This window comes from Streptomyces sp. NPDC043870, from assembly GCF_056435785.1.
Map to the genome: position 1 here is coordinate 39,488 of NZ_JBWKDT010000016.1, position 43,592 is coordinate 83,079.

The window sequence follows — 43,592 nt, forward strand, 5'->3', positions numbered from 1 at the left end:
TGGCGGGGTTGCGGACGGGGCTCGTCAGAGAGCGGCACCGTACGTTATCGGACGACGTGTCTCTCTTGTGCCCGTCTTCTTCCGCTGTGTGGTCGGGGGGGGGGGGGGGGGGGGGCGTGGGGTCGTCCCCCCCCCCCCCCCCCCCCCCCCCCCACCGCACATCACTCGAGCCTTCAGTGGAGCCCTCAGCCGAGCCCTCACTCGAGACATCAGCCGGAACAGTTCTCGGGAACCCCGCGCTACGCGGCAGGTCCGCCCGCTCCCGCGTTCCCGCTGAGCGCCTCCAGATCGCTCTTGCGGACACGGATCACCGTCACCGCGGTGATCAGCGCCAGAAGCACCATCCCCACCGCCGCCATGAACGAGGTCGAGATACCTTCGGTCAGCACCTCGTGGCCCCAGGGCGCGGGCAGCTCATGCGTCTTGGCGAACTCGGCCTGCTGCTCCGGCGTCGACTGGGCCATGAACGACGGAACCTGAGTCTCCGCCTCGTCGCGGCTCGCCGTGCCGAACACGGTGACGAGGATGGACAGCCCCAGCGAACCGCCCACCTGCTGCGTCGCGTTGAGCAGCCCCGAGGCCGCGCCGGCCTCGTGCTGCGCCACGCCCGAGACCGCGGTCAGTGTCAGCGTCACGAAGTTGAGGCCCATGCCGAAGCCGAAGAGCACCATGGGCCCGAGAATCCCGCTGAGGTACGAGCTCTCCGCGCTGATCAGAGTCAGCCAGAAGAGGCCCACTCCGGTGATCGCGGAGCCGGTGACCATGAAAGGCTTGGGGCCGAGCACCGGCAGCAGCCGCTGCGAGAGTCCTGCGCCGGTGATGATCGCGACCGTGACCGGCAGGAATGCGAGACCGGCCTCGATCGGGCTGTAGCCGAGCACGTTCTGCACGAACAGCACGATGAAGAAGAACATGCCGAACATCGCCGCGGCCAGGCTCAGCATGATCATGTACGTACCCGATCGATTCCGGTCGGCGAACATCCTGAGCGGTGTGATCGGCTCCCGGGCCCGCGACTCGACGACCGCGAAGGCGGCGAGCAGAACCACAGCCGCGCCGAAGGATCCGAGGGTGAGCGCGTCCCGCCAGCCTTCCTCCGATGCCCGGATGAATCCATAGACGAGCGAGGCCATGCCGGCCGTGGAGGTCAGCGCACCCGCGATGTCGAAACGGCCGGGATGGCGCTCCGATTCGTTGATGTACAGCGGGGCGAGAAAGGCGATCAGAACGCCGATCGGGACGTTGACGAAGAGCACCCAGCGCCAGTCGAGCCACTCGGTGAGCATGCCGCCTGCCAGCAGCCCGATCGCGCCGCCGCCTGCCGAGACGGCCGCGAACACGCCGAACGCCCGGTTGCGTTCGGGCCCTTCGGGGAACGTCGTGGTTATCAGCGCGAGCGACGTCGGAGAGGCGATTGCGCCACCGACACCCTGGAGTGCTCGTGCCGCCAGCAGCTGCCAGGGTTCCTGGGCCAGGCCGCCGAGCAGTGAGGCGAGTGTGAAGACCAGGATGCCGGCCATGAACACCCTTCGGCGGCCCAGAATGTCGCCGGCTCGGCCTCCGAGCAGCAGCAGTCCGCCGAAGGTCAGGGTGTAGGCGCTGAGCACCCACGAGAGGTCGGTGGTGGAGAAGTTCAGCGCGTCCTGGATATGCGGAAGCGCGATATTCACAATCGTCGCGTCGAGTACCACCATGAGTTGGCAGGCGGCGATGACCGTGAGGGCGATTCCAGGACGCCCCTCCCTGCGGGCTGTGCCCGGTTTGTGCTGAGATTCCAACTGAGAGGTTGTCACTGTGAGTCCCCCACACTTGAGTTAGTGAACGGATACGTTCACTGAGTCGTCAACGGTAGTGACTCCCCAACAGTGAACGCAAGCGTTCACTGGCGCTACCGCACTGCTGAGTTGGAGAGTTGTTGATGGTTACTTCGCGTCCTGCGGCCGCCGCTCGGCCGCAGTCGGCGTCAATGCGCCGCCGCGGACCTGTGCTGGAGCGGGCGATCCTCGACGCCGCGCTCGAGCAGCTGAGTACGGTCGGCTGGAACGGCCTCACCATGGAGGGTGTCGCCACCCTCGCCCAGACCGGCAAGGCCGCGGTCTACCGCCGCTGGCCCTGCAAGGAGGACCTGGTCGCGGATGCCCTGCAGGCGGGGCTGCCGGCCCTCGAGGACGCACCCGATCAGGGAAGCGCCCGCGAGGACCTGTATCACCTCTGCCGTCGGATGCGCGCGGCGATGTATTCGAAGCCGGGGTTCGCCCTCCGCTCTGTGCTTCACGAATGCGATTCGTCCACGGCTGAGCGATTCCATGCCCTGATCTTCAGCGGTGTCATCGAACCCTCGGTCCGTCTCCTCCGGCAGGTTGTGCGCCGGGGCATCGAGCGGGGCGACGTTCGGTCCGACGCCTTGGACGACCTGGTCTTCGATGTGATCCCCGCGATGATGATGTACCGCTCCAAGGTGTGCGGCAGCGAATGGGAGGACGTGGACATCGCCGAGATGATCGATCGGGTCATGGTGCCCCTGCTCCGTCCGCGAGCGGGCTGAGTCGGGCGGCGGGCCGGGCAGCGGGCCGGAGAACGGGATCCGGGGTTTTGTGGCCCGCCCGAGCGGCGTAACCTGTCTGGCGCCATGGCGTACGAACCACCCACCCACACCGTTGAGCGCTCGCTCCGGGCCACCACAGGTGCCAAGATCATCGCTGGAGTCGACGAGGTCGGGCGCGGGGCGTGGGCCGGACCGGTCACGGTATGCGCCGCCGTCACGGGACTGCGCAGACCCCCTGCCGGGCTCACCGACTCCAAGCTGATCAGCCCCAAGCGCCGTACGGAGCTGGCGGAGCAACTGGAGGGCTGGGTCACCTCGCACGCATTGGGGCACGCCTCCCCGGAGGAGATCGACGACCTGGGAATGACCGCGGCTCTGCGTCTCGCCGCCGTGCGCGCGCTGGACGCACTGCCGGTGCGGCCGGACGCGGTCATCCTCGACGGCAAGCACGACTATCTGGGCCTGCCGTGGCGGGTCCGTACGGTCATCAAGGGGGACCGGTCCTGCGTCGCGGTCGCGGCTGCTTCGGTGATCGCCAAAGTGCGCAGGGACGCGCTGATGGCTGAGCTGGGGCTGGAGTCGGCGGCGTACGAGCCGTTCGGGTTCGCCGACAACGCCGGCTACCCCTCGCCCGTCCACAAGGCGGCACTGGAGGAGCTTGGTCCCACTCCGTACCACCGGCTCTCCTGGGCCTACCTCGACGCGTTGCCGCAATGGCGGCATCTCAAGAAGATCCGGATCTCCGTGGAGGCGGCCGCTCTGGAAGGCGGGGGCCAACTCGGCTTCGACTTCTGAACCGGCCGGCCCGACGACCGCCGTACGGACCGGATGACCTGTCCGGTCGCACTTATGTGCCCACCCGCCGATGCCCGCCGCACCGGCGTTTGATAGATATCCATCATGCCTCTCATCCCCGAGGAGCCTCAGATTCACGAGAGTGCCCAGGGTCCCCGCGCCACTCAGGCCGCAGGCCGCACCGCGCCGACCCCCCGTCCCGTACCCGGTCCGCGTACCGCGGCCGCGCCCCGTCCCGGACGCCCGGGCCCCGGCCCGGCCAGGCCCGCGCCGCCTGCCCAGCGCACGCACACCTCCGCCGGGCAGCCCCAGTCACCGCGGCCGGAGAATCGTTCCGTGCCGCAGATCCAGCTCATTCCCGCCTCCGCCGAAGGCGCGCTCGACGCCGCCGGCGAGGCCGTCGACCTGCTGCTCGACTCCGGTCGTGCCCCCGGCGACATCCTCGTGCTGACCACAGGGGAACAGCACCCCTGGGCCGCGCATGAGCTGTCCTTCGGCGAGACCGCGTACTGGGCCCAGCACGACGCCGGCGACGACGTGTTCTACGCGGACGCCGCTTCGGCGGACCGTGCGTCGGCCCGTCCCGTGGTCGTCGTCGCCGTCAACGGCGGCAGCGACGACGGTGCAGCCCGGGCGCTGCCCGTCGCCATGGGCCGCGCGGGCGCGCTGTTCATCGTGTGCGGTGACCCGAACCGCATCAACGCGGCACTCGGCGCGGGCGTCTGAGCCGAGAGGCTCTGCGCGCCCGCACCCGGGGCACGCTGCCGTCCGGGCACCGGGCCGTCCGGTGCCACGACTGCCCTGCCGCGCCGCCCGTACCGTGTGCGCGGTGCGGTCGGCGCAACACCGGCGCCGCGTCGCACAGCGGGTCCCTGTCGGGCTGCACCTGCCCGAACGCCCGCGGAGACGGTCCCGGGCTCGGTTCAGCGCGCCGCCGTGCGGCGCAGCGCTTCGGCGGCGCCGCTCGCGGTACGCAGGGGGACCGGTCCAGGATCGGCCACGATGTCTGCGAAACCATCAGTCAGGGAGTCGGAGTTGGGCCGCCGGCCGCCGCGTCCCTCACCCAGCACCTGCCAACCTCCGCGCGTCAGCGTGATGTACGCACCGCAGCGCAGCCCGTGCAGCGTGCACGCGTCCCGCAGTCCCCACATCCAGGCACCGTCCTCCTCCGTCCAGCGTTCGTCGCCCTCGCGGCAGTAGAGCAGCACGGCGGTACGCACCGGAGCACGGCGGCGCAGGTCGTGCGGAATGACCCGGCGCAGATGCGCCAGCAGGGCGTTACGGAATTCCCAGCCGTCCACGGGGACGGAACGCCGGGCGAACGAAGCGCTGGCGGTGAGCCGTTCCTCATGGTCGAGTACGGCGACGACAGCCGTCGACGGCGTTGGCCGATGGCGGATGTGGAGGCCGCTCACAACCTCGCGCGGGTTGCGGAGCAGAGGTATTCCCGCTGCCGTCCACTCGGCGGGTTCGAGCAACCTGGCCAGGCGGCTGGCGGAATCGACCGATGGGTTGATCGAAGTGGCTGCGGACGAGGCGAATCCGAAGGTCACGGTCCTCCCTTCGCATACGCGCCCACAGTGCGGGCAGGGGTCGGGTGAGGGCGCACCGCGGCACAGCCCTTCCGGACCGCGATCGGACCGTGCGGGGGCGGTTCCAATTCTTGCGGGCCTACGGGCACGCGGCAACGAGCAATTGAGACCGCTGACTGGAATGAGCACTTATGGTGTTCATATCCCTGCCCATCCCGGCCTGATGTCACGCCCCATTCAGGCCTGAACCGCGAGGACCAGCGGAAATACCCCTTCTGCGCCTGCTCGGCGCAGCAGCCGAGAAACGACGGCCAAGGTCCAGCCAGTGTCCGAAAGGTCATCGATGAGCAGCACGGGACCACCGGCCGCCCCGACCGCGCGGGCCAGATCGGGCGGCACGGCGAGGGCCTCGTGCAGGCCGCGCACCCGTTGAGCGCTGTTCGTCCGTGAGATATGCGTGTCTTCGGCCCCCGGCGCGTATTCGACCGTGCCGAGGAACGGCATCCGGCCGACCTCGGCGATCCGGGCGCCGAGTGAACCGACGAGTTGCGGCTTGCCACGCGAGGCGACAGTAACCACCCCGACCGGACGGGACGTTGCGTCAGCGGCTCCGGATGCCCAGCCACCGGCCCCCTTGGCCCAGTCGGCCAGTACGGTCACGACGGCCTTCACCACATCGTCCGGCACCGGTCCGTCAGGAGCCTGAGGAGCGAGCATCGGGCGCAACCGGTTCCCCCAGCCGATGTCGGACAGCCGTCCGAGCGCCCTGCCCGTGAAGGCCTGTTCCCCGACGGGGATTCGTCCCTTCAGGTCGATACCGACCGCTGCCAGCCCGGTGGGCCACATCTTGCGAGGCTCCACCTCCACACCGGGTCGGCTGAGCTCTCCGCGCGCCGCATCCAGGGCGGCGTTGGACACCCCGGCATCGAAGCGTGCCCCCGCGCAGTTGTCGCAGCGACCGCACCGGGCGGCCTCCTCGTCGTCCAACTGCCGCCGCAGGAACTCCATCCGGCAGCCCACCGCCGATGCGTAGTCACGCATCGCCTGCTGCTCGGCCTCCCGCTGCCGCGCCACCCACGCATACCGGTCGGAGTCGTACACCCAGGGCTGTCCGGTCGTGGTCCAGCCGCCCTTCACCCGGCGTACCGCCCCGTCCACGTCGAGGACCTTGAGCATCGTCTCCAGCCGCGTACGCCGGAGCTCGACCAGGGGCTCCATGGCAGGCAGCGACAGCGGCCTGCCTGCCTGCGCCAGCACGTCCAGCGTGCGGCGCACCAGCTCTTCCGGAGGGAAGGCGACCGAGGCGAAGTACTGCCAGATAGCCTCGTCCTCCTTGCCGGGCAGGAGCAGCACCTCGGCGTGCTCCACACCTCGTCCGGCCCGGCCCACCTGCTGGTAATAGGCGATGGGTGACGAGGGCGAGCCGAGGTGGACCACGAATCCCAGATCGGGCTTGTCGAAGCCCATGCCGAGCGCGGAGGTGGCCACGAGGGCCTTCACCCGGTTGTTCAGCAGATCGTCCTCGGCCTGCTGGCGGTCCGCGTTCTCGGTGCGGCCCGTGTACGACGACACGGTGTGACCACAGTGCCGCAGATACGTCGTGACCTCCTCGGCTGCGGCGACCGTGAGGGTGTAGATGATTCCGGAGCCGGGCAGGTCGCCCAGATGGTCGGCCAGCCAGGCCAAGCGGTGGGCGGCATCGGGGAGCTGAACAACACTCAGGCTGAGACTCTCCCGGTCGAGCGGCCCTCTGAGCACCAGCGCGTCCGTGCCCGCGCCTGTCCCCAGCTGCTCGGCCACATCCGCGGTCACCCGTGCGTTGGCCGTGGCGGTGGTGGCGAGCACCGGAACACCCGGCGGAAGATCCGCGAGCATCGTGCGCAGCCGCCGGTAGTCGGGCCGGAAGTCATGGCCCCAGTCCGAGATGCAGTGCGCCTCGTCCACGACCAGGAGCCCGGTTGCCGCGGCGAGCTTGGGCAGCACCTGGTCACGGAAATCCGGATTGTTGAGGCGCTCCGGACTGACCAGCAGAACGTCGACCTCGCCGGCGGTCACCTCTGCCTGGACGGTGTCCCACTCCTCCGTGTTCGACGAGTTGATCGTCCGGGCGCGGATACCGGCCCGGGCCGCGGCCTCCACCTGGTTGCGCATGAGTGCGAGCAGCGGCGACACGATCACTGTCGGACCGCTGCCGCGCTCACGCAGCAGGGACGTCGCGACGAAATACACCGCGGACTTGCCCCAGCCCGTCCGCTGCACGACCAGCGCTCTGCGCTTGTCGGCGACGAGCGCTTCGATCGCCCGCCACTGGTCCTCGCGGAGCCTGGCGGTGCCGGTGGTGTCCCCGACGAGGCGTGCGAGTACGAAGTCGGCCGATGCGCGGAGATCTAGGCGGTCTGCGTTGGTCATGCCCCCCATGCAACCCGATGGGTCGGACAAAGCGCGAATGAGGCCGCCGGCCTGTGGATAACGTTATCCACAGGGGTCGCGGATCCGGGGCGGTCCGCGGGACCGTCGTGCCATGAACAAGCACCACGAACCCACCGGACCCGCCGACGAGCAGCAGCAGATCACGCTGCGCGGAGCTGCCGAACTGGCCGATGCCCTGCCCTACATGCTGGGCTTCCACCCGACTGATTCGATCGTGATGGTCGCGCTCCACGGCAGCCGCGGCCGCTTCGGCGGGCGCCTCAGACTGGGCATCCCGGAATCGCCGCGGGAGTGGCTGCCCGTGGCTCAGCACCTCGCCGAATGCCTGGTGGAAGGCAGTGAGCGGCGCGGCGCCCGGCCCGACGGCATTGTCGTCTTCCTCTGCCAGGACCCGGGAGAAGGAGAGACGGGCTCCGCGGTGATGGAGCGGCTGAGGCCGCTCGCGCAATGGCTGAGGACGTCCTGCGGCTCGCTCGACGTTCCGGTCCACGAGGCGCTCTGCATTTCGGGCGGCCGCTTCTGGTCGTACTGCTGCCCGGATTCCCGTTGCTGTCCGGCGGAGGGGACGGCAATGGCGATGCAGGGCACATCCGTCATGGCCGCGGCCGCGGCCTACGCAGGTATCCAGGTCCGCGGATCGCTGAGAGAGATGGAGGCGCGCCTGCAGCCCGTGCCCACTCCGTCCGCAGCCGGTCAGGAACGAGCACTCGACTCCGCGGGCGCCGCGCTCGTGCCCAGGATCCTGGACAGCCAGAGCAGAGAACTGGTCGGAAAGGAGACCCTGCGGCTCGCACGCAGGCTGATGAAGCGCCTGGGGGAGAGGGCGACCGTGGGCGTCGGTCGGTCCACGGCTGACGTGCGGGACGACAGGCTCATCTCGGACGACGAGGCGGCCGCGGTGATCCTCGGCCTCCAGGACCGGGACACCCGGGATCACGCGGCGGGCTGGATGGAGGGGCAGGAGGCCGATCGCGCGCTGCGGCTGTGGCGGGCGTTGTCGCGTCGGTGTGTCGGCCGGTACGCGGAGCATGCGGCCGCCCCGCTCTCCCTGGCCGGCTGGGTCTCCTGGTCCATCGGCGACGAACCCGGTGCGCGGGTCGCGCTCAGCCTGGCCCTACGCGCCGACCCCGAGTACGTCTTCGCCCGGCTGCTCCACCAGGCCTGCAATGAGGGGCTGGACCCCGAGGCACTGCGCCGCTGTCTGCGCCAGGAGCGCGCCGGATCGGTGCCGCGTGCCTCGGCCGCTCCTGCTTCGGCCACCCCTGCTTCGCAGGCCTCCTCGGCCACCCCTGCCTCGGCCACCCCTGCCTCGGCCACCCCTGCCTCGGCCACCCCTGCCTCGGCCGCTCCTGTTTCGCAGGCCCCTGCGTCGGAGCCCCGCGCCGCGGAGGCACCTGCTTCGAAGGATCCCGTACCGGCGCCCGGCGCCCGGGCGGTCACCGGATCCGACGTTCCCGCATCCGAGGAACCGGGCTCGGCGGTCGGTCCCGTTTGTCCCGTCGGCCCGGTGGGCCCGGTCGGCCGCAACGCGGCGCGGCGGCCGGAACCGCAGCGGCCCCGGATGCCGCGCACGGCCGGCAAACGGAAGAGCCCCAGGCCCGGCCCGTCGGCGCCCTCGGTGGACGCGGCGTCGAAGCGTCGTACCTCGTCCGACGTCGGCCCCGCATCCAACGGGAGCCGGACGCGCTCGGCGAGGCGGGCCGGCCGACGCGGTACGGGGAGCGGGTGATGACTGGCGTGACCCCGCAGCGTGTGCGGCCGTTCACCTGTGTGGCGGTGTCGTGTACCCCGTGCCGCCGCATCCGAAGCGGCTGTCCGGAGCGCACAGAAGGCACAGCAGACCCCACATGCCCCCGAGCGACACTTCTCAGATCTCCACACCGGTCCGGCAACCCGGCACGGCCTGGGACACCGTCCCCCCACACCTGCACGCGGCAGTCGTCGGCGAAGCGCCGGACGGCCCTGCCGGTGCCGCGTACGCCGGAACCGTGGCATCGGGTTCGAGGCTCTCGGCGGGGGAACCGCCGCCTCTGCATCACGTACTCATGTGTGTCGCGTTGCCGAGCCTGGCCGTGTGCGCGGAACACGGCCAGCTCAACGGAGAGGGTCTGGAAGGCGTCTACCGTTCCGGCCGGAGGCTGCTCTCGCGCAGCCAGTTGCGGATCGCCGGACGGGAACCGGTCGTCGTGCAGGGAAGGCTCGTCTCGGCCGACCGGGCAACCTTCTTCGCCGTGGCGCGGACCCCTGCCGGCGCAGGGCCCGATCCCGAGATCGGTGTGGAGCGCTCACGGGACGCCGACGGCAGCGAACGAATCGTGCTGCGCAGCTGGTCGGGCCGGACGGTCCGTCTCCCCGTCGAGCTGGCACTCGCCACCGACCTCGCGGAACTGGGCGCGGTGGCGACGGGCCGGGCAGGGCCCGAGCTGCCCGCAAGCGTCCATGACTCGGGCCTGCGCTGGTCCGCGGCAGGTGGCGCACACACCATCGTCACCGCTGTTCCGCCGCCCAAGGACGCGCTGGCCTCGGCGGGACTGCTGCGCTGGGAGTTCGAGCTGGCACCCGGCGAGACGCGCGTCATCGAACTCCGTGTCCGCGCGGACCAGGCGGTACGGCCGTCCCAGCACAATGGAGCCGCTCCCTTGGCCGACGCGCAGGCGGAGGGCGACGATCCGCGCGTGGGGAGCTTCCTCCGGACCGCACTCGCGGACCTCGGCGCCCTGCTCCTCCGCGACCGCGATCATCCCTTGGACGCCTGTCCGGCGGCGGGTGTGCCGTGGCGCTGCGGGCTCGCACCCGCGGAGGCCCTGTGGGCGGTGCGAATGGCTCTCCCGGTGGGCACACGACTGGCCGCGGCCACCCTGCGTACGCTCTCCAGGAGCCAGCTCGGCGGCAGGGGCCGGGAAGCCGGCCGCATGCCCGGACCGCTCCGGGACGCGGGGCCGCACCTCCCACCCATTTGCACGGGAGTCGAGGCGACGCTCGCCTTCCCTGCCGTCCTCGCCGAAGCGTGGCGCTGGGGACTTCCCGAGCCGGAGCTGGAGGCGCTGCTCCCCACGGCCGAGCGCTGCCTGGCCTGGCTTCGCGGGACTGTCGGCGACGACGGGCTGCTGTACGAGCCGGGGCCCGCCGGGATGCAGCGCGCCGAGACGCAGACGCATGCGCACAGGGCCGCCGTGCTCGGTGCCGACCTGCTGGAGGTGTGCGGGCGGCCAGGAGCGGGCTGGTGGCGGGAGCGGGCCGCCGCCATGCGGCGCAGCTTCCGGGAGGGGTTCTGGCTCGACGATCTCAGAGGCGGCCGGCCGGCGGCGGCCCGCGTCCGGTCCGGCCGGCCGGTGCCCCACCTGGGAGGGGCAGCCGCACACCTCCTGGACACGGGGCTCCTCGGCGGCGGCCGCCCGGCGCCCGGGCTGCTCGACAGGGTGCAGACCGAACAGCTGGCACGACTGCTCGGCGCTCCCGATCTGGACTCGGGCTGGGGTCTTCGGAGCCTGGGCGCGAAGGAGCCGGGACACAATCCGTTCGGCCACCGGTCCGGAGCGGTCCGGGTGCATGAGACAGCCGTGGCAGTCGCGGGACTGGCCGCATCCGGCTACGAGAAGGAGGCGAGTTCCCTGCTCCGTGGAGTCCTCGACGCCGCGGAGGCCTTCGGCCACCGGCTCCCGGACATGTACGCGGGGGACCAGCGGACCGCCGGTGCGGTGCCGGTGCCGCACCCCGCCGCGTGCCGCCCGGCGGCCGTGTCCGCCGCTGCCGGGATCCACCTGCTCACCACCCTCGTGGGCATCCGCCCGGACGCTCCGGCAGGCACGGTCGCCCTGCATCCGCTGCGCGGCGCTCCCCTCGGCGCCGTGCAGTTCACCGGACTGCGGGTCGCCGGAGAGCCCTTCGCGGTGCGGATCAGCAGGCTCGGGCTGTGCATGGTCGAGGAAGCCGCCGACGGACTCCAGTTGGGGGTGCAGCGGGATGGGACCGGCGCGTGAAGAAGTCGTTGTCCTGGATCACGAAGGGAGTGTTTATCGTCAGGAAGACGACTATGATCGCGGCATGTCGCCCTACGACCCGTCGGCCTTCCCGCCCTTCGCTGTCACCGTCGACCTGGTCGTGCTCACCGTGCGTCGCCATGCGCTGTGTGCCCTGGTGGTACGTCGCGGAGAGCCACCGTTCCAGGGCCGGTGGGCGCTGCCCGGGGGTTTCGTCAGGGCCGATGAGGATCTTGCGGCGGCGGCGGCGCGGGAGCTTGTCGAAGAGACGGGCCTGTGTGTGCACGACCCCGGTTCGCCCGCTCCTGACAACGGTGCCCACCTGGAGCAGCTTGCCACCTACGGCGACCCCAAGCGCGACCCCCGTATGCGGGTGGTGAGCGTTGCGCATCTGGCGCTCTCCCCCGACCTGCCGTCGCCTCGCGCCGGCGGCGACGCCAACAGCGCGCGCTGGGCGCCCGTCGAGACCCTGCTGAACCAGGAGAACGGCGGACGGGAGGACGAGCAGTCCGGGCAGCTCGCCTTCGACCACGCGCAGATCCTGGCCGACGGTGTGGAGCGGGCCCGCTCCAAGATCGAGTACTCCTCACTGGCCACGGCGTTCTGCCCGCCCGAGTTCACGGTCGGCGAGCTGCGGCGGGTGTACGAGGCGGTGTGGGGCGTCGCCCTGGACCCCCGGAACTTCCATCGCAAGGTGACCGGCACCCCGGGGTTCCTCGTGCCGGCGGGCGGGACCACAACCCGACAGGGCGGCCGTCCCGCACAGCTGTTCCGGGCCGGAGGCGCGACCCTGCTCAACCCGCCGATGCTGCGCCCCGAAGTCTAGGGATCAGGCTGGGATCGTCCGCCGGACAAGCTCCGGGGCCGTCCGGAGCCCGTCCCCCGTTCCTCTGACGCATTTCCAGTCCCGCCCGGCGCGGTACCCGTGGCGATCGTCTCCCCGGCGATCTCGCTCGCCATGCCCTTGGTGATGGCTTCGGCGACGTTCGTGGCGCAGTGCATGGCGCAGTGCATGGCGCACTGCCTGGCGCAGTGCGTGGTGATGTCCGGCGGCAGGGCTGACACCGCACCCGACGCTGCGTCAAAAGTCGGAAATGTCGCGTTATCTTGCTGCGGTACCCGCATTCTGTCGCCCATCCGCCCTGCCGCCGAGCGGTTTCACCTTCCGTGAGAGAAGCGATGCTCCAGGCCATCGGACTCACCAGCACCCCTCGCCGGGACCTTCCGCCCGCCGTGGACGATCTGACTTTCGAGGCGCGGCCCGGCAATGTCACCGCGCTCCTCGGCGCCCCGGGCTCCGGCAAGACCACGGCCCTGCGCCTGATGCTCGAACTCGAGGCGGGCCGTGGCGTCACGTACTTCCGTGGGCGCCCGCTGCACGGCATCGCCCGCCCCGCGCGCGAAGTAGGGGTGCTGCTCGGCGACGTACCGGGTCACCCGGCCCGTACCGCCCGCGGCCAGCTCCGGATGCTCTGCGCCGCAGCCGGAGTGCCCGTGTCACGCGCCGACGACATGCTCGAAGTCGTCGGCATCGGCGCCCTGCGCGACGCACGTCTCGGCACGCTCTCCCTCGGCATGGACCGCAGACTGGGCCTGGCCTCAGCCCTGTTGGGTGACCCTCACACCCTCGTGCTCGACGATCCCGCCGAAGGGCTGTCGCCACGGGAGGAGAGCTGGCTCTTCGGACTGCTCCGCGCCCATGCAGCGCACGGCGGCACCGTCCTGTACACGACCGCGGACCCCAAAGAGGCGGCCCGGACCGCGGATCGCGTCGTCACCATCGACAAGGGCCGGCTCGTCGCGGACCAGGACGTGGCGGACTTCGCCCGCACCCGGCTCCGGCCGCGCGTCGCGGTCCGTACCCCGCACGCCGCACGGCTCGCCGCGGTGGTCGGTCGTGAGGCGCGGGCCGCCCGGCGCTCCGTCGAAGTCGTCGCCGAGGGCGGCAACCGGCTCTCCGTCTACGGCAGCAGCTGTGCCGAGATCGGCGAGACCGCCTTCCGGCACGGCGTCCTCGTCCACCAACTCGCCGACGAGATCGGCGACGCCGGTCCGGCAGCCCTGCCCCCCGCCGCCCCGGCCCCCGCCGCCCCGGCCCCTGGCGTCTCCGCCCCGGCCGAATCCGCTCCCGCCGCGAGCCTCGCGCAGCCTCCCCCCGCGGGGGACCCGTCGCCGCTTCCGCGTCTCGAGGCCCGCCCGCGCCGTACGCCGCTGCAGCCGCTGCGATACGAACTGCGCCGGCTCCTCGGCGTCCCGACGACCCATCTGATCGTGACAGCCGTCCTCGTCGTCTCGGCCGGCCTCTCAGGGCTGCTCGGGCACTTCGGCCGCACCCCGCTGCCGGGCCTGCTCGCCGCCTGGCCCGAGCTGCTGCCACTGCCGCCCGCCGCCCTCGGTGCCGGCCTGCTCGGCTCCCTCTCCTTCGGGGAGGAATTCCGCTACCCCGCGCTCGCGACCGGACGCGGAACCGTTCCTCGCCGCCTCGGGCTGCTGTCCGCCAAGCTCGCGGTGACGGCCGGCGCCGCCCTGGTGATCGGGTTTCTCGTCGCCGTACTGGACGGCCAGGTCCTCCGTCTCCTGTACGGGGGCGAAGTGGCACCCGTGCCGGACAACTGGCCCGCGCTGTCCGCGAGTTGGTCCGGTCTCCTGGTGGGCTGCGCCTGGGCCGGGCTGCTCGCCGCAGGGATCTTCCGGGTCACGGCCGCCGGAGTGGCGGCGGTGCTCGCCGTACCGGTGATGGTCGTGCCACTGGTGCAGAGGGCGTTCGCGGGCCCGTCCGCGCGTTCGATCGCCGGACTCCCGGGCCGCTTGCGTGAGCTGGCCTGGCTGGAGTGGCCCTACGAGGTCGATCCCTGGCTGTCGGCCGGGCTGCGGATGCTGGCCCAACCCGTGGGCGCGGCACTGGCGTTGTCGCTGTCCGCCCTGCTCTGTGCATACCTGTTCACCGGCCTTCGCGGCAGGGCCCGTTGGTGAACGTCTTGAGTCCGGGGGAGCGGTGAGCTGCTCGTAACTCCCAGAAGAATGACCGTTTCTTTCCGATAAGGCGTCAATTGCAGGGTGGGCGGCGATCACCCTTTCGTGTGCTTTTCACCAAAGACCTCAAGGGGTGCCGGAGCCACGCCGACAAAGGATGCGTGAGTACCCTTGCGCACACCATGATGACCGCCGCCCGCCCCGCCGAGTCCGGCCTCGCCGGCCCGGGCGACCTCGACCGATACCCCTACCCGGAGGCGCCCGGCGTCGACCGCGTCGGCCCCCCGGCCTGGGACACCACGGAAGCCGAGCTGGGCCGGGTCAGCCGCCGCGCGGCGGGCAGCCGGGGCCGCGGGCTCCACGGTCAACTCGTCCAGCAGCTGGGCCAGATGATCGTCTCCGGCGACCTCGGGGCCGACCGTCCGCTCGTACCCGAGGAGATCGGCCAGCGATTCGAGGTCTCCCGCACCGTCGTCCGGGAATCGCTGCGCGTCCTCGAGGCCAAGGGCCTGGTCAGCGCCCGTCCGAACGTCGGCACCCGGGTCCGTCCGGTCAGCGACTGGAACCTGCTGGACCCCGACATCATCGAGTGGCGCGCCTTCGGTCCGCAGCGCGACGACCAGCGCCGTGAGCTGAGCGAGCTGCGCTGGACGATCGAGCCGCTCGCGGCGCGCCTCGCCGCAGGTCACGGCCGCGAGGACATCCAGCAGCGGCTCGGCGACATGGTCGAGATCATGAGTCACTCGTTTACGCAGGGTGACGGAATCACCTTCGCACGTGCCGACGTCGAGTTCCATTCCCTCCTGATCCAGGTCGCCGGCAACCGCATGCTGGAGCACCTCTCCGGCATCGTCGCCGCCGCGCTCCAGGTCTCCGGGGGCCCGGCCGCCGGATGTGACCGCCCCTCCGAGGTGTCCCTCGCGCACCACGCCAGGATCGTCGACGCCCTCGCCACCGGGGATGCGCACAGTGCCGAGTCGGCCATGCGCCAACTTCTCACCGTCCACCCAGAGGTGGAGCGCGTCGTGCCCGCCCCGCGCGAGCACTGACCCCCCGGGGGCGCGGCCGGGGCGTTCCGAGGCGTACCCATCGTGTGTCGCCGGACCCGAGGGTCCGGCGACACGGATGTGGGGGCGAATAGGGAGTGAACTCCCCATCTGGTCGTTTAGTCGCAAATGAGGTGTGACTCGGGCCACGCGGATTGGGCGTAACACTCCTCGAAACAGTGCGATGACCTAAGAGGTGACAGCCGAGGAGGGAATACAGACGCCGTTCATGGCGCTGTGCAGCTCTGAGGCTCAGCCCGCGCCGTCGGTACATCCCCAACCGGCGGTCGTCGGCTCCGGCCCGATCATGGGCGGGGCCGGAAGCCGTTTTCCATCGTTCCGAGAGGTTGTTCGTGTCGGCCAGCACATCCCGTACGCTCCCGCCGGAGATCGCCGAGTCCGAGTCTGTGATGGCGCTCATCGAGCGGGGAAAGGCTGATGGGCAGATCGCCGGCGATGACGTGCGTCGGGCCTTCGAGGCTGACCAGATTCCGCCAACCCAGTGGAAGAATGTTCTGCGCAGCCTCAACCAGATCCTCGAGGAAGAGGGTGTGACGCTGATGGTCAGTGCCGCGGAGTCGCCCAAGCGCACCCGCAAGAGCGTCGCAGCTAAGAGCCCGGCAAAGCGCACCGCCACCAAGACCGTCGCGGCCAAGACGACCGCGGCGAAGACCGTCGCGGCCGCCACCGCGGCACCGGCGGCCATGACCGACGAGATCGCGGCGGCCACGGCCGACGAGACCGCGGCGCCCGCGAAGAAGGTGGCCGCGAAGAAGACCGTGGCCAAGAAGGCGACGGCGGCCAAGAAGACCGCCGCCAAGAAGACGACGGCGGTCGGCAAGAAGACCGCCGCCAAGAAGGACACCGACGAGGGCCTCGAGGGCGAGGAGCTGCTCGAGGAGGTCCAGCCCGGTAAGGGCGAGGACGAGGAGACCGAGGGCGAGAGCAAGGGCTTCGTCCTGTCCGACGAGGACGAGGACGACGCTCCCGCGCAGCAGGTCGCCGTCGCCGGTGCGACCGCCGACCCGGTCAAGGACTACCTCAAGCAGATCGGCAAGGTCCCCCTGCTCAACGCCGAGCAGGAGGTCGAGCTGGCCAAGCGCATCGAAGCGGGTCTGTTCGCCGAGGACAAGCTGGCGAACTCCGACAAGCTCGCCCCGAAGCTCAAGCGCGAGCTGGAGATCATCGCCGAGGACGGGCGCCGCGCCAAGAACCACCTGCTGGAGGCCAACCTCCGCCTGGTCGTCTCGCTGGCCAAGCGCTACACCGGCCGCGGCATGCTCTTCCTGGACCTGATCCAGGAGGGCAACCTCGGTCTGATCCGCGCCGTCGAGAAGTTCGACTACACCAAGGGCTACAAGTTCTCCACGTACGCCACCTGGTGGATCCGTCAGGCGATCACCCGCGCCATGGCCGACCAGGCCCGCACCATCCGTATCCCGGTGCACATGGTCGAGGTCATCAACAAGCTCGCGCGTGTGCAGCGCCAGATGCTCCAGGACCTGGGCCGTGAGCCCACCCCGGAGGAGCTGGCCAAGGAGCTCGACATGACCCCGGAGAAGGTCATCGAGGTCCAGAAGTACGGCCGCGAGCCGATCTCCCTCCACACCCCGCTGGGTGAGGACGGCGACAGCGAGTTCGGTGACCTGATCGAGGACTCCGAGGCGGTCGTCCCGGCCGACGCGGTCAGCTTCACGCTCCTTCAGGAGCAGCTGCACTCGGTGCTCGACACGCTCTCGGAGCGCGAGGCGGGCGTCGTCTCCATGCGCTTCGGCCTCACCGACGGACAGCCGAAGACGCTCGACGAGATCGGCAAGGTCTACGGCGTGACGCGTGAGCGCATCCGTCAGATCGAGTCCAAGACCATGTCGAAGCTGCGCCACCCGTCGCGGTCCCAGGTGCTGCGCGACTACCTGGACTAGGACGTACCGCACGTACGAGGGCCCGGCTGCCGAGAGGGAGCCTGGCCCTCGGTCATTTCCGTGCAGCCGGCCTTCCAGGGCAGTCCCGCGCAGGTGCGGGCAGTGGCCCGCTGGCTGACTCTGAGTGGACGGAGTTCACCGGAGAGTCAGGAGGCCGCATGCGTCGCCCCATTACACGAGCACTGACGGGAGCCATGGCCCTGGCCGCGGCAACAGTCCTGGCGCCGCTCGCTTCCCCGGCCCCGGCCGCCGCCGATAGCGTCATCATCGGGGGTGCGCCGGTGCGGTCCGTGGACAGCCCATGGGTCGTCGCCCTGTCCAGCCGTGACCGGTTCGGAGGTATCCGGGGCGGACAGTTCTGCGGCGGCGTGGTGGTGGCACCGACGAAGGTGCTGACAGCGGCCCACTGCCTCAGCCGTGAGGTGCTGGGGGCGGCTGTGAGCGAGGTCCGCGATCTGCGTGTCCTCGCGGGACGCGAGGACCTGCGGGGCGCCGGCGGTCATGAGATCCCGGTGCGGCAGGTGCTGATCGCGCCCGGCTACGACCCGCGCACGAGCTCCTCGGACCTGGCTGTGCTCACCCTGTCGAAAGCGCTCCCCGCGAAGTACGTGATCCGGGCAGCGGCCCCGGGCGATGCCGCGTACGCGCCGGGCACCGCGGCGACGGTCTATGGCTGGGGCGATACGACAGGGGGCGGCAGCTATGCCTTCGCGCTGCGCTCCGCGCCTGTCCGCGTGCTGCCGGACGAGGTGTGCGCGCGCGCCTATCCCGGCAGAGCAGGAGGCCGTTACATGGCGCGCACGATGCTCTGTGCCGGTGATCCGGGAGGAGGGCACGATGCCTGCCAGGGGGACAGCGGAGGGCCGCTGGTGGCGCGTGGCCGGCTGATCGGGCTCGTGTCCTGGGGAAGCGGCTGTGGCCGCGGGGACAGCCCCGGGGTCTACACCCGGGTGTCCGCGGTGCTCGCGTCGCTGGCGGACAAGCTGTGAGTCCAGGAAAGCTCTGGGTAAAAGGGAATTGGTCACATTCCGAACGTGTGTGGTGACAGTGCGCCAGGATTCGGAATCTGCCGGTTCGCCCTGTTGATGTGAACGGATATGAGAATGGGCGGCCGCCCCTGGTCTGAGGGGCGGCCGCCCATTGGCCGGTCCGGGACCGACCGCTAGCTCGTCGTGGGATGCGAGGTCAGCGTTCGTCGTCGCCGGCGTTGGCCGGTACGACCGTCAGTCGGTCCGTCTCATCCTGTATCTCTGCGGCGATCTTCTTGAGTTCCGGCTCGAACTTGCGCCCGTGGTGGGCACAGAAGAGCAGCTCACCGCCGCTTGTCAGGACGACGCGCAGGTACGCCTGGGCGCCGCAGCGGTCGCAGCGGTCAGCGGCCGTCAGCGGGCTCGCGGGGGTCAGAACAGTAGTCACGTCGCCTCTTCTCTAGCTCGACGAGCTGTCGTACCAGGGTCAACATCCAACCAGGCCGAAAACGTTCCCGCTCGTGCCTTTTCCCTGAAACTTCTTCGTCAAGGTGGCTGTCTGCTGCCGGTTGGCGGCGAATGTGCCGTATTGCTTCGCTCTACGGTTTCGCTTGCTTGTCTTTGTCGTGCCGTCCTCCCCGGCTGGGTTGCCGGTTGTTCAAGAGGACGTGCCCGGAGCCTAAATGGTTCATGCCTCGAAGGGAACGTGATGTGCGCGTCACTCCATCGAGGGATCGAACGTGTATGCGACTCTGGACTAGCATGAGAAATCACGAGGGTGGCGTTACATCGGCTCTACCAGGCCTCGGTACCCTCTGACCGGCGACCGACGCCGGGCCTTTACCCCCACAGGGCCAGATTCAAATTCAGCGAGGAGCGAACCGCGTGACCGCCGAAACGTCCGTGCCGTCCAGTGCGGTACTGACCGCAGACCGTGACGGCTCCAACTACACCGCGCGGCACCTGCTCGTCCTCGAAGGGCTCGAGGCGGTCCGCAAGCGGCCGGGCATGTACATCGGATCGACCGACAGCCGCGGTCTCATGCACTGCCTGTGGGAGATCATCGACAACTCGGTGGACGAGGCCCTCGGCGGCTACTGCGACCACATCGAGGTGATCCTCCATGAGGACAGCTCTGTGGAGGTCCGGGACAACGGTCGCGGTATCCCCGTGGACGTCGAGCCCAAGACCGGTCTGTCCGGCGTCGAGGTCGTCATGACCAAGCTGCACGCCGGCGGAAAGTTCGGCGGTGGCTCGTACGCGGCCTCCGGCGGCCTGCACGGCGTGGGCGCCTCCGTCGTCAACGCCCTCTCGGCCCGCCTCGACGTCGAGGTCGACCGGGGCAGCGCGACCCACTCGATCAGCTTCCGGCGCGGCGTCCCCGGCATCTTCACCGAGTCCGGCCCCGACGCCCCCTTCGACCCGGCCAACGGGCTGATCAAGGGCAAGCGGGTGCCCCGGACCCGCACCGGCACCCGCGTCCGCTACTGGGCGGACCGGCAGATCTTCCTCAAGGACGCCAAGCTCTCCCTGGAGACGCTCCACCAGCGGGCCCGCCAGACCGCGTTCCTCGTGCCGGGCCTCACGATCGTGGTCCGTGACGAGCGCGACCTGGCGGGCGAGGGCAAGTCGCAGGAGATCTTCCGCTTCGACGGCGGCATCAGCGAATTCTGTGAGTACCTCGCACAGGACAAGGCCGTCTGCGACGTCCTGCGCCTCACCGGCAACGGCACCTTCAAGGAGACCGTCCCGGTCCTCGACGACCGCGGTCACATGACGCCGACCGAGGTCACCCGCGACCTCGCCGTCGACATCGCCCTGCGCTGGGGCACGGGCTACGACACCACGGTCAAGTCGTTCGTCAACATCATCGCCACGCCCAAGGGCGGCACGCACGTCACCGGTTTCGAGCGCTCCCTCACCAAGACCGTCAATGAAGTCCTGCGCTCCGCGAAGCTGCTGCGCGTCGCCGAGGACGACATCGTCAAGGACGACGCACTCGAGGGCCTGACCGCCGTCGTGACCGTACGGCTCGCCGAGCCGCAGTTCGAAGGCCAGACCAAGGAGGTCCTCGGCACCTCCGCGGCCAACCGGATCGTCGCCAATGTCGTGGCCAAGGAGCTCAAGGCCTTTCTGACCTCGACCAAGCGCGATGCCAAGGCACAGGCCCGGGCGGTTCTGGAGAAGGCCGTCGCCGCGGCGCGCACACGTATCGCCGCGCGCCAGCACAAGGAGGCGCAGCGCCGTAAGACGGCCCTGGAGTCGTCCTCGCTGCCGGCCAAGCTCGCGGACTGCCGCAGTGACGACGTCGACCGGAGCGAGCTCTTCATCGTCGAGGGAGACTCCGCGCTCGGCACGGCCAAGCTCGCCCGGAACTCCGAATTCCAGGCGCTGCTCCCGATCCGCGGCAAGATCCTCAACGTCCAGAAGTCGTCCGTCTCGGACATGCTCAAGAACGCCGAGTGCGGCGCGATCATCCAGGTCATAGGGGCGGGTTCCGGCCGGACCTTCGACATCGACGCGGCTCGGTACGGCAAGATCGTCCTCCTCGTCGACGCCGACGTCGACGGCGCGCACATCCGCTGTCTGCTGCTCACGCTCTTCCAGCGCTACATGCGGCCGATGGTCGAGGCCGGCCGGGTCTTCGCGGCCGTGCCGCCGCTGCACCGGATCGAGCTGATCCAGCCCAAGAGGGGCCAGGACAAGTACGTCTACACGTACTCGGACAACGAACTGCGCTCGACGCTGCTCGAGTTCCAGCGCAAGGGGATCCGCTTCAAGGACTCCATCCAGCGCTACAAGGGCCTCGGCGAGATGGACGCCGACCAGCTCGCGGAGACCACGATGGATCCGCGCCACCGCACGCTGCGCCGGATCAACATCGGTGATCTGGACTCCGCGGAGCAGGTCTTCGATCTGCTGATGGGCAACGAGGTGGCGCCGCGCAAGGAGTTCATCACGAGCTCCGCGGCGACGCTCGACCGCTCGCGCATCGACGCCTGAGGCCGGCCCGGGCGGGTCTCCTCGCCGGCCCGGGCGGAGCGAACTGGGCCCCACCCCCGGGAGGGTGGGGCATCCATCACCTGATGGGGTGAAGAGACAGAAGAGCAGAGTCCTGGATCTTCCCGCTATGTCCATCCTTGTGCACGCGGCCGAAACGGTTCGCTGACAAGGAGAACAGAGCGTGGAGAAGCAGGAAGGCCGGGACGCCGGGGCAGTGCGGCTCGACGACCCGTGGTACGACGCGCTGGCCGCCGGCTGGGGCGAGCTGGACGGGTCGGGAGCACCCGTGCCCGCGGTGTCCCCCGGGGCCGCGGGCACGGAGCACCACCACAGCGCGACGGACATCTATGTGGAGGTGCGGCGCAGCGCCGCCTTCCAGGAGGTGCGCAGCCGCTACCGGCGATTCGTCGTACCCGCGACCCTCGCCTTCTTCGTCTGGTACGTGGCGTACGTCATCGCCGCCACCACCGCACCCGGGCTGATGGCGAGGCCCGTCGCCGGCGCGGTGAACGTGGCGATGGTGGCCGGACTCGGCCAGTTCCTCAGCACATTCCTGCTGACCTGGGCCTACGCCCGGCATGCCCGGCTGCGCCGTGACCGCGCGGCGCTCGATCTGCGGTGGACCGTCTTCGACCGGACCCACGACCAGGAGATGACGCGGGGGAACGAGCGTTGACCGACGACCACCAGACTCTGGCGCTGCTGCTGTTCAGCGCGTTCATCGCCGTGACCCTGGCGATCACCACATGGGTGAGCCGCAATCGCCGTGGCTCGGCGGAGGAGTTCTACGCGGGCGGGCGCCTGTTCTCGCCCATGGAGAACGGATTCGCCATCGCCGGCGACTACATGTCCGCGGCTTCCTTCCTCGGCATCTCCGGCCTCATCGCGCTCTACGGCTACGACGGGATGCTCTACTCCGTGGGCTTCCTCGTCGCCTGGCTGGTCGTGCTGCTGCTCGTCGCCGAACTCGTCCGCAATTGCGGCCGGTTCACGCTCGCGGACGTGGTCGCCGCCAGGATGAGCGAACGCCCGGTCCGTATCGCGGCGGGAACTTCCTCGGTCACCGTGTCCGTTCTCTATCTGGTGGCGCAGATGGTGGGGGCAGGGAGCCTGGTCGCTCTGCTTCTGGGCGGGACGAGCGAAGCCGCACGCTCATGGACCGTCATCGGTGTCGGCGCCCTGATGGTCGTCTACGTGTCGTTGGGAGGGATGCGAGCCACCACCTGGATCCAGATCGTCAAGGCCGTGCTGCTGATGGCGGGAGCAGTCGCGCTCACCGTGCTCGTACTGATCCGTTTCCACGGCGACTTCAACCAGCTGCTCAACTCCGCGGCCGAACAGAGCGGCCACGGCAGGGACTTCCTCTCGCCGGGCCTGCGGTACGGCGGCGACTGGACCGCGCGCCTGGACTTCATCAGCCTCGGGCTGGCACTCGTCCTGGGTACCGCGGGCCTGCCCCACATCCTGTCGCGCTTCTACACCGTGCCGACCGCACGGGCCGCCCGTCGCTCCGTCGTCTGGTCCATCGGGCTGATCGGCAGCTTCTATCTGATGACGATCGTCCTCGGCTTCGGCGCCGCGGCCATTCTCGGCACCGACGAGGTACGGGCGTCGAACGCGGCGGGGAACACGGCGGTTCCGCTGCTCGCCCTCGACCTCGGAGGGGGAGCGGGCTCCACCGGGGGCACGGTGCTGTTCGCCGTCGTCGCGGCCGTGGCCTTCGCGACGATCCTGGCCGTCGTCGCCGGGATCACGCTCGCCTCCTCGGCCTCGGTCACCCATGACCTGTACGCCTCGCTGAAGCGCCGCCGTGCGAAGCAGTACAGCGAGGTCGCGGTGGCGCGGGTCGCGGCGGCCGGGGTCGGAGCGGCCGCGATCGCCCTCGGCCTGCTCGCCCGCGATCTGAATGTCGCCTTCCTGGTCGGGCTGGCCTTCGCCGTCGCCGCTTCGGCCAATCTGCCGGTGCTGCTCTACTCGTTGTTCTGGCGGAACTTCACCACGCGAGGCGCGGTGTGGTCGGTGTACGGCGGGCTGCTTCCCGCACTGCTGCTGGTGCTGCTCTCCCCGGTCGTGTCGGGCAGCCCGGAAGCGCTGTTCCCGGGCCTGGACTTCCATGTCTTCCCGCTGCAGAACCCGGGCGTGGTCTCCATCCCGCTGGGCTTCCTCGCGGGCTGGATCGGCACGGTCACATCGTCCGAGGAGCCGGACGAGGCGAAGCACGCGGAGACGGAGGTACGGGCGCTGACCGGGGCGGGTGCGGTGTAGAGGACTGACAGGACGGGCAGGGCCTGATCCGCACGACCCGCCGGGCGGGTCGTTCCCACTGGAGTGCCAGGGGTGTTGATCACGAGTGCTGACAACGCTCGTGATCAATACACCTAGGCGCTCGTCGCCCACGTGTATCTGTGCTCCGGGCGGCCCGTCTCGCCGTACCGCAAGGACAGCCGCACCCTGCCCGAGCGTTCCAGGAGCTTCAGATAGCGCTGCGCGGTCTGGCGGCTGACGCCCGCCCGTTCGGCGATCTCCTGGGCGGACAGCGCGGCGTCGGCGGCCAGCAGGACCTTGCGGACCAGCTCGGCTGTGGTGGGGGAGTGGCCCTTGGGTAGGCCGGGTGCGCCGGTGGCCGAGAGGGCGCCGAAGATCCGGTCCACCTCGTCCTGTTCGGCCTCGCCGCCGCTTTCCAGGGTGCGGCGGAGTGCCGCGTACGCCTCCAGCTTGGCGCGCAGGCCGGCGAAGTTGAACGGCTTCACCAGATACTGGAGCGCCCCGTGCCGCATCGCTGCCTGGACGGTGGCGACATCGCGCGCCGCGGTCACCATGATCACGTCGGTCTGGTGGCCCTGGCGGCGCAGTTCCCGGACGACCGAGAGTCCGTTCTCGTCCGGCAGATAGTGGTCCAGCAGGATCAGATCCACGGGCAGTTCGGCGATCCGCGAGAGCGCCTCGGCTGCGGAGTGCGCCTGTGCGACCACCCGGAAGCCCGGCACCTTGGAGACATAGGCAGCGTTGATGTTCGCGACCCGGACGTCGTCGTCCACGACCAGGACGTTGATCAGCTCGTCGGGCAGCGTGGTCATCGTGGCTCTCCCACGGTCGCGAGACCCGGTTCCGTCAGGGCCTCGGGGAGTACGACCGTGAACTCCGCACCGCCGCCCACGGCCGCACCGGCCTCGGCCACCCGGGCACTGCCGCCCTGCCGCTCCGCGAAACGCCGGACCAGCGCGAGCCCGAGCCCCCGCTTGCCGTGCGCAGGAAGCTCCTTCGTGGACCAGCCCTCGGTGAAGATCAGCTCGCGCTGCTCGGCCGGGACGCCCGGGCCGCTGTCGGAGACCCGCAGCACGGCCGTACGCCCCTCGCCGCGCAGCTCGATCTCGATGCGCGGGTCCTCGGAGCCGGCGGCTGCGTCCAGCGCGTTGTCGATGAGATTGCCGACGACGGTCACCAGGCCACGGGGGTCGACCAGCCGGTCCGGCAGCAGGGTGCCGGGCGAGATCCGCAGCGAGACGCCCCGCTCCGCCGCCACCGTCGCCTTGCCGACCAGCAGCGCGGCCAGCAGCGGGTCGTGGATCTTCTCGGTGACCTGTTCCGCGGTGGCCCGGTGCACCCCGACGACCTCGGTCACGAACTCCACGGCTTCCTCGTGCATCTCCAGCTCCAGCAGCCCGAGCAGCGTGTGCATACGGTTCGCGTGTTCATGGTCCTGGGCGCGCAGCGCGTCGATCAGCCCGCGGGTGGAGTCCAGTTCGCGGCCGAGCTGTTCCAGTTCGGTGCGGTCGCGGAGCGTGGCGACGGCGCCGCCGTCGTCGGTCGGCATCCGGTTGGCGATCAGTACGCGGTGGCCGCGCACTGTCACCAGGTCCTCGCCGGTCACCCGGCCGGCCAGCACATCCGTGGTGCGGCCGGCACCGAGCACCTCGTCGAGCGGTTGCCCGGTGGCCTCCGGCCCGAGACCGAGAAGGCGCTGCGCCTCGTCGTTCATCAGCCGGATCCGGCCGGACCGGTCGAGGGCGACGACGCCTTCCCTGATGCCGTGCAGCATCGCCTCGCGCTCGGCGAGCAGCGCCGAGATATCGGAGAAGGCCAGGTCGTGGGTCTGCCGCTGGAGCCGCCGGGAGATCATGTACGCGGCGAGGGCACCGGCGGCCAGGGCGCCGCCCGCGTAGGCGAGCAGCCCGGGAATGGCGGCGAGCAGACGGTCGCGGACACTGTCGTACTCGATGCCGACGGAGACCGCGCCGATGATCTTGCCCTGGTCGTCGCGCAGCGGGACCTTTCCGCGGGCGGAGCGGCCGAGGGTGCCGCTGTCGATCTCCATCACATGCTTGCCCGCGAGAGGCTCACTCGGGTCGGTGGAGACGACCCTGCCTATCTCGCCGGGGTCGGTGTGCGACCAGCGCACTCCCCGCATGTCCATGACCACCACGTACTCGGCGCCGGCTGCCTCCCGGATACGCTCCGCCTCGGCCTGTACGGGGCCGCGGAGGGACGGCGGCGTGGTGAGGAGATCCTCGGCGACCTGAGGCGAGGCGGAGGTCTCGGCGATCGCGAGCGCGCGCCGCATGGCCTGGTCGTCGAGCTGGGCGCTCAGCGGTGCCAGGAAGAGGCCGGTGGCCAGCACGGTGACGCCGGTGGCGACGGCCAGCTGCATCAGCAGAACCTGTGCGAAGACCCGCCGCGGCCAGCCGAGCCGCCGCCGTCTCGCGGGGGCGCCTGCGGGGCCGGTCGGTGCGGGGCTCATACCCATGCACGGTAAGGGGCCCCGGCACCCTTCGGGAAATGTCACCGTCCGTGCCCACGCGGTTCGCGCACGCCGTTCGCGTGCGCCGCAAGCCATGTGCCGCGGCTTCCGGCACCGCTGAGAGCCCAAGCCCCCGTCGGTGCGCCCTGGTGCGCGGCGATCCCCCGGGCGCTGCGCCGTCGCCCGCATCTCGTGCGAGGCAGAGGACGGAAACACCACCTGCAGACCCGTAACGTCGGCCTTCGCCCGGCAGGACGGGCTGGTGCGCGTGGTGGACCTGGGCGCAGAGCGGGCCGTCCTGCCGGCGTACGACTCCGTCCTGCTGACGGCGGCCCGCCGGAGGAAGGCGGGCTGTCCCGGGACACCGCCGCGTGGCTGCGGGCCCGGGACGGCCGTCCGGCGGCGCGGGCTGACGCCCGTACTGGTGCTGCGACCGGCCTGCCGGCGGTGGGGGGTCTCAACGGCGGTCGGCCCTGGGCCCGTTGGGCCGACGGGCCCGGTGCCCGGGCCCGCCCGGTCGGCCGGCCCGGACGCCTCAAGGCAGCGGTCTCGGCGGGCGCGGGCCGTTGTACTGCCCGCTGGGGCGCATCCGCAGTGGACGCTCCTCGTACTCCTCCAGGGCATGCGCGATCCAGCCGGCCGTGCGCGCCACCGCGAAGACGGTCTCGCCCGCCTCGGCCGGCATTCCGGCCGACACCGACAGCACCGCGAGCGCCAGGTCCACATTGGCGTGCAGTTCCACCTGGCGGGCGGTCGTCGCCTCGACCTCCTTGGCGGCGTCCAGCGCGGGGCGGGCGCCGGGAATCGTCGCCAGTACGTCGAACAGGGCCTCGGCGCGCGGGTCCTGGGCCGGGTACAGGCGGTGGCCGAGTCCCGGCACCCGGCGGCCCGCGCGCAGATGGTCGGCGACGACCGGCGCCGCACTGCCGCGCTCCAGCACCTCGGCGAGCATCCGGTGGGCGAGCCCACTGGCGGCCCCGTGCAGCGGACCGTCCAGCGCACCGAGTCCTGCCGACACTACGGCGTACGGATGAGCGCGGGCCGACGCCGCGACCCGCACCGCGAGTGTCGAGGCGGCGAGATCGTGGTCGATCAGCAGCGACAGCGCCATGTCGAGGGCGCGCAGGGACGCCTCGCCGGGCTGCTCGGCGGTGAGCCGTGACCAGAGGCGCCAGGCGAGCCTGCCCTCGCCACGATGCGCGCGGCCGACCGTGGGGAGCGCGTCGACCAGGGTGGGGATGAGCATGCGGGCGACGCCGAGCACGGCGTCCCGGTCGAGGTCGAAGCGGAGCGGATCGGCGGCCGCCGCGGCGATCGCCGCCACCCGGAGCCGGTCCGTCGAGCCGCTGTGGCCCGGCAGCGCCGCGACCGCGCGCCGGGCCGCGGCGAGCGCGTCGGGCGGTGCGGTGAAGCGGATGCCTGCCCGCAGCGTGCCGGTCCACAGCCAGTCGGCGATCTCCTCGTAGTCGTACCGGCGCGCGAGTTCGGTCGCGTCGACGCCGCGGAAGTAGTAGCGGTCCTTGTCGATCAGCGTGATGCCCGTGCGGATCCGCTGGACGGCGTCGCTGCCGGCGGCCGGTTCCCGGCGGCCCCTGCGGACGAGCGCGTCGACCTCCTTGGCGTCGAACGTGCTGCCGCGCCCGGCGGGATCGCGTCGGCTGGCGAGCTGCCCGCGGCTGACGTACGCGTACACCGTCTCGGGCTTCACGCCGAGCCGTTCGGCCGCCTCGCGCGTGGTCAGCCGCTCTCCGTCCGCGGCGTGATCCTGATCCGTCATGAGGACACCGTACACACCCTGTACATGTATTGATTCAATCAATATTGACAGCGACAAAGTCAAGCATGGACAGTCGAATCAACTAAGGGAGGACACCAACCATGCAGAGCACCAACGGGGCAGCCGCGCCTCTCGACGTCCCGCGCGGACTCGCGGGCGTCGTGGTCACCGACACCGCGCTCGGTGACGTCCGAGGGCGCGAGGGCTTCTACCACTACCGCCAGTACTCGGCCGTGGAGCTCGCGGAGAGCAGCAGCTTCGAGGACGTCTGGCATCTGATGTTCCACGGCCGGCTGCCGGACGCCGCGCAGCGCGAGGCCTTCCTGACGCGGACCGCGTCACTGCGCCGGCTGCCCGACGACGTCCGGGCGGCACTGCCCGCCATCGCCCGTTCCTGCGCCCCGTCCGGCCCGCTCGCCGGACTGCGCACCGCGCTCTCACTGCTCGGAGCGTCGGCGGGGCTGCGGCCCGTGTACGACCTCGACGCCGGACGCCGCCGTGCGGACGCGCTCGCGGCCTGCGCCGCCGTGCCGACGCTGCTGACCGCGCTGTACCGGCTCGGCCGGGGACTGGAGGCGGTCGAACCGCGCGAGGATCTTCCGTACGCCGCCAACTACCTCTACATGCTGACCGGTTCCGAGCCGGACGCCGGCCGCGCGCGGGCGGTCGAGCAGTACCTCATCTCCACCGTGGACCACGGATTCAACGCCTCCACCTTCACCGCCCGGGTGATCACCTCCACCGGTGCGGATCTCGTGGCCTGCCTGGTCGGCGCGGTCGGAGCGCTCTCGGGGCCGCTGCACGGCGGCGCGCCGAGCCGCGCGCTGGACACGCTCGACGCGATCGGCACGCCGGACCGCATCGACCCGTGGATCAGGGAACGGGTTCTCGCGGGGGAGCGGATCATGGGCTTCGGACACCCGGTCTACCGCACGGAGGATCCTCGCTCACGCATGCTGCGCTCCATCGCCCAGAGCTTCGGCGGGCCGCTGGTCGACCTCGCGGTCGAGGTGGAGGCACGGGTCGAGGCGATCCTCGCGGAGCTGAAGCCGGGACGCGAACTGCACACCAATGTGGAGTTCTACGCGGGCGTGGTCATGGAGCTGTGCGGACTGCCGCGGGACATGTTCACTCCGACGTTCTGCGCGGCCCGGGTGGTCGGCTGGAGCGCCAACATCCTGGAGCAGGCCGAGGACTCCAAGATCATCCGCCCGGCGGCGCGCTATGTGGGTCCGCCGCCGCCCCAGCCGCTCCCGGCGGCCTCCTGACCCGCCCTATCCTGGGGCTCCGACCGAACCGAGAGCCCCGGAGGAGCCGTCTTGAGCCAGCCGCAGATCCCCGTCATCGTTCTCGCGGGCTTTCTGGGATCCGGCAAGACGACCTTGCTCAACCATCTGCTGCGGGCCGGCCGCGGGACCCGGATCGGCGCCATCGTCAACGACTTCGGGTCGATCGAGATCGACGCCATGACCGTGGCCGGCCAGCTCGGCGACTCCACGGTGTCCCTGGGCAACGGCTGTCTGTGCTGCGCGGTGGACGCGAGCGAGCTGGACGTCTTCCTCGACAAGCTCACCCGGCCCGCCGCCCGGCTCGATGTGATCGTCATCGAGGCGAGCGGTCTCGCCGAGCCGCAGGAACTCGTCCGAATGCTCCTGGCCAGTGAGAACGAACGGATCGTGTACGGCGGCCTCGTCGAGGTCGTCGACGCCGCCGAGTTCGAGGCCACCCGCGAGCGGCACCCCGAGATCGACCGGCATCTCGGCATCGCCGATCTGATCGTGCTCAACAAGGCGGACCGGATCGACGAGGCCGCCGGGCAACTGCTGCGCGAGCGGATCGAGGGGCTCGCCGAGGCCGCGGTGATCCCGGCGACGTACGGGCGCGTCGATCCCGAGCTGCTCTTCGAGTGCCGCCCGCGTGGCGAGCGCGTGGGCCAGCTGTCGTTCGAGGACCTCTACGACGACGAGCACGAGCAGGTCGACCACGAGCACGACGGCCACGACGACCACGACGGCCATCTGCACGCCGCCTACGAGACCGTCTCGTTCACCGCCGCCGAGCCCCTCCACCCGCGCAGGCTGCTGGACTTCCTCGACTCGCGGCCCGAGGGGCTCTACCGGATCAAGGGCTTCGTCGACTTCGGCGAGGCCGACCCCCGTAACCGGTACGCCGTCCACGCGGTCGGCCGCTTCCTCCGCTTCTACCCGGAGCCCTGGCCGGCGGGCGACACCGCCGCGCGGCAGACCCAGCTGGTCCTCATCGGCTCCGGCACCGACACCGACGCCCTGCTCGAAGGGCTCGATGCCGCCCGGGTGACCGGACCGCAGGACGCCCCGGCCGAACACAGCATGTGGGGCGTCCTGCGATACGTGCCCGAACAGCAGGGCCCGGACGGCTACTTGCAGTGACCCCTTGTTCGACGGGAAGTAGGCGGTTCATAGGATCAACCCGTGACGACAGGGACAACGGGGTGGGTACCGCCGACCGAAACGGAACAACTGCTGTACGAGGCAAGGACGGCCGGCGGCCAGGAGGCGGGACTCGCCGTCCTCGCGCGCGCCAGGCTGTTCCTGCCCGTCGGCCGGCTGTACGCGGACACCCCCGGTTCCGCCGCCCCGCTCGTTCCCGTCAAGGACCCGCTGACCGGTCAGTGGGGCATCGCGGTGTTCACGGCGGGCATGCTGGCGCCCTGGCACCCGGAGTGGGTGCACCGGTCCACGACCCTCGCCGAGCTGGCCCGGGCATGGCCGAACGACAAGTGGCGGCTGGCCGTCAACCCGGGTACGCCGTGCGCCATCAGCGTCGACGCCAAGCGGTCCCACCGCAAGGCGTGGCTGAAGACAGCCGAAGAGGCCGGCGGTCCACCGCGCGGCCTGCTGGTCACGCATTCCCACGGCCCGTCGCACGGAGCCCTGGCCCACGGGCTGGCCTGCGGCGCGCATCTGGCGCTGCACAACAGCGTCGCGTGGAACGAACTCGGCACGACGTACTTCGACTACCCCACGGACATCGGCACCCTGCGCGGCACCTGGAGGGTGAGGAACCGCGCCCAGTACCGCGACAAGCTCGCCGACCTGTACGAGGCCAGGCTCTCCGGCAGGGAGGAGGCCATCGCCCTGAGTGCCCGCGCCGGGCTGGCCGGACGCCTGGGCCGGCACCCCTCCGAAGAGGAGTGGCTGGACGACGTCACGCGGACCCTCATGACGCGCAGAGCGGACGAGGAGACCGTCGAGGAGGTCCGGGACACCACGAAGCGGATCGCCCGCTACGAGGAGCGCTTCCGCGCCGACGGGGTGCTCGGCGCCGGTGAACGCGTCGACTCGGCGGCCGCGTTCGACTACGGACGGATCATCACCTTCGTGCGGATGGGGCTCGGAGCCCGCCTGTGCGATCCGCAGGAGGCGGAGCAGGCGGTGCTGAAGGCGGGCAGGCTGAGCCAGGAGAGGTACGCCTCGTGGAGCGCGTTCTCGGCGGCGTACTGCCTGGCGCGTGTACTCGCCTTCGACGAGGACGAGTTCGGGCGGACGTACCAGGAGTCGGTCGTCCAGCACCGGATGCTCACCCAGGATCCGAACAGCCCTTATCGGAGCATTCCGTGGTCATGAACTGGATCCCCCCGACTCCGGTGGAGCGAGCGCTGTGCGAGGCCGGGCAGCGCGGGGACGTGGACGCGCAGTTGCGGGTGCTGGCAGCCGAGCGGCTCTACGTCGGACAGGCCCGCCACGAGGTCGACGCGGAGCCGGGCATGTACCGCTGGCGCGTCGCCACGGAACCGACGACCGGAACACGGTTCAGGCCCCTGCTCACCCGCGGCATGCTGCCGCCCTGGCACCCGGACTGGGTCTTCCACGAGATAGACCTGGACATGGCGGCCGAGCACACCTGGAACGACCCTGCGCTGTGGCTGGCCGTCAATCCCGGCACTCCGGCGGCCGTCCATCTGCCGGCATCGCCCCAGCACCGCGCCGCATGGCGCCGGTACCACGCGGAGAACGACCGCTCGACGCGGCACCGGCTGACAGCCCTGCACACCGGGCCGTTGTTCGGGCCGCTCGCCTTCGGGCTCGCGTGCGGGGCGCACCTCGTGGTGCGGGACGGCGTGCCGTGGAACGAGCTCGGTGCGGTCTACACCGACTACGAGTGCGACCGGAGCAGGCTGCGCCGTGACTGGGGTCTCACCGACAACACAGGCTGGCAGAAGCAGATCTCCGCGCTGCTGGACTACTCCAACAGCCCGCCCGAGCCGGAATTCGCACTCAAGGTGCGCGAACGACTGTGCCAGGGCCTGGGCGAGCTGCCGCCCGCCGGCCTCTGGCGGGAGACCGCTGCCGGGTCCCTCCAGGACCGGGGAGCCCCGCCCGAACTCGTCAAGGACATGGAGGAGCTGGTCCGCCGCATCCTCCGGTACGAGGCAAGATTCCGGGCCGACGGGCTGCTGCCCGACGACGGCTGGGTCGCCACCGCCGCCGCGTACGACTACGGGCGGGCGAGCTGCCTGGCCCGCTGGGGGCTGGCCGCCCGGCTGTGCACTCCGTACGAGGCGGAGCAGGCGATCGTCCACGCGGGTGCGCTCAGCAAGGCCGCGTACCGCTCGTGGGGAGAGTTCTCGGCGGGCTATCTGCTGGGCAGGGTCCTGCGCTTCGACGACGAGGAGTACGGCTCCTTCTACGAGGACGCGCTCTCCGCCCACCGGCTGCTCGTCGCGGAGGAGGGCAGCCCCTGGCGGAACATCCCCTGGAGCTGAGCGCCCCTCCGCCGTGCCGGGATCGGAGGGGCGCTACCAGGACCTGGCCGCGCCTACGACGCCGGGCCCGCCAGCGACTCGACCGGCTTCGTCAGCGGCGTACCCGATCCGTCGCGCCGGGGATCGATCTCCGGAAGCTCCGACGGGCTGCCGTTCTTCTGCGCCGCGCGGGCGGGGGCCGCCCCCGCCCAGGCCAGCACCAGCACGTCCTCGCCCTTGAGGAACCGCTGGCAGCGCACACCACCGGTCGCCCGGCCCTTGCGCGGGTACTGGTCGAACGGCGTGAGCTTGGCCGACGTCACCGAGTCGTCCAGTGCCCCCGTCGAGCCCGCGGCCGTGAAGACCACGGCGTCCGCCGCCGGGTCGACGGCGGTGAACGAGATCACCTCGGCGCCCTCGGCCAGCTTGATGCCCGCCATACCGCCTGCCGGGCGGCCCTGCGGCCTGACCTGCGACGCCTGGAAGCGCAGCAGCTGGGCGTCCGAGGTGATGAAGACCAGGTCCTCCTCGCCCGTGCGGAGCTCGACGCCGCCCACGATCCGGTCACCGTCCTTGAGGCCGATGACCTCCAGCTCGTCCTTGTTGGCCGGATAGTCCGGCGCGACCCGCTTGACCACACCCTGGAGCGTGCCCAGCGCCAGGCCGGGCGAGGCCTCGTCGAGGGTGGTCAGGCAGATCACCGTCTCGTCCGCCTCCAGGGACAGGAACTCGGAGAGCTGCGCCCCACCCGACAGGTTCGGCGCCGAAGCGGTGTCCGGAAGCTGCGGGAGATCGATCACCGAGAGCCGCAGCAGCCGGCCCGCAGAGGTGACCACGCCCACGTCACCGCGCGCCGTCGCGGGCACGGCGGAGACGATCACGTCGTGCTTGGTGCGCCTGCCGCCGTCGCCCGGCAGCGGCTCACCGGTGACCGTACGGGCCAGCAGCCCCGTCGAGGACAGCAGCACCCGGCACGGGTCGTCCGCCACCTCCAGCGGCACGGACGTCACCGCCGCGCCCGCGGACTCCAGCAGCACCGTGCGCCGCTCGGTGCCGAACTTCTTGGCCACCGCGGCCAGTTCGGAGGAGACGAGCTTGCGCAGCTCCGCGTCCGACTCCAGGATCCGGGTCAGCTCCGCGATCTCCGCGTTGAGCCGGTCGCGCTCGCTCTCCAGCTCGATCCGGTCGAACTTGGTGAGCCGGCGCAGCGGCGTGTCCAGGATGTACTGCGTCTGGACCTCGCTGAGCGAGAAGTGCGCGATGAGCCGCTCCTTGGCCTGCGCCGAATTGTCGCTGGAGCGGATGAGACGGATGACCTCGTCGATGTCGAGCAGGGCGACGAGCAGGCCCTCGACCAGATGCAGCCGGTCGCTCTTCTTCCCGCGCCGGAACTCGCTGCGGCGCCGGACGACCTCGAAGCGGTGGTCGAGATAGACCTCCAGCAGCTCCTTGAGGCCCAGCGTCAGCGGCTGGCCGTCGACCAGCGCCACATTGTTGATACCGAAGGACTCCTCCATCGGCGTCAGCTTGTAGAGCTGCTCCAGCACGGCCTCGGGAATGAAACCGTTCTTGATCTCGATGACCAGGCGCAGTCCGTGCTCACGGTCCGTGAGGTCCTTGACGTCCGCGATGCCCTGCAGCTTCTTCGAGCCGACCAGGTCCTTGATCTTCGCGATGACCTTCTCCGGGCCGACGCTGAAGGGCAGTTCGGTGACGACGAGGCCCTTGCGGCGCGCCGTCACGTCCTCCACGGTCGCCGTCGCGCGGATCTTGAAGGTGCCGCGGCCCGATTCGTACGCGTCCTTGATCCCGGACAGACCGACGATCCGGCCGCCGGTCGGCAGGTCCGGGCCCGGGACGAAACGCATCAGCGTCTCGAGATCCGCGCCCGGGTGCTTGATCAGATGGCGCGCGGCGGCGATGACCTCGCCCAGATTGTGCGGCGGCATGTTCGTCGCCATGCCGACCGCGATGCCGGAGGCGCCGTTGACCAGGAGATTCGGGAAGGCCGCGGGCAGCGCGACGGGCTCCCGCTCCTGCCCGTCGTAGTTCGGTGAGAAATCGACCGTGTCCTCGTCGATCGACTCGGTCATCAGGCTCGTCGCGTCGGCCATCCGGCACTCCGTGTACCGCATGGCGGCGGGAGGGTCGTCGTTGCCCAGCGATCCGAAGTTGCCGTGGCCGTCGACCAGCGGAAGGCGCATGGAGAAGGGCTGGGCCATGCGCACCAGCGCGTCGTAGATCGACGCGTCACCGTGCGGGTGGAGCTTGCCCATGACCTCGCCGACGACACGGGCACACTTCACATAGCCCCGGTCGCGGCGCAGCCCCATCTCGTTCATCTGGTACACGATCCGGCGGTGCACCGGCTTCATGCCGTCCCGGGCGTCCGGCAGGGCACGGGAGTAGATCACCGAGTACGCGTACTCGAGGAAGGAGCCCTGCATTTCGTCCACGACGTCGATGTCGAGGATCTTCTCCTCGAAGTCGTCGGGCGGCGGCGTCTTCGTGCTGCGGCGGGCCATCGCTGCTGCGGCTCCTTCACCAACATGATGTACGGGATCTGACGCGGACCATTGTGGACCGTCCCGCTGACAACGCCGACCGCGACCCGGAACAGAGGGCCGACCGCGACCCGGAACAGAGGGCGGAAGCACCAGGAACTTCGCCAGGTGTCAGCACGCTTGCATACAGTGGCAGGACATCCTGCAACGCGATCGAAGGGACGACATGCCCATGGGTCACACGGCCACAGCTGAGGCCGGCTCCGGCGGCCTGACAGCGACCGAGCACCGCCTGGCCAACGGCCTTCGCGTGGTGCTCTCCGAGGACCACCTGACCCCGGTCGCCGCGGTCTGCCTCTGGTACGACGTCGGCTCGCGCCACGAGGTCAGGGGACGTACGGGCCTGGCTCACCTCTTCGAGCACCTGATGTTCCAGGGCTCCGCGCAGGTACCGGGCAACGGCCACTTCGAGCTGGTGCAGGGAGCGGGCGGCTCGCTCAACGGCACCACCAGTTTCGAGCGCACCAACTACTTCGAGACCATGCCCGCCCACCAGCTGGAGCTCGCGCTCTGGCTGGAGGCCGACCGCATGGGCTCGCTGCTCGCCGCGCTGGACGACGAGTCCATGGAGAACCAGCGGGACGTCGTCAAGAACGAGCGCCGCCAGCGCTACGACAACGTTCCGTACGGCACGGCCTTCGAGAAGCTCACCGCGCTCGCCTACCCGGAGGGCCACCCGTACCACCACACCCCGATCGGCTCGATGGCCGACCTGGACGCGGCGACGCTGGAGGACGCGCGGAACTTCTTCCGTACGTACTACGCGCCGAACAACGCGGTGCTCTCGGTCGTCGGCGACATCGACCCGGCGCGGACCCTCGCCTGGATCGAGAAGTACTTCGGCTCCATCCCCATGCACGACGGCAAGCAGCCGCCGCGCGACGGCACGCTGCCCGAGATCATCGGGGAGCAGCTGCGCGAGGAGATCCGCGAGGACGTCCCCGCCCGGGCCCTGATGGCCGCCTACCGGCTGCCCCACGACGGCACGCGCGCGTGCGACGCCGCCGACCTGGCGCTCACCGTGCTCGGCGGAGGCGAGTCGTCCCGGCTCCACAACCGTCTGGTGCGCCACGACCGGACGGCCGTCGCCGCCGGCTTCGGTCTGCTGCGCCTCGCGGGGGCGCCCTCGCTCGGCTGGCTGGATGTGAAGACGTCCGCCGGCGTCGAGGTGCCGGACATCGAGGCCGCCGTCGACGACGAGCTGGCCAGGTTCGCCGCCGAGGGCCCCACCGCCGAGGAGATGGAGCGGGCGCAGGCCCAGCTGGAGCGCGAGTGGCTGGACCGTCTCGGCACGGTCGCGGGCCGCGCCGACGAACTGTGCCGGTACGCCGTGCTCTTCGGCGACCCCCAGCTGGCGCTCAGCGCCGTCCAGCGCGTCCTCGACATCACCGCCGAGGAAGTGCAGGCGGTCGCCAAGGCTCAGCTGCGCCCGGACAACAGGGCGGTGCTCGTGTACGAGCCCGTCCAAGCAGCTGACGCCACCGAGGACAACGACGACGCAGAGGGAGCGGACCAGTGACCGACGCTGCCGTGACCATGGACTTCCATCCGCAGCCGCAGCCCGGCGAGGCCAAGCCGTGGACCTTCCCCGCTCCCGACCGCGGCACGCTCGACAACGGCCTGACCGTTCTGCGCTGCCACCGCCCCGGCCAGCAGGTCGTCGCGGTCGAGATCTTCCTCGACGCTCCCCTGGACGCCGAGCCGGAGGGGCTGGACGGCGTCGCGACGATCATGGCGCGGGCGCTCTCGGAGGGCACCGACAAGCACACGGCGGAGGAGTTCGCCGCGGAGCTGGAGCGGTGCGGCGCCACACTCGACTCGCACGCCGACCACCCGGGCGTCCGGGTCTCCCTCGAGGTGCCGGTCTCCCGGCTCCCCAAGGCCCTCGGCCTGCTCGCCGAGGCGCTGCGCGCGCCGCTCTTCGCCGACAGCGAGGTCGAGCGGCTCGTACGCAACCGGCTGGACGAGATCCCGCACGAGACCGCGAACCCGAGCCGCCGCGCCGCCAAGGAGCTCTCGAAGGAGCTCTTCCCGGCCTCCTCCCGGATGTCGCGGCCCCGCCAGGGCATCGAGGAGACCGTCGAGCGGATCGATTCCGCCGCCGTCCGCGCCTTCTACGAGGCGCACGTCCGGCCCGCCGCGGCCACCGCCGTGATCGTCGGTGACCTCTCCGGTGTCGATCTGGACGCCGTGCTCGCGGACACGCTCGGCGACTGGACCGGTGACGCGGCCGAGAGCCGTCCGGTGCCGCCGATCACCGCCGACGACACGGGCCGCGTCGTCATCGTCGACCGCCCCGGCGCCGTCCAGACGCAGCTGTTGATCGGCCGGATCGGTCCGGACCGTCACGACCAGGTCTGGGCGGCCCAGGTCCTCGGCACGTACTGCCTGGGCGGCACCCTCACCTCGCGCCTGGACCGCGTCCTGCGCGAGGAGAAGGGATACACGTACGGAGTGCGTGCCTTCGGCCAGGTGCTGCGCTCCGGGGCCCCCACGTCCCCGGGAGGGGCCACGGGCGCCGCGATGCTCGCCATCAGCGGCTCCGTCGACACCCCGCACACCGGCCCGGCGCTGGACGACCTCTGGAAGGTGCTGCGCACCCTCGCCGCGGAGGGACTGACGGACGCGGAGCGCGATGTCGCCGTACAGAACCTGGTGGGCGTCGCCCCGCTGAAGTACGAGACGGCGGGATCCGTCGCGGGCACGCTCGCCGACCAGGTCGAGCAGCACCTCCCGGACGACTTCCAGACGCAGTTGTACGCGCGCCTGGCCGAGACCGGCACGGTCGAGGCGACGGCCGCGGCCGTCAGCGCCTTCCCCGTGGACCGGCTCGTCACGGTCCTCGTCGGGGACGCCGCCGAGATCGAGGAGCCGGTCAAGGCCCTCGGAATCGGTGAAGTGACCGTTGTCACGGGCTGATTGACCGCCGGGCGATCCGGCGGACCGGGAAGGCCCCGTTGGCCACGCGCCAACGGGGCCTTCCCCTATGTCCGTTTTATTGGAGAGGTGGGGTGTCTGCCCTGTGGCGTGCACTACAAAACTGCGTGTCTGTTTGGTGATTGAACGAAGATCGGCTTAGCGTCTTTTGCGCTGTCCGCCAGTTGCACCAGCCGCACCCGCGGCATCGGTCAGCCATCGCCGAGTCCCCGTCAGGCGCGAGCCTGGGGAGCCGGGGACCCAAATGTCCCCTGGGGTGAATCGGACGCCTTCGCATCCGTGCGGAGGGGCCCGTAGGAGACCTTCCTGCTCCGAACCCGTCAGCTAACCCGGTAGGCGAGAAGGAAGGAAAGGATCAGCCACTACATGGCGTTCACCCGTGCCACCGGGAAGCATCGTGGTCCGAGCCGGCTGTCGCGCAAGAGCGCGGGTGTCGCATCGGTCGCGGCCCTCGCCACCACCGGCGTCATCGGAACCCTCGCCTCTCCGGCGCTCGCCGCCGACGCGGACAGCTCACCCACCGAGGACACCGGCCTCACCCAGGCCATCGTCGTCGACGACTCGCTCGCCGAGCAGATCGACGCCCAGGCCGCCGCCCAGCAGGAGGAGGCCGCCCTGGCCGCCGCCCAGGCGAAGGCCGAGGCCGAGGCGAAGCGCAAGGCCGAAGCCCGCGCCAAGGAGGCCCGCGAGGCCCGTGAGCGCGCCGCTCGCGAGGCAGAGCGCAAGCGGCTGCTGTCCTACACCCTCCCGGTCGCCGGCTCGTACGTGAGCACGAGCTACCACGCCGGCGGCGGGCAGTGGTCCTCCGGCAGCCACACCGGCGTCGACTTCCACGCCTCGTCCGGCACGCAGGTCGTCGCCGTCGGCATGGGCACGGTCGTGGAGGCCGGCTGGGGTGGCGCGTACGGCAACAACATCGTGATCCGGATGCACGACGGCACGTACACCCAGTACGGCCATCTCTCGTCCATCGGCGTCTCGGTCGGCCAGACCGTCACCCCGGGCCAGCAGATCGGCCTCTCCGGGTCGACCGGCAACTCGTCCGGCCCGCACCTCCACTTCGAGGCCCGCACGAGCCCCGAGTACGGCTCGGACATCGACCCGGTCGCGTATCTGCGTTCGCACGGCGTCAGGGTCTGACCCCTCGGACGACCCCTCGGACGACCCTCGCACACGACGAAGGCCCCGGCTCGGTACGGATCGAGCCGGGGCCTTCGGCGTATTCAGGCCAAAAGATATCCACGGATTCTCGTTTGCCATCCGAAATTCCGGCCCGCTGCAATAGAGTCACTGAACAGGCGTCGCTCGACTGGGTTTCGCGCGAATTAAGGCGGAGGTTCGGTATGCGCATTCCTGCGCGCTCGGTATGCACGGCGATCCGCGACGACATCGTCTCCGGTGTCTTCGAGCGCGGCAGCCGGCTCACCGAGGAGCAGCTGGCGCGCCGCTACGGCGTATCACGCGTCCCCGTGCGTGAGGCGCTGCGCACGCTGGAGTCGGAGGGCTTCGTCGTCACGCGCCGGCACGCGGGCGCGTGTGTCGCCGAGCCCACCGCGCAGGAGGCCGTCGACCTGCTGGAGATCAGGATGCTGCTGGAGCCGCTGGGCGCGGCGCGGGCCGCCCAGCGGCGCACGGAGGCTCATCTCAAGGTATTGCGCGGCCTGGTCAGACTGGGCCAGGAGCGGGCCCGGCGGGGCCAGGGCGAGGATCTGCGCTCGCTCGGCGGGTGGTTCCACGAGACCCTCGCCCAGGCCTCCGGCAGCCCCGGACTCACCGCGCTTCTCACCCAGCTCCGGCACAAGATCGCCTGGATGTACTCCGTCGAGCCGCCCGCCCGGCCGGTCGAGTCCTGGGCCGAGCACGGTGCGATCGTGGACGCGGTGGCGCGCGGCGACGCCGAGCGGGCCCGCGCGCTCACCTCGATGCACGCCGAGCGGGCCACGAGCGCGCACCGGTTGCGCATCCCGGTGGGTGTGAGGGCTTCGCAACATTCCGTAAACACGACAGGTGACTGCAATTAACAGAAGCGTCGTATACAAAGAGCAGCCATTTATGGGCGGGCTGTTCTTCGCTGCCCTGGCGACGAGTGCGCGGATAAACGAAGAAGCCGCGGCCCGATAATTCAGGGCCGCGGCTCCGCCGTGAATTCGAGGGGGACTCAGACGGTCTCGGGGAGTTCCTCGAGACCCTCGGCGACCAGCTTCGCCAAACGGTCCAGGGCGGCGTCCGCGCCGTCTGCGTCCGAGGCGAGCACGATCTCCTCGCCGCCCTGCGCGCCCAGGCCCAGCACGGCGAGCATCGAGGCGGCGTTGACCGGTGCACCGTCGGCCTTGGCGATCGTCACCGGGACGCCGGAGGCCGTGGCGGCACGAACGAAGATGGAGGCGGGGCGGGCGTGCAGGCCCTCGGCCCAGCCGACATTGACGCGGCGCTCAGCCATGGTGTTGCCCTTCGAAGTCTCAGCGGTTGTCTAGACCAGTCTCTCATGGGTTGCGAAGTGCTCTCGAACCGGCCTCGGGTCCGGGTGCACCCGCCGGCCGGCCCTCTGGGGATGCCCCCAGCCTGCCCCGGCGCATCCGGGTTCGCGACCGGTGTCCTGGCCGTACTCTTGCCCCATGCAGACCCCGTCGGATCACGCGTACCCCGACCACTGGGAAGCCGACGTGGTGCTGCGTGACGGTGGCACCGCGCGCATCAGGCCCATCACCACCGAGGATGCCGAGCGGCTGGTCAGCTTCTACGAGCAGGTCTCGGACGAGTCGAAGTACTACCGCTTCTTCGCGCCGTACCCGCGGCTCTCCGCGAAGGACGTGCACCGGTTCACTCACCACGACTACGTGGACCGGGTGGGGCTCGCCGCGACGGTGGGCGGCGAGTTCATCGCGACCGTCCGCTACGACCGCATCAACGCCGACGGCATGCCGGCGTCGGCGCCCGCCGACGAGGCCGAGGTCGCCTTTCTGGTGCAGGACGCCCACCAGGGCAGGGGCGTCGCGTCCACCCTGCTGGAGCACATCGCGGCGGTCGCACGGGAGCGGGGCATCCGGCGGTTCGCGGCGGAGGTGCTGCCCGCGAACAACAAGATGATCAAGGTCTTCACGGATGCCGGGTACACACAGAAGCGGAGTTTCGAGGACGGGTCCGTCCATCTCACACTCGACCTCGAACCGACGGCCAAGTCGCTCGCGGTGCAGCGCGCGCGGGAGCAGCGGGCCGAGGCACGGTCGGTGCAGCGGCTGCTCGCGCCCCGGTCGGTGGCCGTGATCGGGGCAGGCCGCGCGCCCGGCGGAGTGGGCCGTACGGTGCTGCGCAATCTGCTCGATGCCGGGTACACCGGGCGCACGTACGCGGTGAATCGCGCCCTCGCCCCGGACATGAACGAGCTGGACGGTGTGCCCGCCTTCCGTTCGGTCGCGGAGATCGTCGCGGAGACCGGCGAGCCCGTCGACCTCGCGGTCGTCGCCGTACCGGCCGAAGGAGTGCCGGAGGTCGTCGCCGACTGCGGCGAGCACGGGGTGCAGGGCCTGGTCGTGCTGGCCGCCGGGTACGCGGAGAGCGGTGCGCAGGGGCTCGAGCGGCAGCGGGAACTGGTGCGGCAGGCCCGCTCCTACGGAATGCGGATCATCGGGCCCAACGCGTTCGGGATCATCAACACGGCGGACGCGGTCGGGCTGAACGCGTCGCTCGCGCCGGAGAGCCCGGCGCGCGGGCGGATCGGGCTGTTCACCCAGTCCGGTGCGATCGGCATAGCGCTCCTCAGCGGGCTGCACCGACGCGGTGCCGGGCTGTCCTCGTTCATCTCGTCCGGCAACCGCGCCGACGTCTCCGGGAACGACTTCCTGCAGTACTGGTACGAGGACCAGGACACCGACGTCGTCCTGCTCTACCTCGAATCGATCGGCAACCCGCGGAAGTTCACCCGGCTCGCCCGGCGCACGGCGGCGGTCAAGCCGGTCGTGGTGGTCAAGGGCGCGCGGCACAGCGGCAGCGCGCCGCCCGGGCACGCGGTGCCGGTGACGCGGATTCCCCATGAGACGGTGGCGGAGCTGCTGCGGCAGGCGGGCGTCATCCGGGTGGACACGGTCACCGAACTCGTCGACGCCGGGCTGCTGCTGGCCGGGCAGCCGCTGCCCGCCGGCCCGCGGGTGGCGATCCTCGGCAACTCCGAGTCGCTCGGCCTGCTGACGTACGACGCCTGCCTCACGGAGGGGCTGCGGCCGCTGCCGCCGCGCGACCTGACGACGGAGGCGACGCCGCAGGACTTCTGCGACGCGCTGGTGGCAGCGCTTCGGGACGAGGCGTGCGACGCGGTGGTCGTCAACGCGATCCCCTGGGTCGGCGACAACGGCGTCACGGAATCCGGTGACGGCGAGGTCCTGGCCGCTGCGCTGCGCACCGCCGCCGCGACAGCTCCGGCGAAGCCGGTCGTCGTCGTGCACGTCGAACTCGGCGGACTGGCCGAGGCGCTCTCCGCGGCGACGAGTTCGGCGCCTCCACGCCCGTCCCCCGGCCCGGGAGCCGATGCCGACACCCTCGCCGCCCAGGCACACGGGCCCTTGCCCGCACCGCAGTCGGGCGCCCGGCCCCCGGCGGGCCCCGGGCCCCGCACCGGTCCGGCCGCACCGGTGCGGCCGGACCCGTCCCCGGCCGGTGCCACGACGCCCGGAGAGACCTACCCGGAGGGCGGACCGGCCGCCGACCGCTGGATTCCGGCATATCCGGCAGCCGAGCGTGCCGTGCGGGCGCTGGCCGAGGCCGTGCGGTACGCACAGTGGCGGCGGGATGCCGCCGAGCCGGGGAAGGTGCCGCAGTACGAGGACATCGACGAGAGCGGGGCCGCCACGCTCATCGAGCGGCTGCTCGACGGGGTCCCGGGGGACCGGGGCGTCACCCTGGCGGACGACGACACGAGGGAGCTGCTCGGGCGGTACGGGATCTCCGTACGGCCGGTACGGCCCGCGCCCACCCCCGACGCGGCCGTCCACGCCGCAGCCCGGCTCGGCTACCCCGTCGCCCTCAAGACCACCGCCCCGCACCTGCGTCACCGGGCCGACCTCGGCGGAGTACGCCTGGACCTCGCCGATGAGCACCAAGTGCGCCAGGCGTACGCCGAGTTGACCGAGACCTTCGGAAAGTCCGAGGAGCTCCAGCCCGTCGTGCAGGCGATGGTCCCCCGCGGTGTGGACACCGTGGTCCGCGCCGCCATCGACCCGGCCGTCGGCGCCGTGCTGTCCTTCGGACTCGCCGGCCCCGCCACGGAACTGCTCGGCGACACCGCCCACCGCCTCGTCCCCGCCACCGACCGCGACGCCGCCGAGCTCATCCGGTCCGTCAGGACCGCCCCGCTCCTCTTCGGCTGGCGCGGCTCCGCGCCCGTCGACGCCGCCGCCCTCGAAGAACTGCTCCTCCGTGTCTCCCGGCTGGTCGACGACCATCCTGAAGTGGTCGCCATCAGTCTCGAACCGGTCGTGGTCGCCGAGCACGGCCTCTCGGTGCTCAGCGCCTCCGTACGGCTCGCCCCGCCACCGCCCCGCACCGACCTCGGCCCGCGGCGGCTACCCAGCTACTGACCGGCTGAGCGGCCCGTCCGGCCCGTCCGGCCCGTCCCCGCCGTCCTTCCCCCGCGGGCAACAGAGGAACGAAGGGGGACGCGTAGGGC

32 protein-coding genes and 1 riboswitch are annotated in these 43,592 nt (G+C 70.9%); of the genes, 23 read left to right on the plus strand and 9 right to left on the minus strand.

The genetic code is table 11. The annotated features are described in order from the left end of the window. Positions 1-239: 239 nt before the first annotated feature. Positions 240-1,793 (minus strand): MFS transporter, encoded by a 1,554-nt coding sequence (locus tag AC0699_RS20785; RefSeq protein WP_478662223.1) that lies wholly within the window; start codon positions 1,791-1,793, stop codon positions 240-242. Between the two features lie 125 nt (positions 1,794-1,918). On the opposite strand from AC0699_RS20785, the gene AC0699_RS20790 reads away from it, so the two are divergent. The 3 genes from AC0699_RS20790 (at position 1,919) to AC0699_RS20800 (ending at position 4,066) form a co-directional block, all read left to right on the plus strand. Continuing rightward, positions 1,919-2,545: a TetR/AcrR family transcriptional regulator gene (locus AC0699_RS20790; RefSeq protein WP_478662225.1), complete on the plus strand. Its 627-nt coding sequence runs from the start codon at positions 1,919-1,921 to the stop codon at positions 2,543-2,545. Between the two features lie 84 nt (positions 2,546-2,629). Next, the gene (locus tag AC0699_RS20795; RefSeq protein WP_478662226.1) at positions 2,630-3,340 is read left to right on the plus strand and encodes a ribonuclease HII; all 711 of its coding nucleotides are present in this window, start codon (positions 2,630-2,632) and stop codon (positions 3,338-3,340) included. Positions 3,341-3,445: 105 nt separating this feature from the next. After that, complete coding sequence (locus AC0699_RS20800; protein ID WP_469771574.1) at positions 3,446-4,066, plus strand: hypothetical protein; 621 nt, start codon at positions 3,446-3,448, stop codon at positions 4,064-4,066. Positions 4,067-4,263: 197 nt separating this feature from the next. Here the strand turns inward: AC0699_RS20800 and AC0699_RS20805 are convergent, their stop codons facing one another. Beyond that, positions 4,264-4,893, minus strand: a complete 630-nt coding sequence (locus tag AC0699_RS20805) for a hypothetical protein (protein ID WP_478662228.1) — start codon at positions 4,891-4,893, stop codon at positions 4,264-4,266. Positions 4,894-5,109: 216 nt separating this feature from the next. Further along, positions 5,110-7,281 (minus strand): RecQ family ATP-dependent DNA helicase, encoded by a 2,172-nt coding sequence (locus AC0699_RS20810; RefSeq protein ID WP_478662230.1) that lies wholly within the window; start codon positions 7,279-7,281, stop codon positions 5,110-5,112. A 112-nt stretch (positions 7,282-7,393) separates the two neighbouring features. On the opposite strand from AC0699_RS20810, the gene AC0699_RS20815 reads away from it, so the two are divergent. The 8 genes from AC0699_RS20815 to AC0699_RS20850 all read left to right on the plus strand — a co-directional run bounded on the left by AC0699_RS20815 (position 7,394) and on the right by AC0699_RS20850 (position 18,212). Beyond that, the gene (locus AC0699_RS20815) at positions 7,394-9,031 is read left to right on the plus strand and encodes a DUF4192 domain-containing protein (RefSeq protein ID WP_478662232.1); all 1,638 of its coding nucleotides are present in this window, start codon (positions 7,394-7,396) and stop codon (positions 9,029-9,031) included. 316 nt (positions 9,032-9,347) lie between these two features. After that, a complete protein-coding gene (locus tag AC0699_RS20820) occupies positions 9,348-11,282 on the plus strand; it encodes an amylo-alpha-1,6-glucosidase (protein WP_478662234.1) in 1,935 nt (644 codons plus the stop codon). 64 nt (positions 11,283-11,346) lie between these two features. Beyond that, positions 11,347-12,108: an NUDIX hydrolase gene (locus tag AC0699_RS20825; protein WP_469771579.1), complete on the plus strand. Its 762-nt coding sequence runs from the start codon at positions 11,347-11,349 to the stop codon at positions 12,106-12,108. Between the two features lie 99 nt (positions 12,109-12,207). Then, positions 12,208-12,453 (plus strand): hypothetical protein, encoded by a 246-nt coding sequence (locus AC0699_RS20830; protein WP_478662237.1) that lies wholly within the window; start codon positions 12,208-12,210, stop codon positions 12,451-12,453. A gap of 8 nt (positions 12,454-12,461) precedes the next feature. Continuing rightward, positions 12,462-14,255 carry an ABC transporter ATP-binding protein gene (locus AC0699_RS20835; protein WP_478662239.1) on the plus strand — a complete coding sequence of 598 codons (1,794 nt, stop codon included), beginning with the start codon at positions 12,462-12,464 and terminating at the stop codon, positions 14,253-14,255. A 161-nt stretch (positions 14,256-14,416) separates the two neighbouring features. Further along, a complete protein-coding gene (locus tag AC0699_RS20840) occupies positions 14,417-15,304 on the plus strand; it encodes a FadR/GntR family transcriptional regulator (protein WP_469771582.1) in 888 nt (295 codons plus the stop codon). A 350-nt stretch (positions 15,305-15,654) separates the two neighbouring features. Next, positions 15,655-17,223 (plus strand): RNA polymerase sigma factor, encoded by a 1,569-nt coding sequence (locus AC0699_RS20845; protein WP_478662243.1) that lies wholly within the window; start codon positions 15,655-15,657, stop codon positions 17,221-17,223. 158 nt (positions 17,224-17,381) lie between these two features. After that, on the plus strand, positions 17,382-18,212 hold the full coding sequence (locus AC0699_RS20850) for a serine protease (RefSeq protein ID WP_478662246.1): 831 nt from the start codon (positions 17,382-17,384) through the stop codon (positions 18,210-18,212). Between the two features lie 196 nt (positions 18,213-18,408). On the opposite strand, the gene AC0699_RS20855 is transcribed toward AC0699_RS20850, so the two are convergent. Continuing rightward, a complete protein-coding gene (locus AC0699_RS20855) occupies positions 18,409-18,639 on the minus strand; it encodes a DUF7455 domain-containing protein (RefSeq protein WP_469771585.1) in 231 nt (76 codons plus the stop codon). A gap of 437 nt (positions 18,640-19,076) precedes the next feature. Here AC0699_RS20855 and AC0699_RS20860 point away from each other — a divergent pair, with 437 nt between their 5' ends. The 3 genes from AC0699_RS20860 to AC0699_RS20870 all read left to right on the plus strand — a co-directional run bounded on the left by AC0699_RS20860 (position 19,077) and on the right by AC0699_RS20870 (position 23,459). After that, the gene (locus AC0699_RS20860) at positions 19,077-21,194 is read left to right on the plus strand and encodes a DNA gyrase/topoisomerase IV subunit B (protein ID WP_478662249.1); all 2,118 of its coding nucleotides are present in this window, start codon (positions 19,077-19,079) and stop codon (positions 21,192-21,194) included. Between the two features lie 181 nt (positions 21,195-21,375). Further along, positions 21,376-21,870: a DUF485 domain-containing protein gene (locus AC0699_RS20865; protein ID WP_478662252.1), complete on the plus strand. Its 495-nt coding sequence runs from the start codon at positions 21,376-21,378 to the stop codon at positions 21,868-21,870. Then, positions 21,867-23,459 carry a solute symporter family protein gene (locus AC0699_RS20870; protein ID WP_478662255.1) on the plus strand — a complete coding sequence of 531 codons (1,593 nt, stop codon included), beginning with the start codon at positions 21,867-21,869 and terminating at the stop codon, positions 23,457-23,459. Before AC0699_RS20865 ends, AC0699_RS20870 begins: the two co-directional genes overlap by 4 nt. A 113-nt stretch (positions 23,460-23,572) precedes the next feature. Here the strand turns inward: AC0699_RS20870 and AC0699_RS20875 are convergent, their stop codons facing one another. The 3 genes from AC0699_RS20875 to AC0699_RS20885 form a co-directional block, all read right to left on the minus strand. Beyond that, the gene (locus tag AC0699_RS20875) at positions 23,573-24,250 is read right to left on the minus strand and encodes a response regulator (RefSeq protein WP_478662430.1); all 678 of its coding nucleotides are present in this window, start codon (positions 24,248-24,250) and stop codon (positions 23,573-23,575) included. Positions 24,251-24,267: 17 nt separating this feature from the next. Beyond that, the gene (locus AC0699_RS20880) at positions 24,268-25,932 is read right to left on the minus strand and encodes a sensor histidine kinase (RefSeq protein WP_478662258.1); all 1,665 of its coding nucleotides are present in this window, start codon (positions 25,930-25,932) and stop codon (positions 24,268-24,270) included. Between the two features lie 535 nt (positions 25,933-26,467). Further along, complete coding sequence (locus AC0699_RS20885) at positions 26,468-27,709, minus strand: citrate synthase (protein WP_478662261.1); 1,242 nt, start codon at positions 27,707-27,709, stop codon at positions 26,468-26,470. Between the two features lie 101 nt (positions 27,710-27,810). Here AC0699_RS20885 and AC0699_RS20890 point away from each other — a divergent pair, with 101 nt between their 5' ends. Genes AC0699_RS20890 through AC0699_RS20905 form a run of 4 tightly spaced genes read left to right on the plus strand, consistent with a single transcriptional unit; the run spans position 27,811 to position 32,453 of the window. Beyond that, the gene (locus AC0699_RS20890; RefSeq protein WP_478662264.1) at positions 27,811-28,977 is read left to right on the plus strand and encodes a citrate synthase/methylcitrate synthase; all 1,167 of its coding nucleotides are present in this window, start codon (positions 27,811-27,813) and stop codon (positions 28,975-28,977) included. A gap of 51 nt (positions 28,978-29,028) precedes the next feature. Beyond that, positions 29,029-30,117, plus strand: coding sequence for a CobW family GTP-binding protein (locus AC0699_RS20895; protein WP_478662267.1), 1,089 nt, complete (start codon positions 29,029-29,031; stop codon positions 30,115-30,117). A 42-nt stretch (positions 30,118-30,159) separates the two neighbouring features. Further along, a complete protein-coding gene (locus AC0699_RS20900) occupies positions 30,160-31,314 on the plus strand; it encodes a DUF1266 domain-containing protein (protein WP_478662270.1) in 1,155 nt (384 codons plus the stop codon). Next, the gene (locus AC0699_RS20905) at positions 31,311-32,453 is read left to right on the plus strand and encodes a DUF1266 domain-containing protein (protein WP_478662272.1); all 1,143 of its coding nucleotides are present in this window, start codon (positions 31,311-31,313) and stop codon (positions 32,451-32,453) included. The genes AC0699_RS20900 and AC0699_RS20905 overlap by 4 nt, the downstream gene beginning before the upstream one ends. 53 nt (positions 32,454-32,506) lie before the next feature. Here AC0699_RS20905 and AC0699_RS20910 read toward each other — a convergent pair whose 3' ends face one another. Beyond that, on the minus strand, positions 32,507-34,957 hold the full coding sequence (locus tag AC0699_RS20910; protein ID WP_478662275.1) for a DNA gyrase/topoisomerase IV subunit A: 2,451 nt from the start codon (positions 34,955-34,957) through the stop codon (positions 32,507-32,509). Positions 34,958-35,168: 211 nt separating this feature from the next. Between AC0699_RS20910 and AC0699_RS20915 the strand changes: the two genes are divergently transcribed. The 4 genes from AC0699_RS20915 (at position 35,169) to AC0699_RS20930 (ending at position 39,954) form a co-directional block, all read left to right on the plus strand. Then, positions 35,169-36,515, plus strand: a complete 1,347-nt coding sequence (locus AC0699_RS20915) for a M16 family metallopeptidase (protein WP_478662277.1) — start codon at positions 35,169-35,171, stop codon at positions 36,513-36,515. A 17-nt stretch (positions 36,516-36,532) separates the two neighbouring features. Then, complete coding sequence (locus tag AC0699_RS20920; protein WP_478662432.1) at positions 36,533-37,915, plus strand: M16 family metallopeptidase; 1,383 nt, start codon at positions 36,533-36,535, stop codon at positions 37,913-37,915. A 207-nt stretch (positions 37,916-38,122) separates the two neighbouring features. Further along, positions 38,123-38,286, plus strand: a riboswitch (cyclic di-AMP (ydaO/yuaA leader). A 13-nt stretch (positions 38,287-38,299) separates the two neighbouring features. Continuing rightward, on the plus strand, positions 38,300-39,073 hold the full coding sequence (locus AC0699_RS20925; RefSeq protein ID WP_478662280.1) for a M23 family metallopeptidase: 774 nt from the start codon (positions 38,300-38,302) through the stop codon (positions 39,071-39,073). A gap of 203 nt (positions 39,074-39,276) precedes the next feature. Further along, the gene (locus AC0699_RS20930) at positions 39,277-39,954 is read left to right on the plus strand and encodes a GntR family transcriptional regulator (protein WP_478662283.1); all 678 of its coding nucleotides are present in this window, start codon (positions 39,277-39,279) and stop codon (positions 39,952-39,954) included. Between the two features lie 137 nt (positions 39,955-40,091). On the opposite strand, the gene AC0699_RS20935 is transcribed toward AC0699_RS20930, so the two are convergent. Then, complete coding sequence (locus tag AC0699_RS20935; protein WP_453663478.1) at positions 40,092-40,373, minus strand: HPr family phosphocarrier protein; 282 nt, start codon at positions 40,371-40,373, stop codon at positions 40,092-40,094. Between the two features lie 175 nt (positions 40,374-40,548). Between AC0699_RS20935 and AC0699_RS20940 the strand changes: the two genes are divergently transcribed. Further along, a complete protein-coding gene (locus AC0699_RS20940; protein WP_478662287.1) occupies positions 40,549-43,503 on the plus strand; it encodes a bifunctional acetate--CoA ligase family protein/GNAT family N-acetyltransferase in 2,955 nt (984 codons plus the stop codon). Positions 43,504-43,592 lie beyond the last annotated feature (89 nt).

Excerpts from the sequence above, each read along its gene's own strand:
- AC0699_RS20790 (WP_478662225.1), top strand. The coding sequence starts at position 1,919 with ATGGTTACTTCGCGTCCTGCGGCCGCCGCTCGGCCGCAGTCGGCGTCA.
- AC0699_RS20795 (WP_478662226.1), top strand. The coding sequence starts at position 2,630 with ATGGCGTACGAACCACCCACCCACACCGTTGAGCGCTCGCTCCGGGCC.
- AC0699_RS20800 (WP_469771574.1), top strand. The coding sequence starts at position 3,446 with ATGCCTCTCATCCCCGAGGAGCCTCAGATTCACGAGAGTGCCCAGGGT.
- AC0699_RS20810 (WP_478662230.1), bottom strand. The coding sequence starts at position 7,281 with ATGACCAACGCAGACCGCCTAGATCTCCGCGCATCGGCCGACTTCGTA.
- AC0699_RS20815 (WP_478662232.1), top strand. The coding sequence starts at position 7,394 with ATGAACAAGCACCACGAACCCACCGGACCCGCCGACGAGCAGCAGCAG.
- AC0699_RS20820 (WP_478662234.1), top strand. The coding sequence starts at position 9,348 with ATGTGTGTCGCGTTGCCGAGCCTGGCCGTGTGCGCGGAACACGGCCAG.
- AC0699_RS20825 (WP_469771579.1), top strand. The coding sequence starts at position 11,347 with ATGTCGCCCTACGACCCGTCGGCCTTCCCGCCCTTCGCTGTCACCGTC.
- AC0699_RS20835 (WP_478662239.1), top strand. The coding sequence starts at position 12,462 with ATGCTCCAGGCCATCGGACTCACCAGCACCCCTCGCCGGGACCTTCCG.
- AC0699_RS20850 (WP_478662246.1), top strand. The coding sequence starts at position 17,382 with ATGCGTCGCCCCATTACACGAGCACTGACGGGAGCCATGGCCCTGGCC.
- AC0699_RS20880 (WP_478662258.1), bottom strand. The coding sequence starts at position 25,932 with ATGAGCCCCGCACCGACCGGCCCCGCAGGCGCCCCCGCGAGACGGCGG.
- AC0699_RS20885 (WP_478662261.1), bottom strand. The coding sequence starts at position 27,709 with ATGACGGATCAGGATCACGCCGCGGACGGAGAGCGGCTGACCACGCGC.
- AC0699_RS20890 (WP_478662264.1), top strand. The coding sequence starts at position 27,811 with ATGCAGAGCACCAACGGGGCAGCCGCGCCTCTCGACGTCCCGCGCGGA.
- AC0699_RS20905 (WP_478662272.1), top strand. The coding sequence starts at position 31,311 with ATGAACTGGATCCCCCCGACTCCGGTGGAGCGAGCGCTGTGCGAGGCC.
- AC0699_RS20910 (WP_478662275.1), bottom strand. The coding sequence starts at position 34,957 with ATGGCCCGCCGCAGCACGAAGACGCCGCCGCCCGACGACTTCGAGGAG.
- AC0699_RS20915 (WP_478662277.1), top strand. The coding sequence starts at position 35,169 with ATGGGTCACACGGCCACAGCTGAGGCCGGCTCCGGCGGCCTGACAGCG.
- AC0699_RS20920 (WP_478662432.1), top strand. The coding sequence starts at position 36,533 with ATGGACTTCCATCCGCAGCCGCAGCCCGGCGAGGCCAAGCCGTGGACC.
- AC0699_RS20925 (WP_478662280.1), top strand. The coding sequence starts at position 38,300 with ATGGCGTTCACCCGTGCCACCGGGAAGCATCGTGGTCCGAGCCGGCTG.
- AC0699_RS20930 (WP_478662283.1), top strand. The coding sequence starts at position 39,277 with ATGCGCATTCCTGCGCGCTCGGTATGCACGGCGATCCGCGACGACATC.
- AC0699_RS20935 (WP_453663478.1), bottom strand. The coding sequence starts at position 40,373 with ATGGCTGAGCGCCGCGTCAATGTCGGCTGGGCCGAGGGCCTGCACGCC.
- AC0699_RS20940 (WP_478662287.1), top strand. The coding sequence starts at position 40,549 with ATGCAGACCCCGTCGGATCACGCGTACCCCGACCACTGGGAAGCCGAC.